50 protein-coding genes and 2 riboswitches (1 of these 52 only partly in view) are annotated in these 57,671 nt (G+C 49.8%); of the genes, 13 read left to right on the forward strand and 37 right to left on the reverse strand.

The features are described from left to right. Window positions 1-12: 12 nt before the first annotated feature. The 12 genes from GCU39_RS21240 to GCU39_RS21295 form a co-directional block, all read right to left on the reverse strand. A complete protein-coding gene (locus GCU39_RS21240) occupies window positions 13-981 on the reverse strand; it encodes a DMT family transporter (RefSeq protein WP_152395342.1) in 969 nt (322 codons plus the stop codon). Window positions 982-1,176: 195 nt separating this feature from the next. After that, window positions 1,177-1,326, reverse strand: a riboswitch (FMN riboswitch). A 62-nt stretch (window positions 1,327-1,388) separates the two neighbouring features. Continuing rightward, entirely contained in the window at window positions 1,389-2,279 is an 891-nt protein-coding gene (locus GCU39_RS21245) for a DMT family transporter (RefSeq protein WP_152395343.1), read from the reverse strand. Between the two features lie 76 nt (window positions 2,280-2,355). Continuing rightward, window positions 2,356-2,571 (reverse strand): hypothetical protein, encoded by a 216-nt coding sequence (locus GCU39_RS21250; protein WP_018759875.1) that lies wholly within the window; start codon window positions 2,569-2,571, stop codon window positions 2,356-2,358. Window positions 2,572-2,597: 26 nt separating this feature from the next. Then, on the reverse strand, window positions 2,598-3,266 hold the full coding sequence (gene fsa / locus GCU39_RS21255) for a fructose-6-phosphate aldolase (RefSeq protein ID WP_152395344.1): 669 nt from the start codon (window positions 3,264-3,266) through the stop codon (window positions 2,598-2,600). A 61-nt stretch (window positions 3,267-3,327) separates the two neighbouring features. Then, window positions 3,328-4,221 carry a phosphogluconate dehydrogenase (NAD(+)-dependent, decarboxylating) gene (gene gnd, locus GCU39_RS21260; RefSeq protein ID WP_152395345.1) on the reverse strand — a complete coding sequence of 298 codons (894 nt, stop codon included), beginning with the start codon at window positions 4,219-4,221 and terminating at the stop codon, window positions 3,328-3,330. A gap of 57 nt (window positions 4,222-4,278) precedes the next feature. Then, on the reverse strand, window positions 4,279-5,769 hold the full coding sequence (gene zwf, locus GCU39_RS21265; protein WP_152395346.1) for a glucose-6-phosphate dehydrogenase: 1,491 nt from the start codon (window positions 5,767-5,769) through the stop codon (window positions 4,279-4,281). A 134-nt stretch (window positions 5,770-5,903) separates the two neighbouring features. Next, complete coding sequence (locus GCU39_RS21270; protein WP_193726575.1) at window positions 5,904-6,440, reverse strand: MarR family winged helix-turn-helix transcriptional regulator; 537 nt, start codon at window positions 6,438-6,440, stop codon at window positions 5,904-5,906. Between the two features lie 90 nt (window positions 6,441-6,530). Next, a complete protein-coding gene (locus GCU39_RS21275) occupies window positions 6,531-7,616 on the reverse strand; it encodes a hypothetical protein (protein ID WP_152395348.1) in 1,086 nt (361 codons plus the stop codon). 121 nt (window positions 7,617-7,737) lie between these two features. Continuing rightward, window positions 7,738-7,980 (reverse strand): glutaredoxin family protein, encoded by a 243-nt coding sequence (locus GCU39_RS21280; protein WP_152395349.1) that lies wholly within the window; start codon window positions 7,978-7,980, stop codon window positions 7,738-7,740. A 34-nt stretch (window positions 7,981-8,014) separates the two neighbouring features. Then, complete coding sequence (locus GCU39_RS21285) at window positions 8,015-8,635, reverse strand: NAD(P)/FAD-dependent oxidoreductase (protein ID WP_152395350.1); 621 nt, start codon at window positions 8,633-8,635, stop codon at window positions 8,015-8,017. 11 nt (window positions 8,636-8,646) lie between these two features. Beyond that, on the reverse strand, window positions 8,647-11,076 hold the full coding sequence (locus GCU39_RS21290; RefSeq protein WP_152395351.1) for a heavy metal translocating P-type ATPase: 2,430 nt from the start codon (window positions 11,074-11,076) through the stop codon (window positions 8,647-8,649). Window positions 11,077-11,228: 152 nt separating this feature from the next. Next, window positions 11,229-11,558 (reverse strand): metal-sensitive transcriptional regulator, encoded by a 330-nt coding sequence (locus GCU39_RS21295; RefSeq protein ID WP_152397365.1) that lies wholly within the window; start codon window positions 11,556-11,558, stop codon window positions 11,229-11,231. 191 nt (window positions 11,559-11,749) lie between these two features. On the opposite strand from GCU39_RS21295, the gene GCU39_RS21300 reads away from it, so the two are divergent. From GCU39_RS21300 to GCU39_RS21330, 7 genes are all read left to right on the forward strand, one after another. Beyond that, entirely contained in the window at window positions 11,750-14,044 is a 2,295-nt protein-coding gene (locus GCU39_RS21300) for a helix-turn-helix domain-containing protein (RefSeq protein WP_152395352.1), read from the forward strand. 214 nt (window positions 14,045-14,258) lie between these two features. Then, window positions 14,259-15,113 carry an ABC transporter permease gene (locus GCU39_RS21305; protein ID WP_227793291.1) on the forward strand — a complete coding sequence of 285 codons (855 nt, stop codon included), beginning with the start codon at window positions 14,259-14,261 and terminating at the stop codon, window positions 15,111-15,113. A 14-nt stretch (window positions 15,114-15,127) separates the two neighbouring features. Continuing rightward, window positions 15,128-16,027, forward strand: coding sequence for a carbohydrate ABC transporter permease (locus tag GCU39_RS21310; RefSeq protein ID WP_152395354.1), 900 nt, complete (start codon window positions 15,128-15,130; stop codon window positions 16,025-16,027). A gap of 34 nt (window positions 16,028-16,061) precedes the next feature. Further along, window positions 16,062-17,741 carry an ABC transporter substrate-binding protein gene (locus GCU39_RS21315; protein ID WP_152395355.1) on the forward strand — a complete coding sequence of 560 codons (1,680 nt, stop codon included), beginning with the start codon at window positions 16,062-16,064 and terminating at the stop codon, window positions 17,739-17,741. Between the two features lie 80 nt (window positions 17,742-17,821). Further along, window positions 17,822-18,913, forward strand: a complete 1,092-nt coding sequence (locus GCU39_RS21320) for an asparaginase (RefSeq protein WP_152395356.1) — start codon at window positions 17,822-17,824, stop codon at window positions 18,911-18,913. Between the two features lie 4 nt (window positions 18,914-18,917). Continuing rightward, window positions 18,918-20,462 (forward strand): dipeptidase PepV, encoded by a 1,545-nt coding sequence (gene pepV, locus GCU39_RS21325; RefSeq protein WP_152395357.1) that lies wholly within the window; start codon window positions 18,918-18,920, stop codon window positions 20,460-20,462. Continuing rightward, window positions 20,459-21,910, forward strand: a complete 1,452-nt coding sequence (locus GCU39_RS21330) for a leucyl aminopeptidase family protein (protein ID WP_152395358.1) — start codon at window positions 20,459-20,461, stop codon at window positions 21,908-21,910. Before pepV ends, GCU39_RS21330 begins: the two co-directional genes overlap by 4 nt. Before the next feature lie 84 nt (window positions 21,911-21,994). Here GCU39_RS21330 and GCU39_RS21335 read toward each other — a convergent pair whose 3' ends face one another. The 6 genes from GCU39_RS21335 to GCU39_RS21360 form a co-directional block, all read right to left on the reverse strand. Further along, window positions 21,995-24,391 (reverse strand): helix-turn-helix domain-containing protein, encoded by a 2,397-nt coding sequence (locus GCU39_RS21335; protein ID WP_152395359.1) that lies wholly within the window; start codon window positions 24,389-24,391, stop codon window positions 21,995-21,997. A 97-nt stretch (window positions 24,392-24,488) separates the two neighbouring features. Continuing rightward, window positions 24,489-25,367 (reverse strand): carbohydrate ABC transporter permease, encoded by an 879-nt coding sequence (locus GCU39_RS21340; protein WP_152395360.1) that lies wholly within the window; start codon window positions 25,365-25,367, stop codon window positions 24,489-24,491. Between the two features lie 15 nt (window positions 25,368-25,382). Continuing rightward, window positions 25,383-26,276: an ABC transporter permease gene (locus GCU39_RS21345; protein ID WP_227793657.1), complete on the reverse strand. Its 894-nt coding sequence runs from the start codon at window positions 26,274-26,276 to the stop codon at window positions 25,383-25,385. 170 nt (window positions 26,277-26,446) lie between these two features. Continuing rightward, on the reverse strand, window positions 26,447-28,066 hold the full coding sequence (locus GCU39_RS21350) for an extracellular solute-binding protein (protein WP_152395361.1): 1,620 nt from the start codon (window positions 28,064-28,066) through the stop codon (window positions 26,447-26,449). Window positions 28,067-28,081: 15 nt separating this feature from the next. Beyond that, a complete protein-coding gene (locus GCU39_RS21355) occupies window positions 28,082-29,833 on the reverse strand; it encodes an alpha-L-fucosidase (protein WP_227793292.1) in 1,752 nt (583 codons plus the stop codon). A gap of 19 nt (window positions 29,834-29,852) precedes the next feature. Then, window positions 29,853-31,010: a glycoside hydrolase family 88 protein gene (locus tag GCU39_RS21360; protein ID WP_152395362.1), complete on the reverse strand. Its 1,158-nt coding sequence runs from the start codon at window positions 31,008-31,010 to the stop codon at window positions 29,853-29,855. Between the two features lie 296 nt (window positions 31,011-31,306). Here GCU39_RS21360 and GCU39_RS21365 point away from each other — a divergent pair, with 296 nt between their 5' ends. Beyond that, window positions 31,307-32,050, forward strand: a complete 744-nt coding sequence (locus tag GCU39_RS21365) for a 4'-phosphopantetheinyl transferase family protein (protein ID WP_193726576.1) — start codon at window positions 31,307-31,309, stop codon at window positions 32,048-32,050. Window positions 32,051-32,074: 24 nt separating this feature from the next. Here the strand turns inward: GCU39_RS21365 and GCU39_RS21370 are convergent, their stop codons facing one another. The 12 genes from GCU39_RS21370 to GCU39_RS21425 all read right to left on the reverse strand — a co-directional run bounded on the left by GCU39_RS21370 (window position 32,075) and on the right by GCU39_RS21425 (window position 47,724). Next, the gene (locus tag GCU39_RS21370) at window positions 32,075-33,346 is read right to left on the reverse strand and encodes a methyl-accepting chemotaxis protein (RefSeq protein ID WP_152395364.1); all 1,272 of its coding nucleotides are present in this window, start codon (window positions 33,344-33,346) and stop codon (window positions 32,075-32,077) included. A 95-nt stretch (window positions 33,347-33,441) separates the two neighbouring features. Next, window positions 33,442-33,786 carry a hypothetical protein gene (locus GCU39_RS21375; RefSeq protein ID WP_152395365.1) on the reverse strand — a complete coding sequence of 115 codons (345 nt, stop codon included), beginning with the start codon at window positions 33,784-33,786 and terminating at the stop codon, window positions 33,442-33,444. 133 nt (window positions 33,787-33,919) lie between these two features. After that, window positions 33,920-40,744 carry a non-ribosomal peptide synthetase gene (locus GCU39_RS21380; RefSeq protein WP_152395366.1) on the reverse strand — a complete coding sequence of 2,275 codons (6,825 nt, stop codon included), beginning with the start codon at window positions 40,742-40,744 and terminating at the stop codon, window positions 33,920-33,922. Window positions 40,745-40,838: 94 nt separating this feature from the next. After that, window positions 40,839-40,932: riboswitch (cyclic di-GMP riboswitch) on the reverse strand. Window positions 40,933-41,080: 148 nt separating this feature from the next. After that, window positions 41,081-41,785: a hypothetical protein gene (locus tag GCU39_RS21385; RefSeq protein WP_152395367.1), complete on the reverse strand. Its 705-nt coding sequence runs from the start codon at window positions 41,783-41,785 to the stop codon at window positions 41,081-41,083. Then, window positions 41,773-42,630, reverse strand: coding sequence for an ATP-binding cassette domain-containing protein (locus GCU39_RS21390; protein ID WP_152395368.1), 858 nt, complete (start codon window positions 42,628-42,630; stop codon window positions 41,773-41,775). Before GCU39_RS21390 ends, GCU39_RS21385 begins: the two co-directional genes overlap by 13 nt. 104 nt (window positions 42,631-42,734) lie before the next feature. Beyond that, a complete protein-coding gene (locus GCU39_RS21395) occupies window positions 42,735-43,214 on the reverse strand; it encodes a DMT family transporter (protein WP_152395369.1) in 480 nt (159 codons plus the stop codon). A gap of 21 nt (window positions 43,215-43,235) precedes the next feature. Beyond that, on the reverse strand, window positions 43,236-43,940 hold the full coding sequence (locus GCU39_RS21400) for a Crp/Fnr family transcriptional regulator (protein WP_152395370.1): 705 nt from the start codon (window positions 43,938-43,940) through the stop codon (window positions 43,236-43,238). Between the two features lie 62 nt (window positions 43,941-44,002). Continuing rightward, the gene (locus GCU39_RS21405) at window positions 44,003-44,428 is read right to left on the reverse strand and encodes a DMT family transporter (RefSeq protein WP_152397368.1); all 426 of its coding nucleotides are present in this window, start codon (window positions 44,426-44,428) and stop codon (window positions 44,003-44,005) included. 130 nt (window positions 44,429-44,558) lie between these two features. Further along, entirely contained in the window at window positions 44,559-45,056 is a 498-nt protein-coding gene (locus GCU39_RS21410; RefSeq protein ID WP_152397369.1) for a GNAT family N-acetyltransferase, read from the reverse strand. Continuing rightward, on the reverse strand, window positions 45,052-46,065 hold the full coding sequence (locus GCU39_RS21415; RefSeq protein ID WP_152395371.1) for a sensor histidine kinase: 1,014 nt from the start codon (window positions 46,063-46,065) through the stop codon (window positions 45,052-45,054). The genes GCU39_RS21410 and GCU39_RS21415 overlap by 5 nt, the downstream gene beginning before the upstream one ends. Then, window positions 46,056-46,733: a response regulator transcription factor gene (locus GCU39_RS21420; protein ID WP_152395372.1), complete on the reverse strand. Its 678-nt coding sequence runs from the start codon at window positions 46,731-46,733 to the stop codon at window positions 46,056-46,058. Before GCU39_RS21420 ends, GCU39_RS21415 begins: the two co-directional genes overlap by 10 nt. 4 nt (window positions 46,734-46,737) lie before the next feature. After that, complete coding sequence (locus GCU39_RS21425) at window positions 46,738-47,724, reverse strand: alpha/beta hydrolase (protein ID WP_152395373.1); 987 nt, start codon at window positions 47,722-47,724, stop codon at window positions 46,738-46,740. 149 nt (window positions 47,725-47,873) lie between these two features. Between GCU39_RS21425 and GCU39_RS21430 the strand changes: the two genes are divergently transcribed. Beyond that, the gene (locus tag GCU39_RS21430; protein ID WP_152395374.1) at window positions 47,874-48,353 is read left to right on the forward strand and encodes a GlcG/HbpS family heme-binding protein; all 480 of its coding nucleotides are present in this window, start codon (window positions 47,874-47,876) and stop codon (window positions 48,351-48,353) included. 244 nt (window positions 48,354-48,597) lie between these two features. On the opposite strand, the gene GCU39_RS21435 is transcribed toward GCU39_RS21430, so the two are convergent. The 4 genes from GCU39_RS21435 to GCU39_RS21455 form a co-directional block, all read right to left on the reverse strand. Continuing rightward, on the reverse strand, window positions 48,598-48,888 hold the full coding sequence (locus tag GCU39_RS21435) for a GNAT family N-acetyltransferase (protein WP_227793293.1): 291 nt from the start codon (window positions 48,886-48,888) through the stop codon (window positions 48,598-48,600). A gap of 323 nt (window positions 48,889-49,211) precedes the next feature. After that, a complete protein-coding gene (locus GCU39_RS21445) occupies window positions 49,212-50,210 on the reverse strand; it encodes a type I glyceraldehyde-3-phosphate dehydrogenase (RefSeq protein ID WP_152395375.1) in 999 nt (332 codons plus the stop codon). Window positions 50,211-50,251: 41 nt separating this feature from the next. Further along, window positions 50,252-51,190 carry a ring-cleaving dioxygenase gene (locus GCU39_RS21450; protein ID WP_152397371.1) on the reverse strand — a complete coding sequence of 313 codons (939 nt, stop codon included), beginning with the start codon at window positions 51,188-51,190 and terminating at the stop codon, window positions 50,252-50,254. Between the two features lie 238 nt (window positions 51,191-51,428). Next, window positions 51,429-51,866, reverse strand: coding sequence for a Dps family protein (locus GCU39_RS21455; protein WP_152395376.1), 438 nt, complete (start codon window positions 51,864-51,866; stop codon window positions 51,429-51,431). A 239-nt stretch (window positions 51,867-52,105) separates the two neighbouring features. On the opposite strand from GCU39_RS21455, the gene GCU39_RS21460 reads away from it, so the two are divergent. Further along, the gene (locus tag GCU39_RS21460) at window positions 52,106-52,531 is read left to right on the forward strand and encodes a hypothetical protein (RefSeq protein ID WP_152395377.1); all 426 of its coding nucleotides are present in this window, start codon (window positions 52,106-52,108) and stop codon (window positions 52,529-52,531) included. Then, on the forward strand, window positions 52,528-53,742 hold the full coding sequence (locus GCU39_RS21465; RefSeq protein WP_152395378.1) for an MFS transporter: 1,215 nt from the start codon (window positions 52,528-52,530) through the stop codon (window positions 53,740-53,742). Before GCU39_RS21460 ends, GCU39_RS21465 begins: the two co-directional genes overlap by 4 nt. 185 nt (window positions 53,743-53,927) lie before the next feature. Here the strand turns inward: GCU39_RS21465 and GCU39_RS21470 are convergent, their stop codons facing one another. The 3 genes from GCU39_RS21470 to GCU39_RS21480 are packed head-to-tail and all read right to left on the reverse strand — an operon-like array spanning window position 53,928 to window position 56,175. After that, complete coding sequence (locus GCU39_RS21470) at window positions 53,928-54,122, reverse strand: CDGSH iron-sulfur domain-containing protein (protein WP_152395379.1); 195 nt, start codon at window positions 54,120-54,122, stop codon at window positions 53,928-53,930. A 24-nt stretch (window positions 54,123-54,146) separates the two neighbouring features. Continuing rightward, window positions 54,147-55,973 (reverse strand): amidohydrolase, encoded by a 1,827-nt coding sequence (locus tag GCU39_RS21475; protein ID WP_227793658.1) that lies wholly within the window; start codon window positions 55,971-55,973, stop codon window positions 54,147-54,149. A gap of 31 nt (window positions 55,974-56,004) precedes the next feature. Then, window positions 56,005-56,175 carry a XapX domain-containing protein gene (locus GCU39_RS21480; RefSeq protein ID WP_152395381.1) on the reverse strand — a complete coding sequence of 57 codons (171 nt, stop codon included), beginning with the start codon at window positions 56,173-56,175 and terminating at the stop codon, window positions 56,005-56,007. A gap of 287 nt (window positions 56,176-56,462) precedes the next feature. On the opposite strand from GCU39_RS21480, the gene GCU39_RS21485 reads away from it, so the two are divergent. After that, the gene (locus GCU39_RS21485) at window positions 56,463-57,101 is read left to right on the forward strand and encodes a hydrolase (RefSeq protein ID WP_152397372.1); all 639 of its coding nucleotides are present in this window, start codon (window positions 56,463-56,465) and stop codon (window positions 57,099-57,101) included. Window positions 57,102-57,205: 104 nt separating this feature from the next. After that, window positions 57,206-57,671: the 5' portion of an alpha/beta fold hydrolase gene (locus GCU39_RS21490; RefSeq protein WP_152395382.1), read on the forward strand. It continues 374 nt past the right edge of the window; 466 of the gene's 840 nt are visible here — the first part of the coding sequence; its start codon is at window positions 57,206-57,208; its stop codon lies off the right edge, out of view.

Consider the following 57,671-nt stretch of genomic DNA (forward strand, 5'->3'; position numbering starts at 1 on the left):
CTGCCTCGTCGTTTAAGCCTGCGAAGACTGCATGGCAAGACTCGGCGCTTCTACCTGCTTCTGACGAGAGATATAGAACAACGTAAACCAAATGAACACAAATCCAAGCAGCTGCGTCCACGTTACGACCTGTTGGAACACAATCCAGTTAATCAGTACACCGACCATTGGGAAACTAAGCTCCGCGAGCGTCGCATAAGATGCCTTCGTCGTACCAAGCCCTTTATAGTAGAGTAGCAAGCTCAATAGACCTGGCAGCAAAGCCTGTAATAGTAGATTTAAAAAAACGAGTGAGGCGTCCACCGTTCCCATCGATAGATTCCAGCTCTGTCCCTCCGACATCGTAACGATAAGAAGTAAAGGCAGGGCCAATACGAAACGAAGCGATGTCACCGTCTCATACTTCATTGACTTCAATAGATAACTTCCCATGACGGTCGAGCCGCCCCATAACGCCGCAGCACCAAGCGATAACAAACTACCAACCTGCACGAAATCATTCACATGCCCGAACGGCAACGTCCATCCGAACGTTAATAAGTAGGTACCAAATAAGGCAAGAACGAACAAGAAACCAAAATATCTCGGCAATACTTCCTTCAGGATCACTCTAGCCAAAATAATCGCGAACAAAGGCTGCAGCTTTTGAAGCAATAACACGGCATTTAGGTCACCATGAACAAGACCTTGGGTGAACAGAATCGTCGCAATGGCGGAACCGCCCCAAGAGACGAATAGCAGGGCGAAGACGCGGCGTAACCCGAGCCCTTGCAGCTCTGTCCGGTGCTTCCATAAGACAGGCGCAGCAACGAAGAACAAGATAATATGCTCCAGCAATACGATCTGCGTGGACGTCAACCACTTCAGCAGAATGACACGGAAGAGTGGATCCACCCCCCATAGCGCAGCGCCGAGTACGACGAGCCAAAAGCCCGCATTGAATCGTGAAGTACGTGGAACGGTTAACTCTGTAGCATTCATAGTGAACTCCTCTTCTGAATACAGGAACGAAGCGGTAAGGAAACCCCTCAAAGTACTGACTAGAATACGTCGATTCAGGTACTTTGCAGGAGTTCCCGAAAATCATAAAGCCCCGAGTCGCGCAGAACTAATACGCAAATCGGGGCTGATCAAATAAACATGCAGGAATATAGCGCTACCCCAGCACGCATATCTGATGATCTTCTACCATCCGGACTTTACCGTCGGCCTTGGATTCTCACCAAGTCAGTCCCCACGCGAAGTTACAGCATGAGGAGTCGCGGGCTGCGTTCTGTCAAGAACATCACCGCCGGTTGGGAATTGCACCCTACCCCGAAGATCCTTATTCATTTAAATTTTAGTATTTGAAAACTTACAATTAAGATTATACACGTTTACGAAATATTTCAAGTGATTTTCATCACGTTGCGCCGTGGTTTATTGACGAAATAAATACTGATGAGAATCAGCATAAGCCCGATTAACAGCGACACCGTAAAGGGTTCATTCAAGAACAGCGTGCCGATCAATATAGCTACAAGCGGGATGAGAAACGTAAATGAAGCGACCTTCCCGGCCTCACCTGTATCAATCAGATGGTAGAACACAATCCAACCTGCCGCGATGACGAAGATCGCGATAAACAACAGGCAAAGCACAAAGGTCCCGTTCCAGTCGATATCCGACCACCGCTCGAATTGTAATCCTCCAACGGTCATAAGCGCACCGCCAATAATCAACTGCATCGTGACGAGCCAGATGGAATCTACGACTGGCGTTACTTTTTTTACGAATATTGTGCCTAAAGCCCAGCTTAGTGCTGAACCGAGCGCTAGTAAAATTCCGGGAACCGAAAGATCACCGCTGAACCCGCCCATACTAATCACACCTACACCTGCAAATCCCAGAATAAGACCCACGAACTTCAGCGCGTTCATGGACTCCCCCAGCCACAACCAGGAAAATACGCCAACCAGAACCGGTTGTAGGAATACGATCGCCGAGAATAGGCCAGCCGGCATGTAATTGATCCCGATCGTCTGCAATCCATAATATAATATGACGTTTACGAATGCAGCGACCAAATAAATCTTCCACGTCTTGCGGAAGGCGAGCTTGCGGTATCTAGGTATCGCGACAACCAATAGAAATATTCCACCGAGTAATGTACGCAGGCCCGAGAATAACACAGGCGGTGTGTGCGCAAGCGCAATCTTCGTGAGGGGCCAATTAATCCCCCATACTGCAATTAAAAATGTTAGCAACAATGCCGATTGAAGCTTCGATGACTTCCCCATGGCACCTATTCCCCCTCTCGCTACCATGCCTAAACGAACGGAATCCGCCATGAAATAGCGGATCCCTCGTCTTTGTCTATAATACCGTGATGTCAGCGATACGGAAGGAAATCTTAGTCATTTGAACCGGATGCCCGGTTAGACGAAGCGCTCTAGCTTGCGCCTCCATCAGATCGAAATACTTGAAATAGATCTCTGCCTCGTCCAGGTTCGGCGTGACATAAGGCTCCACTTCGATATAATATTGACCATCCTCGAACTTCAGAACATGGCCGGTCTTCTTATTCGACATACGTTCCCCTCTCTTACCTCAAACCGTTAATTCTTTGGTGCTTTGGCCCAGTCTGCTGCGAATTTCTCCATTCCTTGATCCGTCAATGGATGCTTCGTGAGCTGCTCGATGACCGCATAAGGAATGGTTGCAATGTGCGCTCCAGCCATCGCGACACGCGTCACATGATCCGGATGGCGAACCGATGCTGCAATAATCTGAGCATCTAAGTTATGGATACGGAACAACTCTGCAATTTTCGAGACTAACAGCACGCCATCTTCGGAAATGTCATCAAGACGTCCTAAGAACGGCGATACGTACGTCGCACCTGCGCGAGCCGCAAGCAGCGCTTGGTTCACCGTGAAGATTAACGTCACGTTCGTCTTTACACCTTTTTTCGTTAAGTAACGGCATGCTTCTAGACCTGCAATGGTCATCGGTAGCTTAATCGTAATGTTTTTGTCGCCACCATTGATCTTAATCAGTTCATTCGCTTCCGCGATCATCTCTTCCGCAGTTACCGCATCAGGCGATACCTCTGCAGAGACAGATTCAACTTCAGGTACAAGCTTCAGAATTTCTTCAATACGATCTTCGAATTTAACGCCTTCTTTGGCTACCAGAGATGGATTGGTTGTTACACCAGATAGAATACCGAGTTTGTACGCCTTTTGAATATCCACTACATTCGCTGTATCGATAAAAAATTTCATGCCACTTACCTCCGTTTATGATTAGATTAGATTGGTGCATTCAACTTCTATTATAAACCAATTACTTCTTCTCGACAGCATGTCCCCCGAATTCGTTACGAAGCGCTGCGACAACCTTGCCTGTGAACGTATCCTGATCTAGCGAGCGATAGCGCATGAGCAAGGACATCGCAATAACAGGTGTAGCCGTCTGGAGATCGAATGCCGTCTCAACCGTCCATTTGCCTTCACCGGAAGAGTGCATAATCCCTTTGATATCATCCAACTTCGCATCTTTCGAGAACGCACGCTCCATCAACTCGATCAACCAAGAACGAATGACAGAACCGTTGTTCCACACACGAGCAACTTGCTCGTAATCGAAATCGAAGTCAGACTTCTCGAGCACTTCGAACCCTTCGCCAATCGCAGCCATCATCCCATATTCGATCCCGTTATGGACCATTTTGAGAAAATGTCCGCTGCCGGACTTGCCTGCATATAGATAGCCTTTATCGACAGCCGTGTCACGGAAAATCGGTTCAACAACTTCCCATGCCTCCGCGTCGCCGCCAACCATATAACACGCGCCATGACGAGCGCCTTCCATCCCGCCAGAGGTACCTACATCCATGTAGTTTACGCCATGCGGCTTAAGCTGATTGTAACGGCGAATCGACTCTTTATAGTGCGAGTTCCCCGCTTCAATGACGATATCCCCTTGCGATAACAGCGGCGTAATCTCCTCAATAACAGCATCCACAACCTGATGTGGAACCATAATCCATACGATGCGTGGCGTATCCAGCGCTTGAACCATGTCTTGCAGCGACGAGACACCTGTTGCCCCGTAGGACTTCATCTCTTCTACCGCTTGCGTATTCAGGTCAAATGCCACGACCTCATGCTGATGATCCAATAAATTTTGCCCTAGGTTCAAACCCATCTTCCCAAGACCTACTAAACCGACTTTCATATGCTACCCCTCCAATGATGTGTATATGAATTCTTGATGTATGGTGTGTTATGAAAATTAGACCTCAGCAAGTACCCGTTCTCGGACCGGCTTATCGAGCCACCATTGATCTTCGCCTAGCAGCTGATGCGCTGCTTCCGGACCGTTCGATCCCGCTGCATACGCATGAAGCGGAACTTCATTCGCTGCGAAAGCATCCAGGATCGGTTGTACCCATGCCCACGACAACTCCACCTCATCCCAGTGCGCGAAGAACGTGCCATCGCCGAGAAGCGCGTCGTGAATCAAGTTCTCATATGCTTCTGGCATATCCTGTGCATTCGAGAAGCAGTTGACGTGCACCGGCTCGAACTTGCTGGCATTCACAGGGTCTTTACTATTTAGCTGGAGCGTCAAGCCTTCATGCGGACCGATCTCAATGACGAGCAGGTTCGGTCCAGCCGACTCATGCTGCGGTTTGTTGAAGACCTGCAGCGGATCCTTGAATTCCACGACGATGCGCGTGGACTTCTCTTGCATTCTTTTGCCTGTGCGGATATAGAACGGAACGCCTTCCCACAAGCTGTTGTCGATCCATAGCTTCGCCGCGAAGAACGTATCATTCTTCGAGCTTGCTTCAATGCCTGGCTCATCCAGATAACCATGGACAGCCTTGCCACCCATCTCACCAGCTGCGTATTGACCGCGAACGATGTTCGCCTGAAGGTCTTCCTTTGATAGCGGACGAAGCGCCTCCATCACCATTTTCTTCTTGCGGCGAACTTCATCCGGCGAGCTCTGCTGAGGAAGCTGCATCGCAGTCATCATAAGCAATTGCAGCATATGGTTCTGGAACATATCGCGGATCGCGCCTGCTTTATCGTAGTATCCTGCACGCTCTTCAACACCTACTGTCTCAGCTGCCGTAATCTGTACGTTCTTGATGAAACGGTTCGACCATAGCGCATGGATGACTGGATTCGCGTATTCGAGCACTTCCAGGTTCTGAACCATCGGTTTGCCAAGATAGTGGTCGATGCGATAAATTTCATTCTCGTCGAACGAACGGGATAACTGTTCATTCAGCGCGCGTGCCGATGCTAGATCATGACCGAATGGCTTCTCAATCACAAGACGTTTCCAGCCCTTCGTTGCGCCAAGGCCGCTTGCCTTGATGTTCGATGCGATCACGTCGAAGAATTCCGGTGCGACCGACAAGTAGAACAACCGGTTACTTGGAATGTTCAACTCTTCCTCACGCGCTTCAACCAGCTTCAGAAGCTTCTCATAATCTTCGATGCGGCTTACATCCAGCACGCTGTAACGAAGGGAACTAAGGAATATTTCAAGCTGCTCAGCCGTTCCTACATCACGACGAGAGAAGGTACGAAGCGAATCTTCCACTTGGGAGCGGAATTTATCATCGGACCATTCTCTTCTGCCAAGCCCGATAATGGAGAACGAAGCAGGCATCTTCTGTTCTAGGAACAAATTATATAATGCTGGATATATTTTTCTTTTCGCTAAATCGCCTGTTGCGCCAAATAATACGAGTGTTGTTGAATCCATATCTGTGTTCCTCCTGTTGAAAACAATGGTTGAACCCTAGGAAAGCGCACTGCCCATCTTCCAGTGAATTCAGTCCGTCATTTCTTAATTAAAGTATATTACAAAAAGTAAGATAAGTAAATAAATAAATTGATTTAATCGGATGAATCGGTGGTGCTTTGGCATAATGCTTGAAGTACGCCCTCATTAATTCGAAGCAGCTGATCGATTTCTTCCGCCGTCAAATGGTTCAGCACATTGAGTATCGCTTGGCTCGATGTCGACTTCACGATCGATTGCTTCGATATATCCTTCCCCCGATCGGTTAGCCTTAGTTTCACTTCTCTTCGATTATGCATCGGGATCTCCCGTACCACGAGCCCAGCCTTGACGAGTCCGTCGATATTAACACTTAACGTGCTTTTGGACGACACCAGACGTTCGGTCAGTTCCTTCAATTTCATTTCGGGCGTTGCATGCAATGTATTGAGAATCGACATTTGCTGTAATGATAAGCCTAATGAAGCGGCATTCTGCTGCTCCATCTTGACAGTCACCCGACTAATATTCCAATATGAGTCCAATACGCGCGCTGCAAGTTTGCTCTGCTCATCCAGAGAATGCAATCGATATAACCCTCCAATCGTGTGAAAACGCTTCAATGGTGAATTGTTCATAATTGAACTATCCAAACTGTGATTTAGATCATATTCCTAATCATTCCCCTTGTCAATACAAAGACCACCCCTTAGATAGAGGTGGTCTTTGCCATTTCATCTATATTATTTCAGCCGAGAGAGAACATTGGAACACAATCTAGAACCTATGTCCCCCACGATCGAATAATCCGTTACTTCCCCATAAATGGTACGCAGCCGATCACGCTGCTGCTTCACTTCCGCCAGAATGGCAAGAGAGGCTCTCATCGATGCGGCGTATTGCGCCTTCACATTAGCAATCTCATCCGCATAACGTTCATCGGTGCCTTCATCAATGGTACGCACGTACATATCTAGAATTTCATCGCCATCGCGGCTTGGAAAATGCTCATGCGGCGCCGTTGAATCGAAAATCGCAAGGCCCAGCGACGGGAAGATGACCATATCCAAGCTATTCGGATCGAATCCGCAATGATAGACTTCAACATCCTGCCGGCGTTCCTCCCCAGCGGCGACAATCTTCTTCAGCATGGTTGATTTGCCGGAACCCGGGCGTCCTTTGACGAAGATGCGCCGCTGCAGTTGCTCCGTCAGATTCATCACATAATCTACCGCGCCTACGCTTGTCGCTGCTCCTAGATACAGATGACGGGTCACAGGCCGTTCCAACGATGCTTCTGTGATGAGCGACTTCAACTCCTCGGTCACCTGATCAGCCGCATCGAACTGAATATGATCAATATAATACTTCTCCCAATCATCATGAATACGAAGCGTATGAAGAAACGAATCCGTTGCACTCGTATAGCGCTCTTCAATCTGTTCATGAATCTGCTGCAATTCCTCCAGATACGGCATGAGCAGCCCCCGATTCACGGCGCGATCCAGCGATACCGTAATGATCTCCGTCTCCGTGAAGCCTGCGAATGCGTCTTGGCAAGCCGTCTTATCCACCACGCCAATGGCTGCGCTAGGAATCCAGAGACCATCGAGTGTCTCATGATTCAATGGATTATGGAACCACCATGCCTGTGCCCCTTGATCACGCACACCATCCGCAATCCTCTGAATGATGGTTGATTTGCCGGTTCCAGGACCGCCTTCTAATAGATACAAAATACGAGCCCCTTGAAACGCTGAAGCAAACGAATTCGTTCTTCCCAATGCCGTATTTCCACCCGCAAAAGCATGTTTAACAATACCCGCCATCGCTATCACACTCCCTGTCATCAATCGCCTATACTATACGATATGCAGAGAGGTGGATCTGTGTGTTCGCCTAGATCAAGAGAACCCTGCCTGATTATTCAGGCAGGGTTCTTCATCTTCATCATTGACCGAGCAAATCCTTGATTGCACTCATATTCTCAGCAAAGCCGACAAAGACTTGGTCGTGGATCACAAGCGTCGGCACCACTTGCTTGCCTGTCAGCTCCCAGACTTCCTTCGGATATTTCTCATCCTCTTCACAATTGAACTCTTGATATGGGATGTTATGCTCCTTGAAATACCGCTTGGCATGATTGCAGTCGCTGCAAGTCGGGATCGTATAAATTTTGAGAGGTTCCGTCATCGTTATCCGCTCCTTCTTTATATGAGATGTTCTGTTACCCTGCAATTTCTTGCAACTTCGTAAGTGTCATGCGATTCACGAACTTGCTGAACTTCTCCTTGCCCTTCGCCTCCGTCTTGTAAAAGTCGATCAGCCGCACCACGGTGGGTATGAGCTGGTCTTCCTGTAGTCCTCCCACCAGCAGCTGGGCAGCGGCAACCTTGATCCCCTTCGGTTCACCTCCGACATAGATGTCGAATGTATGACGCATCTTCACGACGCCAATATCTTTGAACAACGGCTCGCTCGTTCCAAGTGCACAACCGGCATAGCCGATTTTGAGTGGAGTCGGTGTCGCAATCCCCGCAATGGCGCGGTTCAATGTCCGTGCTGTCTCTAGTCCAGCCTCTTCCGCTCCTTTGCAAAAGTTACAGGCAATCAGACTCTTGCTGACAAAGCCAGCTGGATAAACTTCCAGACCTGCCTGCTCCAACGACGTTACGATCTCATCGCGCCGTTCCACGGGGATCTGAACATAGATTTGCTTGAATGGCGTCATCTCAATCTTCGCTTCGGGTCCGACGATCTTGCCAACTGTGCTAAGCTGCTCGGGTGTAAATAAGGTGCCTCCCACCTGAAGAGGCGGGGCCACTGCAATATTCATCTTCTCTCCCATGATCATGCTCCTTAGTGACGGATTTTCACACGTTGCAGGCGAAGCGCGTTAAGCACAACCGATACGGAGCTCAGCGCCATTGCTGCGCCTGCTACCCATGGTGCGAGCAAGCCGATGGCCGCAATCGGGATACCGAGTGTATTGTAGCCTAGCGCCCAGAACAAGTTCTGCTTAATGTTGCTCATCGTCTTCCGGCTCATATAGATTGCGTCCGGAATGCTCGACAGATCGCCGCGCATCAAGGTTACGTCCGCTGCTTCCATCGCTACGTCAGTCCCCGTACCGATTGCCATCCCGATATCTGCCGTTGCTAGAGCCGGCGCATCGTTAATGCCGTCACCAACCATCGCTACCTTCTTGCCCTGCGCTTGCAATTTCTTCACTTCCTCCGCCTTGCCCTCCGGAAGAACTTCCGCCAGCACATGGTCAATCCCAACCTGATTCGCGATTGCCTTCGCCGTCCGTTGATTGTCCCCCGTGATCATGATGACCTCAATGCCCATCTCTTTCAGGCGGCTTACGGCTTCTTTCGAGGTTTCTTTGATCGTATCCGCTACAGCGACCAGGCCGGCATAATCTCCGTCGATCGCAACGAGCATCGCCGTCTTACCCGCTTCTTCTAAATGATTCATCACCGTGTATGCATGCTGCGCATTCACATTGAATTTCTCCATCAATCGGCGTGTACCGATCAAGAGTTCTTTGCCTTCTACGGCTGCCCGAATGCCATAACCCGGAATCGCTTCAAAGGAATCCGTCGCCGGCATATCCATTTGTCTAGCCTTGATCCCATCCACAATCGCTTCTGCAAGCGGATGCTCCGAGTTCTTCTCTGCGGCACCAACGAGACGCAGGAATGCTGCTTCATCATTTTCCGTAAGCACATCCGTTAATTCTGGTTTCCCTTTCGTTACGGTACCTGTTTTATCCAAAATAATCGCATCGATCTTATGCGTCTGCTCCAGATGTTCGCCGCCTTTGAACAAGATCCCGAACTCAGCCGCGCGACCCGAACCGGCCATGATGGAGGTTGGTGTTGCTAGACCTAGCGCACATGGGCATGCAATGACGAGAATAGCAATGGCTTTCTCCAGCGCTTCCGCGAAGTCGCCCGGTGTGATAAAGAAATACCATACGAGGAAAGCTACAATTGCAATCCCAACGACAATCGGTACGAAAATCCCCGAGATGACGTCCGCGACCCGTTGAATCGGTGCTTTCGAGCCTTGGGCTTCCTCCACGACTTTAATGATCTGCGCGAGTGCCGTTTCCTTCCCAACCTTTGTGGCTTGGATGCGCAGCATACCGTTCTTATTGATCGTCGCACCGATCACTTCATCGCCGGCTTTTTTCTCTACAGGAAGACTCTCCCCGGTTAACATCGATTCATCCACAGACGATACGCCTTCGAGGACACGACCGTCGACAGGAACTTTCTCGCCCGGCTTGACGATAACGATATCCCCTGTCAACACTTCCTCTACGGGAACCGATTGCTCCACGCCGTCACGAATGACGAGCGCCGTCTTCGCTTGCAGCCCCATTAGCGATTTGATCGCTTCCGACGTGCGCCCTTTTGCCAAGGACTCGAACAATTTACCCATGAGCACCAGCGTGATTAACACGGCACTCGTCTCGTAATACATTGCCGGGCCATGATGTGCATTCGCACCCGCCATATACCAGTCAAGTGTGAGATACAGACTGTAGAAGTACGCGGCCGATGTTCCGAGCGATACAAGAACGTCCATATTCGCGCTGCCGTTACGAAGTGCTTTGTAAGCACCGATGTAGAACTGCCGCCCAATATAGAATTGAACCGGTGTGGAGAGGATCAACTGCATCCATGGATTCATGAAAAGTTCAGGCACATAAATCCATGATGTGAATGAGAAGTGACCGACCATGCTCCAGAGCAGCGGTAGCGATAGGATTGCTGAGATGATGAGGTTCCACTTCTGATGGCGAATTTCTTTCGCGCGGTGATCGCCTGTCGATTCGCTGTCTTGCTTCGTAACCGCGGCATAGCCGAGCTGCTTCACTTTGTTCTGCATATCTGCCACGGATACTTCCCCTGGCGAATACTCGACGCGAGCCGTCTCCATCGCAAAGTTCACTGCTGCACTCGTTACCCCAGGCATCTTACTGAGCCCTTTCTCGATTCGGTTGGCGCATGCGGCGCACGTCATGCCTTCCAGCTTGAAATCCACCGTCTCTTTGACCACGCCGTAACCGAGCTTCTTAATCGTCTCTTCCATCCGATCCACATCCAATTTGGACGGATCATATGTTAAGCTCGCTTTCTCTAGTGCAAAATTCACATTGGCGTTCGTTACGCCTTCTAATTTATTCAAACCTTTCTCAATCCGGTTCGCACATGCGGCACATGTCATTCCCGTTATCGAAAGGGTCGCCTGCTTCTCATTCGTCGCCGTTGACATCGCTCATTCACTCCTCTTGTTCAATTCCTTATGAACTTAGTATACCCCTCTACCCTATATTAAGTCAATAGGTTTTTTACAATACCCCTGTACCCTACCGAAATGCCCGCATGAATATGGCATGGCCTCGCTGATTGAGGTTGGTTTACCCGTTATTTGACTAGCTTATTCATCGTAACCAGGAGCTCCGTCAACACCTCTGTGTCGCCTTCCTTCATCCGTTCCATCACACAACTCTTCATGTGACAAGCCAGCAGCAGCTTACCCACGCCCTTCAGCGCGGACTGTACAGACGCCACTTGATTCAGCACATCATCGCAATACGTATCCTTCTCAATCATGCCTTTCAGCCCTCGTACTTGCCCTTCAATCCGATTGAGCCTGCTCATAAGATTGTGCTTCGCTTGATCGTCGTGATGGCTCCTCCGCTCGGACTCGCTCGGATTGCAGCAAACCGAACCTTGTATATTATTGGACTTCATATCTTGAATTTCGTTCATCTTGCTCCCTCCTTTATGTTTATTATAACATACCCCCCTATAGTATATAAATAAACATATAGATATAACTTCAATTTTTAAACTTTACGCACGTCCTTCTTATTGTTATCTTGATAAAAAGTAATTCCCTGCATAACCCCCATTATGATGCACTGGACAAGGAGAGATTGTTCATGTTCAAACAAGACCGCGGGAGCCTGAAAGTATGGATCCACTTCTTCATTCCTTATGCGCTGCTGCTCACCGGTTTCCTCGGCGTCGGCTTATATGCTTACGACCGCACCACGTCACTCGTAGAGAGTCATACCAAAGAAACGGCCTACGCCTTTCTCGAACAGACCAAGGAAATCCTTGACCGCCGCTTCACGGAGCTGGAGACGATCGCCGAACAAGCTGCAAGCAGCACGAAGGTCCAATCGTTTCAATATGTCGATCGGCCTTTTGCCGGCACGAATCCCATTCGAATCCTTGAACTCAAGAAGGATCTATTCGATTACTCCCTATTCAACCACTTCTTATTGAATTACTATATGATCTTTCCGCATAGTGAGTTCGTGGTGTCGCCGCGCTCTTCTTATTCGCTGCGCCAGTTCTACGATCTGGAATTCCGCAACGAGAATCAATCCTACGAGGATTGGCTCAAGGAATTGAAGGTGCGCACCAGCGCCAAAACCTTCTTCCCTGGCCGAACGGCAACATTCCAGAACAAACACGTCTCGGTCGTGACGTACATGCAATCCTTCGGCTCCCAAGAACGCTCCGGCATCGTGCTCATGCTGATCGACAATGCGCAAATCCAGAGCATGCTGCACAAGCTGGATTCCAGTAACGGCGGCTTCGTCGTCATTACGGATGCCAAAGGCGAGATCATCAGCCGCACCGGAGCGAATACAGACATCCGCTCAGCGGCCAGCCTCACCGACGGGTTCAACCCGATCGATATCGATGGGCAGCGCATGCTCGTAACGAAGACAACTTCCCGCTACAACGGTTGGACATACCTCACGGCGCAGCCAGAGTCTTACGTGCTCGAGAAAGTGAACTCCATCAAACAGTTGATTCTAACCATTATGCTCATCGGCCTTGTTCTTGGTTTGTTCGCAGCTCTCCTCTTCTCTTATCGCAACAGTCGCCCGCTCTGGATGCTGCTGCGCATGCTCCCTACGGGCCGGATGGCAGGAGGGCATTCGCCGAATCGCAATGCGTGGGATTTCGTCCGGACTTCCGTCACGAATCTGATCGTCAGCCATGACTACTTGTCCGAGAAAATGGACCAGCAGGTCCCGCTCATCCGCAGCGGCTTCTATGACCGTCTGCTGCGAGGCCATTACCTGTCCAACAAGGACATTGCCGCCGCGATGGAACATTCACGCGAGACATGGGAGGGAGAATACTTCGCCGTTAGCATTCTGATGATCGCAGGGTACGAGGGGACCTACAGCGAAGCCATGCTTACCGAGCTGGATTTCCGCAAAATCGCCATCCGCGACATTATCGCGACAGGCTATGGACGTACGATATCCACCCATGATCTTGGGGAGAATCAGATCGGCTTGCTGTTAAATGGCGACGCGGCATCTCCATCCTCGTTCATGGATGAAGTCCGCAACCATCTCACAACGCTGCATCATCGCATAGCGGGGGCGCTGAGCGTTCAGGTCTATATAACCGTCGGCGGCTGCTACACGCAGCTGACAGAGATTAGCCGCTCGTATGAGGAAGCGCGCCTGCTGCGCGAGCGCGAGCATTTCACCGAACAGCGTCCGATCATGTTCCATGATGAGGAGAGCCCTGCGCTGCCAACCTACTATTATCCGCCGGATGTCGAGCTGCGTCTTATTAATCTCGTGAAATCCGGCAATGTGCCTGAGACGGAGCTGCTGCTGGATCAAATTCGTCAGAACAACTTAGAACAGAACCATCTGCCCGTTGCCGTAACGCGGGTGCTCATTCACGAGCTGACGGGTACGCTTCTCAAATGCTGCGAGTCCGAAGACACCGATCGTCAACAGGATGAAGTGAAATCCGCGCTTGCCGCTTCCGAAGCGAATCGTACACCGAAGAGCGCATTCGAGCAGCTCGTCGTCGCGTTCCTGTATCTATGCCGCCAGCAGCATGACCGGAAGAAAAGCCATAACAATCAATTGAAGCAGGATTTGATTCAACATCTCGAAGAGCATTATATGCGGACGGAGCTGAGCTTATCGGAGCTTGCCGAGCGCTTCAACTACGCCGAAGCCTATATATCGTATTTTTTCAAAGAACAGACGGGCGTGAATTTCTCTGATTATCTGGAGTCCATCCGGATGAACCATGCCAGAAGATTGCTGCAGGAGAGCGATATGTCCGTGAATGAGATCGCCGGTTGGGTCGGCTACTATTCCCTTAACTCGTTCAGCCGCGCCTTCAAAAGAGCCAACGGCGTAAGCGCCACCGAGTTCAGAAGGCAAGCGCGGAGCGGAATCTAAAGGATTGCACAACGCTTGATTCGGGAATAAAGACGCCATTATTCCTTTTCTAAAAACCTGCATAACCCTAGAATTTAACGCATTTACGAAAGCGCTTACTCCCCCTATACTTCGAATCACCGGCCGGTTATACCAATGGACATTCAAGGGGGGATTACAGCTGAAATCTTGGATATCGCTTAAAAAGGGGTGGCAGCTGTACGCGTTATTTGCCTTGCCGCTGCTCTATATCATCGTATTCAAATATGTCCCGATGCTCGGCAACATTATCGCATTCAAGCAATATTCCATTACAAAAGGCATGTTCGGCAGTCCATGGGCAGGCTTCACACACTTTGAACGGTTCTTCAACTCGCATGAATTCTGGCGTTTGCTGACCAATACTTTATCCATCAGCTTCTATACGCTCGTCGCGAGTTTCCCGTTCCCGATCCTGCTCGCCTTAGGTCTCAACTATGTTAAAAATGAACGGTTCAAAAAAACGGTCCAAATGGTCACATACGCCCCCTACTTCATCTCGCTTGTCGTCGTTGTGGGCTTACTGTTCCAATTCCTCGACCCTCGCACCGGGATCGTCAATCACATCTTGGGCTGGTTCGGCGTCGATCCGATTAACTTCATGGGCGAAGCGTCAATGTATCAGACCCTCTATGTCGGGTCCTATGTCTGGCAGAACGTTGGGTTTGCTTGCATCATTTATCTAGCAGCGCTTGCGGGAATCGATCCATCGCTGCACGAAGCAGCCGTCATGGACGGTGCGAATAAGCTCCAACGGGTACGTCATATTGACATCCCTGGCATCATGCCAATCGCCGTGATTCTATTAATTCTGAATACGGGGCAGATGATGGAGACCGGCTTCGAGAAAATCCTGCTCATGCAGAACTCGCTCAATCTGCGAACGTCCGAGGTCATCGACACTTATGTCTACAAAGTCGGCCTTGTCTCGCAAGCAATGAATTTCTCTTACGCGACCGCGATCGGCCTATTCAAAGCCGTCATCGGATTCGTCCTGCTGATTATCGTGAATCAGACGGCGAAGAAGGTCGGGCAAGAAAGTCTATGGTAGGAGGGAAGACATCGATGCAGCAGCATTCCACCATTCGCGAGTCGGGCAGCGACCGGGCATTCACGATCGTCAACTATGTCATACTTTCCATTGTGCTCCTTATTATTCTGTATCCGCTCATTTATGTTGTAAGCGCTTCATTTAGTTCGAGTTATGCCGTTCTATCCGGCAAAGTATGGCTGTGGCCCGTCGAGCCTTCCCTCGATGGCTACAAAGCGGTATTCAAGAACAAAAACATTCTCACCGGGTTCCAGAACACGCTGTTCTATACGATCGCAGGGACCTTGATCAACGTCATCATGACGATCTTGGCAGCGTACCCGCTATCCCGGCGAGATTTTCACGGACGGAACGTCTTCATGCTGATCTTCGTGTTCACAATGATGTTCAGCGGCGGCTTGATCCCGACGTATTTCGTCGTCAAAGGGCTGCACATGATTGACACGGTCTGGGCGATGCTCATTCCAACTGCATTATCCGTATGGAATGTCATCATTATGCGGACGTACTTCCAGACCACAATTCCGCATGAATTGCTGGAGGCATCTCAGATGGACGGCTGCAATGATTTCCGATTCCTGAGAAGCATTGTACTTCCGCTGTCCGGGCCGATCTTGGCCGTCATCGCGTTATTCTACGCCGTAGGGCATTGGAATCAATATTTTAACGCCATGATTTATTTGAAAGATCCGGGGCTTTATCCATTACAGCTTATTCTAAGAGACATCTTGGTTCAGAACGAGGTGAAGATCGATATGCTCGGAGACGTGAAGACGGCGGCAGCCCGTCAGGGATTGCGCGAACTGTTGAAGTATTCGCTCATCGTCGTCTCCTCTGTCCCGCTGCTTATCGTCTACCCGTTCGTGCAGAAGTTTTTCGTGAAAGGCGTCATGATTGGCTCGATTAAGGGCTAAGGTTGGTTATGAGAACCATTATGGGAGGGTCACTATGAGAAAAACATGGGTCACGTTCATCGCAATCTTGCTTCTGCTTACTACCGTTCTGTCTGCATGCTCCGGTTCCAATGTAGGGCAAGACATAACAACAGATAAACCGAAAGAAGGCACGGAAACAGCTGACAGCTTGTTGACGCCGCCAGGCACCTATCCGATTACCAAAGAGAAAGTAACGCTCAAGGTGATGGTTCGCGGCAATCCGCTCGTCGAAAATTTCGCAACGAATGAATTCACCAAATGGTATGAAGAGAAAACCAATGTTCATGTGGAATGGGAAGTTGTGCCTGAGCAGAGCATGCAGGAGAAATTGAATCTCGTGCTCGCGAGTGAAGATTATCCGGATGTCATCTTCGGCATGAACGTATCCCCTGCCCAAGAAATGATCTATGGTACGCAAGGCGTTTTCCTGCCCCTCAATGATCTGATTGAGCAGCAAGGCACGCAGACGAAGAAGCTGTTCGCGGATCGCCCGGATATCAAGGCTGCGATTACCGCTCCAGGCGGCAACATCTACTCCTTGCCTGAAGTGAACGAATGCTACCACTGCTCCATGAGCCAGAAGATGTGGATCTACAAGCCATGGCTCGATAAATTAGGTCTGAGCATGCCGACGACAACCGATGAATTATACAACGTGCTCAAAGCGTTCAAGACCAAAGATCCGAACGGCAACGGCAAAGCTGATGAAATTCCGCTCTCCATCTCGCCGAAATCTTGGAGATCGTCCATCGATGCGTTCCTGATGAATTCCTTCGTCTACAATCCGGTGTACGGATCGACGAAACATCTTTACGTGCAGGACGGCAAGCTCGACGTCTCCTTCACGAAGCCGGAATGGAAGGAAGGCTTGAAGTATCTGCACAAGCTCTATGCAGAAGGGCTAATCGCACCGGAATCGTTCACGCAAGATGACAATCAGCTCATTCAGATCGGGGAAAATCCGAAAGAAGTCCTGCTCGGCGCGTCGACCGGCGGACACCAAGGGGTATTCACGCAATTGCTTGGCGAGAGTGGCCGCTGGAGTGAATATGCAACCGTTCCGGTCTTGAAAGGACCTGCTGGCGTACAATATGCGCCGAACGATGCTACGAGCTTAACGACGGGTGCCTTCCTCATCACGAACAAAGCGAAAAACCCTGAGATCGCGCTGCGTTGGGCCGATGGATTATATGAATATGAACATACGCTGCGCAGCAACTATGGCCGTCCAGACATGGAATGGCGCGATGCTAAAGAAGGTGAGATCGGTATCGACGGCAAACCGGCGAAATGGTCCGAGCTGAAATCGTTCGGGGAAGTCCAGAACGTGAACTGGGCACAGACCGGTCCTGCCCTTCGCTCCAACGAATTCCGCTTAAGCGCGGTAAGTAAAGGCGACAAAGACCTGGAAGTGATCCTCTACAACGAGACAAAGAAAAATTATGAGCCTTATAAACCAACGAATGTCGCAACGGTTCCTCCGCTCTTCATGACGAATGAACAAGCGACCGAAATCGCGGACCTCTCGAAGACGGTCAACGATTATATCGATGAGATGCTCGCCCGCTTCGTGATCGGGGATGCGGATATCGATAAGGAATGGGATACGTACATCAAGACACTAGACGGCATGAATCTGAAACGCCTCATCGAGATCTACCAAGAAGCTTACGATGCGCAGACGAAAAAATAATTGAAGTGCTAAGGATCCGTCCCGTTCTATGGACGGGTCCTTTCGATTGTTGCATAATGTAGACATGGGAGGGACTATACATGACAACTGAGCTAAACAACAACCAACAAAACGAATCATCACCAAGTAAACAAGCGATTGAAACCGCTGCCATCGACATGATGCGAAATGCCGAACCGCTCGTCTTCGAATACCGCGGCGGACATCTGGAGAATGTCCATTACGGTCACGTCTGCGGCGTCGATGAGACTGGACGCACAGCGTATCGTTCCGGGGACCCGGAATGGGTTACCTTCATGCGTTCCGCGGCAAAGCCGATTCAAGCCATTCCATTCTTCCTCGAAGGATTTGACGAGAAATTCGGGTTCACGCCGGAAGAACAAGCGATTATGATGGCCTCGCATCGCGCGCTGCCTTATCACGTTGAGGCGTTGGAAGGCATGATGACAAAGCTGGGTCTGGAAGAGAACGTCCTCGTCTGCAAGCCAACCTATCCACTGGATGCAGATGCAAGAGACACGCTCGTAGGCGACCACAAGCCGCAGCGCCGCATCTATCATAACTGCTCCGGCAAGCACCTCGGCGTACTCGCCTACTGCAAAGGCATGGGCTATTCGCTTGATGAATATTATTCTGCGGAGCATCCTGCGCAAGTGCGCATTCTTCAGATTGCATCCGAACTATCCGAATGCCCGGTTCAAGACATTCAGATCGGAACCGACGGCTGCGGTTTCCCTGTCTTCGGCATGCCGCTGCGGAATATGGCGATCGCCTTCCTAAAGCTGGCTTGCCCGGATTTGATCAAAGATGTGAAGCTGCGTGAAGCAGTCATAAAGGTTACTGCGTTGATGAATGCCTATCCGCGCATGATCTCCGCCGAATACTTGATCTGCCCGAATCTGCTGATGGACGATAATATCGTGGCCAAAGGCGGCGCGAAGGGCATCTATTGCTTCGGACTGAAGAAAGAGCGCCTTGCGTTCGCGCTCAAAGTAACCGATGGCTCCGAAGACGAATGGCCGATCGCTGTCGCTTCGATCCTAGAGCAGATCGGCTATGACAACCAAGCGACGATTGACCGGATGTATCATATCGGACCGCCGGCGATTCGCAATGACAACGGTCTCGTCATCGGCGAGAATCGCAGCGTCTTTACGCTGTATCAGGAGTAGTACTATGCAGAACATCGACTGGAATTACGAAGTTCAGCGGCGGCAAGCAGCGCTTATGCGCGACTTGTCGGCGCTCCTTGCCATTCCTAGCGTGAAGGACCTTAGTACGGCAGGACCTGGCGCTCCGCTTGGCGCAGAGTCTGCGCGGGCGCTGCGTTATATGCTGGACCTCGCCGCACAGCACGGGCTTCACACGGTGAACCACGAAGGCATTGTCGGTTATGCGGCATATGGCGGCGTGGAAGATCGCGGGGGCGATACGGGGAAACCTACGGCTGCGGCGGATCAGGCGGCGGGAACGGCTGGCGGCGATTACGTCGCCGTGCTCAGCCACGTCGACGTCGTGCCTGCAACGGGAGATTGGACCTCGCCGCCATTCGAGCCTACGATTCGCGAGGGCCGCTTGTATGCGCGCGGCGCCATCGACGATAAAGGGCCGACGATGGCGGCGCTCTACGGGCTGCTCATCGTGAAGGAGCTCGGGCTGCCACTTCGTCATCAAGTCCGCCTCATTATCGGTACTGACGAGGAGACGGGCATGAACTGTATGGAGGCCTATAACCGCCTTGAACATCCTCCGCTCGCCGGATTCACCCCGGATGCCGATTTCCCAATCGTGCACGCGGAGAAGGGACAAGTGAATACGCGCATGACGCTGCAGTTCGATGCGGTGGTCGACGGAGGATTTAGTTCAGCCGAGGAAGCTGCGCTTAGACTACATACATTCCGCTCGGGAACGGCTGCCAATATGGTGCCGGACGCCGCGGAAGCGGTCGTGTGCGGCTCTCCCGTGGCGCTCAATGCGCTAGCAGCTGCGTTCGAGGTTTATTGCGCAGAGCGAGGGTTGAAAGGCAGCTGCACTTCTGGTGCTGAATCGATCACGCTGCACATGAAAGGAAAATCGTCACATGGCATGGTTCCTGAGCATGGTAACAATGCGGGGCTCCGATTACTTGAATTCTTGTCCGCCCATGGATTCGCAAGCCATGATGCCCGCTTCATTCGTGGTGCGGCAGAACTGCTCGCCGGCGATACCGCAGGCGAAGCGCTTGGAATCGCGAGCCGCGACGAAGCGACTGGCGCACTCACCGTCAATGTTGGTCTGCTCCAATACGATTCGACCGGACAGGAGGGATATTTCCATCTGAATATCCGCTTCCCTTCCTGCATCACCGGCGGACAGATCGTCGATACCTTGAACGAACGGATCGCGCCTTACGGCTTCGAGCTGTCACCGCCGATCATCAAGCCGTCGCATCTCGTGCCGGCAGATCACCCGATGATTCGAGCCCTGCAGGCCGTCTATACGGAACAGACGGGCGAAGAAGCGACGCTCTTATCTACCGGCGGCGGCACGTATGCATGCAAGCTGCCGAACTGCGTGGCCTTCGGCCCGCTCTTCCCAGGCGAGCTGGATACGGCACATCAACCGGATGAGTCTATCGGGATCGACAGCCTGATGAAATCGGCAGCGATCTATGCACAAGCCATCTACGAATTAGCCAATTTGGATTATGCAGCACCCGTGGAAAGGGGATTACAACCATGAACATTCGCATATTAGAACGTGAGGGTACGACTCCCGAGGCTGACGTATTGGTCTATCTCATACTCGAAAGCGCTGAGCAGCCCGAGATCGACTATGACATCAAACCCGGCATGACCGCCCATGGCAAGGTTACTGTCTTCTACGGCGCGCGCGGCCAGCAGCATCATGCGGTCGTGGGCCTTGGCCCTGCGACGCGTCTGAGCGCTGAGATGCTGCGGCGCGCGGCGGGCAGCGCGGTGCGCGCCTTCGAGCAGGAAGGCTTCCGCACGGCGGCTGTCCGGCTCGACAACGCAGCAGGCAGCCTGCTGACGCCGGAGGAGACACTCGAAGCTTGGGCGGAAGGCTGGATCCTGGGCGGCTATACGTTCGACGCCTACAAGCAGCAGCCGCACAAACGCGCCTTGGCTGAGCTGGTCCTGCTCTGCGAGGGCGGCGAGACCGCATCGCGGCAGCAGTCCATCGAGGCAGCGCGGCGCCGAGCGGAGAGCACGATGCTCGCCCGCGACTGGTGCAACGAGCCGGCGAACGTCATGACGCCGGAACAGCTGACGGAACGGCTCGTCCAGCGATTCGAGGGGGAGCCGTTCACGCGCGTCAACGTGTTCCAAGGCGAGGCACTAGCACAACACGGTATGAACGGGTTATTGGCCGTGGCGCAAGGCAGCCGGCAGCAGCCGGCCCTCGTAGAGATCAGCTATACGTCTGATCCCTCCCAGCCGCTGCTCGCGCTCGTCGGCAAGGGCATGACGTTCGATATGGGCGGCATGAATGTAAAGACGGGCCGTGATCTCAGCGAAGCCCGCTTCGACATGGGCGGCGCGTGCGCTGTCATCGGCGCACTCGATCTCTTGATCGCGAGCGGCACAGCGGCGAACGTCGTCGCGGTGATCGCCATCGCCGACAACGTGCCGGGCGCCGGTGCGCTGCTGCCTTCCTCCATCGTCCGCTATCCGAACGGACTGACGGTGCAGGTCGGCAATACCGACGCCGAAGGCCGGCTCATCCTCGCGGACGGGCTGCTTCATGCCGGACGGCTCGGCGCGTCCGAGATCATCGACATCGCCACCTTGACGGGCGCGGTCGGACACGCACTCGGTCTACGCGTCGCCGGCGTCTGGGGCGACCCGCGCAGCTCGAAGGCGCTACACGATCTCAGTGCGATCAGCGGCGACCGCGTCTGGCCGATGCCGCTCATCGACGATGACGATGCGCTGCTCGGCAGCGATTACGCTGACCTGAACAACATCAGCTCGAGCCCCTACGGCGGGGCGAATGCGGCAGCCCTCTTCTTGCGTCGGTTCGTCGATGAACAGACACGTTGGGTTCACATCGACATGGCCAACACGGTGCAATCCCCATCTGACCGTGGCTATGAGCGTACGGGCGCTACAGGCTTCGGTGTGCGTCTGCTGGCGGATTACGTCATGCAGCGAGCAGAGCAACGCTAACCATAACAGATACAACAAAGGGTCAACGCATGTTCGCGTTGACCCTTTCCTATTTTACCGCCAGGCAAGATTAATTCGTTCCCTCTATCCGACTTCGTCCGATGGATAGGTCATGAAGCTCTCCCGATATTTCCCCGGCGTTACACCCTCAATCTTCTTAAATGCACGGATAAATACGACGTCACTCGTATACCCCACCAATTGGGCAAGCTGTGCATTTGTCATCTCTTTGGTACGCATATGCACTTTGGCTTGTTGAATACGTCTACGCGTAATCGCATCAACAACATTCATGCCGCTGCACTTCTTATAGAACGTTGAAATATATTGCGGCGTCATGCCGAAGTGTTCGGAAATCATGGTAAGCCCCAAATCTGGATCGGTAAAATGTTCGTCCAGGAATTGCTCCAGTTCGTGCAGCAGCTGAACGCGGTGGTCCGTTCGCTCAACGACGAAGGATCCTGTCAGCATCTCATACAATTGTTGGATACGCCGATACATGCTCTCGGCCGTCTCGTAAGAGAAAATATCCTTGATCAGGTCGATGTCCGGTCCGAGAATGTCGCGCTGGTCTGTGCCTGTCGCGTTCATAATCTTGAGGAAGGTACTCGTCATATTGAAGAACAGACAGCGTCCGACCTCCGGCGTCATGCTGCCGGATTCGAAATTCATCGCATAGATCGTATCCAGCAGCTTCATCACGTTCTCCATATCCCCGCTGCGCACGAAATTGATGAGCTGCACCTCGATGTCGATCGGATAATAATAATGAGAGTGAACGCTCTGGATATCCCGGAAATAGATGATGGTACCACCACCTTTAATGATTCGGTATTCCAAGGCCGCAACTGCTTCCGCGTAGCTCTCGCCGATGCTCTTCGCTCCGACGTGCGGGAGACCGACCGATACCGTCATATCAATATGGAACCGTTCTTCGATCATATGTTTCAATGACTCGGCCATCGCTTGCATATCCGCATCCATGTCCCCAATCACCTCCGAGGCGAAGTTGATCAAGAACACCATGCGGTCCCGATCCAGCTCCACCGCGAACGCCTGGTGAGGAGGCTGGATCATATCCGTTCCGACATTCGATACAATGAATCGGGCCAAGGCCCACTGCTGTTCATCATGCTCCATATGAAATCTCGCGATGCTGTCCAATTGGACGATCATCACGGAGAAGTATTCGCTTATAAAGGTAATATCCATGAACTGGAGCGACTGTACGCCTCGTTCCGTCGTATCGACGTCCATCTGCCCCCGAATCAATCGGGACAAATAGTTCGCCCGAAGCACCGGCGCTTGCTGCGCCAATAGATGTCGAAGATTCCGCTCTTCCTGGAGGGAGTCCTCGATCGTTCGCTTAATCAGTTCGTATTCATTCCCGGCCAGCCGGCCTTGCCATTTCGTCCCGCTCGAACCTTTAATGGCCTCAACCGCTTTGCGAAGCGGATTGTAATTCCGGTAAGCGATGATGATGGCGGCAATGACCCCAAGTGCCAAGCAAAGGGAAAATAGAATCAATGTCCAATGCTGGATCAGATTCAGCTGCTGCATATAGACGCTCCGCGGGGTAACCAGGACGTATTTCCATCCTTCCTTCTCGGAAGAAGTGAACGAGACCACCTTCGGATCGCCGTCCAGCTCCGCATTGAACAAGCCTTCTTGCGCAGATATGCGCTCTAGCAGCTCCGGCTGAAGCGGCCCTTTCTCCGTGGACATAATGCTGTTGCCTTCACCATCGATCACGTAAATGGAGCTGTCGCTCGCGTATTCGATTTGGGCGAACATCTCCTTGACCCGACTCTCGTCGATGAGGATGACGAAGCTGCCTGTAACATTTTTGCGGTCCCGCCCCGGGAGGGATTGCGCGAACGTGATCACGTCGATCGGTGTATTCTCAATGCTCTGCATCGGATCCGTCTCCGAACGCCGGATCAGCGTCGACGACGGCAGATATTCCATCGTATGGAAGCCGTGCAGCACTTCATCACGCCATGTTTCATACGATTTCCCCGCGTAACTGTAATACATATCGTAGAATTTGCGGGATTCCGTCAGGAGGCCCGGCTTCAGGATCAAGTCGCTCTGACGGAAGTAGACGTAATAATCCAAGATGAAATTGGAACGAAAATTCGAGTGGAATGCCCGCCCGCTCATGAATTCGATGAATTTGTAGCGGTCAAAACCGCTATGGTCTTCTTTGAGCTTCAACAAATAATCCAGCTTCGGATCGAAGGCAATCTGCTGTGCCAGCTTGTCGACCTGCTTCAACTCAATGTCAAGCGACAGCTTCAGCTGCTCGAGCATCGCTTGATTCGATCGATTCGCCCCCTTCTCGAGGCTATCCTCCACTTTACTATACAGAAAAACGCCTATAGATAAAGGAATGAGCAGCATGACGAGATTGGAGATCACCATCGTGATCCATACACTTTTCAAATGACGTAAATTTAACCACTTTCGCGACCATCTCACGAATGATCCCCCCTGCCATTTATGATCACTTACATTAATACCCAATTGAAAGCGTTTACGAGTATTATAATGCAACCTGGCAGGCAAGGGTACTGATTTATTCTTTAATCGCCCCGATCAATACGCCCTTCACGAAATATTTCTGCAGAAACGGATACAGACAAATAATCGGCAGGGTGGAAATAATGATCGTGGCGTATTTGATCGTCTCGCCGATCGCGTACTTGTCATCTGCCGCAGCACCCGTCGACATCGAGTCCGTCGAATTCGCAATCAGAATATCCCGTAGAACCAGTTGCAGCGGATACATGGTGCGGTCCCTTAAATATACCAGCGCAGAGAAGTAAGAGTTCCAATGACCGACAGCATACCAGAGGACCATTACCGCAATGACGGGCATCGACAACGGAATAATGATGCGGAATAGAATCGTCAGCTCCCCGGCGCCATCAATCTTGGCGGATTCCTCGAGCGACACGGGAATCCCTTGAAATGCTGTACGCATAATGATTAGGTTGAAGGTCGAGATCGCACTTGGAATCAACAACGCCCAAGGTGTATTCATCATCCCTAATTTGTTGATGAGCATAAAGGTTGGAATGAGCCCCCCATGGAATACCATCGTGAGGACAATGGCGAACATCAAGAAGTTGCGGAAGAAGAGATTGCGCCGCGAGAGGACATAAGCTCCAATCGCCGTCATCAGCAAGTTAATCGCTGTCCCGGCGGTAACATAGAACAACGTATTGCGGTAGCCGCTAATAATCATCGGATTCTGGAATACCGCTTTGTACGCATCCAGATTAAAACCTACAGGGCGAACCAGCAGTCCGCGATGCTGCAAGAAAGCCCCTGCATCACTGAGCGAAGCGAATAGCACATAGATAAAGGGATATAACGTAATGAAACAGAGTCCAAGCATTAAGAACGTATTGAAAACGCCGAATATTTTTTCGCCAACCGTTTGTGTGCCCATGTCGTTATTCCCTCCTCACCACAGTTTATTCTCGGACACGCGTTTACTAATGGCATTCGCCGATACGATCAGAATGAAGCTGATCACGGAATTGAACAGGCCTACCGCGGCCGTGAAGCTGTAACTGGCTTCGAGAATCCCTTTGCGATACACATAAGTGGAGATCACATCTGCGGTCTCATAGGTGAGCGGATTATAGAGCAGCAGCACCTTATCGCTACCGACAGACAACATGTTGCCCATGTTCAGGATGAGCATGATCACGATCGTTGGCATAATCCCTGGAATTGTAATGTGGAACGTCTGCCGCCACCGATTCGCGCCATCCATTTTGGCTGCTTCATAGAGCGTCGGGTCAATATTCGCGATGGAGGCCAGATAAATGATGGAACCCCATCCGATGCCCTGCCAGATGCCGGAGGAGACGAAGATGAACCGGAACCAACCCGCTTCCTTCAGAAAATCGATCGGCGCAATACCGAGCAAGCCAATCAATTGATTGATAAGTCCGTCGCGGCTTAGAAAATCAAACATCATCCCTGCAACAACGACAATGGAGATAAAGTGAGGGAGGTACGAGATCGTCTGAACCCAGCGTTTGAACATCATCCTACGAATTTCGTTCAAGAGGAGCGCGAGGATAATGGCGGCCGGGAATGCAAAGATCAGCTCATAAATGTTAATCAACAAGGTGTTGCGAATTAATCTCCAGAAATAAATGCCGTCGAAGAAGCTGACGAAATGCTTGAACCCCACCCAAGGACTATCCCAAATGCCCTTCGCAGGCATAAAATCTTTGAATGCAATTTGAAGTCCATACATGGGACCATAGTGGAAAATGACATAATAAGCGATCACAGGAAGCGCCAACAGATAGATCATCCAATTGCGCCTAACATCCTTACCCATGATCTGCCAAGTGGATGGTTCATTCAATCTTCTAGCCGAACGCTCATGCCGGGGTGCCTTCTTCACGACTTGCTTCATCTGCCTTCCTGCCTTTCCCGTAGATTATGCAGAGATCATGCGGGAGAAGAAGAAAGCTCTTCCTCTCCCGACCTCTTTCATATGCTGAACGATTAGCGTTTGTTGAACCGTTCTAGCGCAGCTTGCTGAATTTTCGTCGCATCTTCAATGCCCATCGCTTCAATCTTCTTCACGTATTTATCGAAGTTATCGAGCGGCTCCGCCCCCATGATGAACTTCAGGAACATCTCGTCTTTGTAGGTATTGATATCCGTCATGATCGATGCGAATTGGGAGCTCTCGTCATTGGTCGGCGTTACCAGCGGCATTTTGCGCTCACCTGTCGGCTGCGACCAGGTCGCGAGGGCCTCCTTCTGATTATCGAGCGCGAGATATTGCATTTGGAAATTCTCACTCAGTACAAATGGCGCGCTCCAAGTAGAACGGTTATGTTTCGCGAAGGATTGCTGCAAACTCACGCCGCTCGGCGGGTTCAATACCTCAGGCAAGAAGGTAGGGACGCCGTTCACCATGCTGTATGCTTCGCCTTCTTTACCGTAGTTAAATAATAGATCGCCCTGTTCGCCATACGCGTAATCGAGCCATTTCACGGTCTCGACCGGATTCTGATTGCTTGTGGAGATAGCTGCCCCAACGCCGTTCGTCGCGAAATCCTTCTGTCCCCACATTTGCTTGTCGCCCTTCTTAAGCACTGGGTATGGAGCTGCGACCAGATTGAACTTCGGATCTTTATCTTTCATCAAATTCGCGTATTTTCCAATCCCGCCTCCGTTATACACCAAGGCTGAACCTAACTGATCTCCAGTCATCTTGGCATCGAACAACTTGCTGTTCGGCGCGGCAAAATCTTTGTCAATCAGGCCTTCTTGGTACCATTTGTTCATGGTTGTGAGGAATTCCTTGTACTCCGGCTGCGTCGGACCGAACTTCACCTGTCCCCCGTCTTGGTAGAAGCCGTAGTTGATGCCCCATGCGCCAAGGAATGGTGCGTCAAGACCAACATCCTCTAGTGTGATATAGAATGGGATTTCATCAGCCTTGCCATTCCCGTTCGGGTCCTTATCCTTAAATGCGGTTAATACTTCATGCCATTCATCAATGGTCGTAGGTATCTCCATCCCGACCTTATCTAACCAATCTTTCCGGATCCCTGGACCGTAGAATACACGGACCTTATCGCCGCCACGGAAGAACGGGAACATATACATATTGCCGTCATCCGTTGTCACTTGCTTCTTCCAATCCGGATGTTCGTCGAGTAGTTTCTTCAGATTCGGCGCGTATTGATCAATCAGATCGTTCAGTTTAATGATTTTGTTATCTTGAATCGCCTTCTCAGGTCCCCCTGGATACCCAATCCACGAATATTCGATGACATCCGGCAGCTTCTCCGAGACCATCATGAGATTGAACTGTTCTTTGGCCTGTGCGGCATCCGTAGGCGGATGCTCGAACGCAACCTTTACACCTGTAATTTTCTCTAGTTCCTTATACATACCCATTTCAGCGTATGTTTTCATTTGTGCGGCAGCTGCAGAGTGCATGCTAACCCAGTACGACAAGTTCGTCAGTTTCGCGCCTTCAGCCGGTTTCCCGTCGGAAGTTGTACCCTCTTGCTTCTGGTCGCTGCCTGGCGTGCTGCAAGCCGCGATCGATAATGCGAGCAGTGATGTTAACAGGATAACCCCAAATTTCTTTACCTTCCCTTTCATGAAAGCGCCTCCTTTTTATTGGTTACTGCTGTTGCTGCGCACGAGTCGAATCGCACGAAGCTTAACGGCATCCGCATGCCAAATTTCGGTGAACCGTGGTGCAGGGTCCTTCAACTTGGATGATTGAATGGTTAGCTTGTAAGTCCCTGCTTCTTCCCATGTTATCTCGCCTAGCTTAGATAAAATCGGTATATAAGGATGCTGGCACGCAGGGGAGTTTGTATCTATGTCATCCTCCATTGGTGCACAGACGATCCGAGTCCCAGACGTATTTATTTCAATCTCTTCAGGGTATAACCCTTCCCACGCCACATCATGTCGCTTATAACTGACGAGCATCAACTCGTAGGTTCCTGGCTGTACAAGCGTAAACTCCCATTGTGCATTTCTGATGATACCAGCTCCGCTGTCGCTTTCCGCGACATACACGTCTGTCACCGCTGCATGCGGCACATCCAGTTGAAAGTCACCAGAAGATTGCTGCGTTAGCCTGCGGTCGAAGTCGTTCTCGCCAATCAGCTCTAGGACGACGACCGACACGTACGCATCTGACGGTTGAGGCGGAAGCTCGACGACGGACGTATATAGGTCCAATCCTTCATCATAGGTCTGCACAACGGTTAATGCCTGTTGCGACGGGTCAGCAAGCATATAGGCTCGCGCAATTCGATTGCGTATCCCGTGAATGCGAACCTCATGCATCGACCAATTATCGTTATGCATATGAAGATAGATACGTCCAGACTTCGTCGTTATCGCTCCCCAGCTCACCTCGCAAGGGAACGGGCTCCCTGATGTGCCATAGATGGCTTCGGCATTGCGCTGGGTCCATTCACCAACTTCGCGCAGCCGCGCTACGGATAATTCTGGAATGGTTCCTTCCGGTGAAGGACCGACATTCAGGAGCAGATTGCCCCCTTTGCCAATAACATTGACGAGCTTATGGAGGAGAGAATTCGTCGATTTCCACGTTTGATCCTTGGTCGTATACCCCCAGGATTGATTGAGCGTCATCGGCGTCTCCCAAGGCCTCGTATCTTCCCCGCTCATCCCGATCTCGTTATCGCCCTTCGACACATAATCGCCCATCCCCATGATATGGGACACCCGGGAATTGATCAGGCAGTCCGGTTGAAGACTTCGCACATGCTCCACGATATCCCTGCTATCCGCTTCGGACAATCCTCCAGCCGTATCGAACCAGACAAGGCCGATCCTTCCGTATTCGGTCAGCAGTTCCGTCAGCTGCGGCTTCACTTTGCCCTGCCAATACGTCTGGAAAACCTTCTCATCCAGTCGGTAATCCCACGTATTATTGTGTTCCTTGTGCAGCGCATCCGGATGATGCCAATCGATGACATGCGAGTAATAGAAGCATAAGGCGATCCCCACCTCCGCGCAGGCCTCAGCCAGCTCCTTCATCGGATCGCGCCCGAACGGGGTGGCGTCGACGATATTGTAAGGGTCCGATCGAGAATGGAACATGGCAAACCCGTCATGATGCTTAGCCGTAATGACGATATACCGCATGCCTGCATCTTTGGCGATGTTCACCCATTCGCTGGCATCGAACTTCGTCGGATTGAACTGCTTGGCCCATTGCTCGTACGCCTCTACCGGGGTTCGCTCTGCATACATCACCCATTCGCCTTTGGCTGGAATCGCATATAATCCCCAATGGATAAACATCCCGAATCTTGCCTCTGTCCACCATTTCGTTCTTAGATCCTGATCAACTGCCTTGATGCTGCTCACTTCCCATTTCACCTCTTTCGGCGCTCCTCAGTTACCAATAGAGCTTCCAATCCCTCGTTACGCGAACCAATGCCTCATAGAAATAATAATCGCCCCATATGCAGCATTCGTCGATCCCTGTTCCGTTCGGCTTGCCATACACCGCGTGCAGCAATATGCCATTCGATTCCGGTACATCCCGCGCCATGTAATGCAAGATCAGCGAATCTAAGATCGACAAAGCCGCATTCTCATATCTCCGTCTCGTCGGGTCGGTTAACGGAAGATGCTTGGCTGTCTCCAGCAGTCCGCATACCGCGATAGCAGCTGCCGAGCTATCCCTCTCCTCCGGACCATCAGTGAAGATCAGGTCCCAATAACATACAAGATCCTCGGGCAGGCGGTCCAGAAAATAATTCGCAAGCTTCGTGGTCAGTTCGATCAGTTCACCATCCCCTGTATATCGGTAGGACAGCGGAAATCCGTAGATGCCCCACGCCTGACCTCTTGACCAGCAGGAATCATCCGCATAACCTTGCGCCGTACGACCATACTTCGGCTCGCCTGTCTCTGTATCCATGTAGAAGGTATGGAAGCTGGATGCATCCTCGCGAATTAAGTACTTCGCAGACTGCCTTACATGGGATGCTGCGGCATCGTAATACTTCTGATCCCCGGTGACCTCGCTGGCCCAGTATAAGAGTGGTAAATTCATCAGGCAATCAATAATCATTCGTCCTTGCTGCTTCGGGTCTTTCAGATTGCCCCAGGCCTGGATAATGCCGGCCTTCTCTAAATACCTTTCATAGAGGAGATCCGCTGCTTCAAGCGCTAGCTGCTTGGCATCCTCGTTCCCCGTCAGCTTGTAAGCCGATACGCAGGACAACGTATATAAGAAACCAAGATCATGCGTCTCTGTATACCGCTTCTCATCCACCCGTTGGCGATAACTCGGAAGCTGATTCTCCGCAGCGAGGCGATACTTCTCATCGCCTGTCACTTCGAACGCAAGCCACAGCATACCCGTCCAGAACCCCGGCGTCCATGCCACGTTGCCCACCTGCTCATAGACTTGATTCGTACTGCATTCCGCAGGGAATGTATTGACGAATGTCTCCAGGTTACGATCGATTTGCTGGCGTATAAATGCCATCGCCTCGTCGCAGCGTTCTCTTGTCAGTCTCTTCGTTGCCGTAAATTGCTCAATCATTGACACCCCTCCCACGTTGTCGTGATTCGTATCTGGGTCCATTGTAAGCAACAGTGTTTCTTCCCACAATTTCCAATTTTTTAAGTGTACTGCTCTTTTTATTCAGGTGAAAAAAAGTATGTGGGCATGAAAAATCGTTCCTCCCCCAAGGCATGTCAAAAAGAGCGGCTGATTCGATTGCCCCCGCCCGACTTTATTCCCATTTGCTTCGTTTCTGTATTATGATGGATTGATGATGACCTAACTTGTCCAATTCCGAAAGGAACTGAATCTACATTAATATGAGGTGGTTACGAATGGAGATGACGCCCCCCTGCCTGATCGCAATACATCACATCGACGACATGGACGAGGAAGTATTCCATCATTGCCTTTCATGGTTACCGGAGGATTTCCGACATCCGATCATGCGGCTGAGAAGAAAGGAAGACCGTGACCGTTCTCTGCTCGGCGCACTACTAATTCGATATGCGCTAAGCAGAGCATGCTCCCTCCCTTGGAAGGACATTCAGATCCAAAAAAATGAATACGGCAAGCCCTTCTTATCCGCTTCCTCTACCATTCATTTTAATCTATCCCATTCCGGTCATTGGATTGTCTTGATGCTCAGCGAACACTCTGTCGGCGTCGATGTGGAGCAAATAAAAAGCATGGACTTCACCGGATTGGATCTATTCTTCGCAAGCCGTGAATGGGACCGGCTGTCCTCCTATGAAGGGCAGCAGAAATTAGAATACTTCTACGACTTGTGGACGCTAAAAGAAAGCTACATGAAGGCGCTGGGGGTCGGTATGTCCTTGCCGCCCAATTCCTACTGGATCGAAGAAGATCCGTGCATTACCGTCCATGCGCCTGAACACCAGCAGAATTGGCATTTCCAACAATATGCGTTATCCCCGGATTACAAGCTCTCTGCATGCAGCGCTAGTCCGACGTTCCCTGCAGATATTTGCCGTCTAGCATCTGAGCATTTTGTGAATCTGGTGTCACAACACGTCTCCGACATAAAAAAAGGCATAACTGCACCCATTCGTGGGTAATCCAGCTATGCCTTTGATTTGGGTTTATGATTGCGCCTCAGGCGAATGATTGATTCTCTGCTTCAGCGTCTCGGTCAAGGTAGACAATGTGTTCGCTGCCTCCAAGGTCTGACCCATCGATTCGAAATGTTCTGCCGAAGCCATGCGAATATTGTCCATCTCCGATTTAGCTTTCTCGAAAATTTGCTCCGTCTGACTCAGCGATCCTGTCACTTCATCCGTATGTGCCGAAATTTCCTCCACGGCCGCGGATACTTCTTGAATTTGCGTACTCACGTCTTCAATCGAGGATTGAATGTGAATAAAGGTCGTGCCGGCTTGATTCAATGAATCGATTCCTCGCTTCATATCCTCTGCGACATGGACCGAGGAAGTCACAGCTTCGCTTGCTTCCTGTTGGATCATGCCGTTGATCAAGCTGACCTGCTTGGCCGATTCCGTTGACTGCTCAGCAAGCTTACGAACCTCACTCGCAATGACGGAGAACCCGCTGCCGTATTCACCTGCTCTTGCCGCCTCAATCGCAGCATTCAATGCTAGCAGATGCGTCTGATTGGACAATTCCGTAATGACCGAGACGAATGTCTCCACTTCTTTAGATCGTGCGCCTAGACGGTTCACTTGCTCCAGCAGATTCTCAAGCGCTTCGTCCGTCTTGCTCATTTGCTCCATCGCTTCTCGGATCGATTCTCCGCCCCTAGCCGCCTTCACTGAAGTTTCGCCTGAGGTGCTCGCCACTTCATCGGAGCTGCTCGCAATTTGCTGGATCGCGGTTGAGATCTCCGACATCGTCCTTACGGTGGTCTGGAGAACTTCCATTTGTCTGCTTGATTCCTCGCTCACGTTACGAGTCGACTCACTAATGAGATCGGCCACGAAGTGCCCGACTTCGGAAGTCGATTTCACCATATCGACAGCCGTGTTAACATCATTCACGAAATGTTCCGTTTTACCCGCTACGTCTTGGAGCCGTTCAGCGATTCGGCGGAAATCTTGAGCCGCTTCCTGTACGACTGATGAGCTCAGGTTCAATTCGTTATGCGACAAATCGCCTTTCGAAATGCGCTTGATTTCTCCTGTGAGAAGCGTCAGATCGCGCTCAACATGACGATTAAGACGCTTGACTACCATAATTGTCGCACCAAAGCTTAAAATGACTAGAACAATTAAACCAATTATGAACGATGTCCAACCCCGCCCGGGGATGAAAAATAGAAACGAGAGAATAGCAGTCAGAATCGGGATCGGCAATGCCGAGATCATCAGCTGCTTGTCTTGTTTGAAATGTAACATCATACACCACCTAAATATCTTTTATTCAAACTAAAATAGCTGGCTAGCTGTAAATCTTTAAAAAAAGCCTGGAGACCAGGCTTTTTTGATTTTGCTGTTTAGTTGTTCAAGTAAGCTTCTGCTTCATCTAGTTTTTCAAACGAAACAACAATATCGCCAAACATGCGTTTCATTTGCATTTTCGATACGGCAGAACCTGTGTAATAAGCCCACTTCGTCAAACCTTTTTGAACGGAGAGTTCTCCAAGCGGCGCCAAAGCCAAAGCGACATCCTGGGTGAACAGTTTACCTTCGCTCAAATCCGTCAAACCTGTGAAGCCAGGTTTTACTTGATCCATCACTTTGCTGTATTCCTGCTTGTACGTCTCTACCTCATCCATCGTGATGCTCTGAACGCGGACAGTAACGCGATTTTTGGCTTGGTCGTAAGAAATTTGGAACATGTCTATTTCCTCCTAAAATGGTTAAATTATCTTATACATTAATTCTATCAAAATATACAAGATGGGAAAAGAGAAATTTGTCGATTCGTGCGATTTGTTGTCAAATAAAGTCGATTCTATGACGATTTCCCTATTATTTCTGTGATAAAAAGCCTACTTCTTTGCAATATCCGATCATTGCATGAACCCGTTCGTCATCCATCTTTTCCCACTCAAAACCGAGCATTCGGAGTACCAATACGCTCTTCTTGACTGTAATCTCGAACATCGTCGCATCATGGTGCTGTTCCAGCCATCCGTAGTGGAGGATAATCTTCTCAATCTCTTCCCTGCAGTCATCCGCCTCATATTTCGCTATCATATAATCGATGAATTGCTCGAACGTACCCGATTTGACATCCCACTCTAACCGACCGTCGGCGAGTAAATGGCTCATACTCTCGCGATGCGGGTTGAACAAATGGAAAACTTCATTTTGAATGGCTTCCGGCTGCATCAACAGCACGACCGCACGGCTGACCGCGTCGACATAAGAGAAATCCGTGTCCGGCTCCATTTCTGGCACCATCCCGAGACGAATAAAGGATCGCATCATCGTGTAGAACGCATTTTCCTCGATATTCTCTTGGAATCTTCCCGTATCGGACTGGAAGACAACGTTCCCGATTCTGTAGATGCTGGACGGTACGCCTGTCTCTCTCGCCTTGATCACTTTCCGTTCCGCTTCATGTTTCGTCTTAGCGTAATAATTCTCGTACTGCTGCCCAAGATCCAGGTCGTATTCGGTGAAATACGCAGCGGATTGATCCGGTATGACGCCCGAGGCGACACCTAATGTCGAAATATGGTGCATCGGCTTAATTCGGTTCAGCTGCGCGAACGCTAATACCCGCTCCGTCGCAACCACATTCTGCTGCTCAAAATCAGAATAATTGCCGTAATGCTTAACTGTTGCCGCCGAATGCACGATCCCGTCTACAATCTCGGAGAGTTCGGTATACTTCGCTTCCGTTAGGCCTAGCCGCTCTTGGGTCAGATCCCCCTTATGCACGCAGATTCTGCTTCGCATCGTCTCATTGATCTGATCGCGGAAATAGAACGCTAACTTGCTGTGCAGACGGTCGGCAGCTTGCTCATCGGTATCTCCGCGGACGATGACATGAACCGTCCAATCCGTATGGACCAGCATATCACGCAGCAAATGGACGCCGAGATAGCCGGTTGCCCCGGTCAACAGCACATGGCGGTAGACGATCTTCTTCGTCAGATCCAATTGGCCGTATTGCTCGTTCTTCTGATGGTACAACGCCTCTTGATCGTCAAAGCGAACCTCTGAAGGCGAGAGATGCACCTTCTTCAATTCCGCGAGCTTCTCCATCAAATGATTCGAGGATGTCTCTCTCACCTTCGTGGACAACTCCGCAATCGTCTGATGCTCGAACACATCATTAATGGCGATCTCGAACTGCTGCTGCAGCCTTGCGACCATCACCGCGGCTTTCAGCGAATGTCCGCCCAATTCGAAGAAGTTATCGTGAATGCCGATCTTCGCGATGCCAAGCAGATCCTGCCATACCTCCGCAATCTTGCGTTCCGCATCGGTCCGAGGCGCCACATATTCGCTGCTTCCCACCGAGATGTTCCCAACTTCCGGTTCAGGCAGGGCTCTCCGATCGATTTTGCCGTTCGGCGTCAGCGGCAGGGCCGGAAGCTGAACAAAGTAAGACGGAATCATATAATCCGGCAGGCTCTTCGCAAGATGGTTCCGCAGCTCTGTCACCGTCTGTTCCGCTTCCACGGCAACATAGGCGCATAGGTATCGGCCTCCGCTGCCGTCTTCTTTGGCTAAGACGAGCGTCTCTTTCACCGCCACATGGTTCAAGAGCGTGTTCTCGATCTCCCCAAGCTCGATCCGGAATCCCCGAATTTTCACTTGATGATCCAATCTGCCCAGGAACTCCAGTGTGCCATCTTCATTCCAACGCGCGAGATCCCCGGTTTTGTACATTCGCCCTTCGCCTGCGTAAGGATCCGGCAGATACCGGTCAGCAGTCATCTGCTCTTGGCCGTAGTAACCTCTTCCGACGCAATCCCCCGCAATGTAGAGCTCTCCAGGCACGCCCGGTGGCTGAACATGCAGTTGATCGTTCAACAGATAAATCCGCGTATTCGTAATCGGTCTGCCGATCGGCGGCAGCTCGGGAATGTCTCCGTTCGGATCAATCGTATGCGCCGTAGCCACATGCGTCTCAGATGGGCCGTAGTGGTTATGCAAATACACTTGATAATGACGCAAATGCTCTCTGAATTTCTCCGGCACGATCAGCTGCTCCCCGGCCGTAATGATATGGCGAACCGAGGTAGGGAATCGATCTGCGTATTCCTTCTCGTTCAAGATGAATTTCAGGAACGATACCGGCATGAATAGAATATTAATGCCCTCATCTTCAATCACTTGCAGCAATCGGCCTACGTCGCGACGCGTATCGTTCGTGACAAGACACAACGTACCTCCGGCAAGCAAGGTCGACCAAATCTCTTGCGAGCAGACGTCGAAGCTAAGCGTCGTGAATTGGAGCACTTTGCCGCTATAGTCCACATTGGTCTCTGTATATTCATAATGGATCAGGTTCACCATGTTCCGATGCTCGATCATGACGCCTTTTGGCTTCCCTGTCGTTCCGGACGTATAGATGACATATAACAGGTTCTCCGCCCTGCTCCGGCTCGGCGGGTTACCTGTGACCTCGCTATATGCGGTTGTTTGATCCAAGTATAGCTCTTCGCCTTCGAAGGTTGTCTTCCCAGCTAGATGCGTCTGCGTCAGCAGCAGTTTCGCCCCGCTGCTCTCGAGCATGTAGTTCACACGATCCTGCGGGTACTCGGGATCGATCGGAACGTAAGCTCCGCCGGCTTTGAGAATGCCGAGAAGTCCGATGATCATCTCGAGCGATCTGTCCGCCATCAGGCCGATGACTTCGTCCGCTTGAACGCCTTTCGCGATCAGCGTACCGGCCAGACGATTCGCCTTCTCGTTCAGCTCCGCATACGTGAGCCGTTCGCTGCAGAATACCAAAGCCGGATGATCCGGTGTCCGAAGCACCTGCTCCTCGAACAATTGCTGGATCGTCGCTTCCCGGCGATACGGCGCCGCCGTGTCGTTCAGCACATCGATCTGATCGTGGATTTCCTTCTCATCCATGAATGCGATTTCCGTCAGCTTGATGTCGCTTGCCGCTACAGCCGCTTCCAGAATGCGAGCATAATGTCTGCTCCAGCGCTCTACCGTCTCATGTTGGAACAGATCCGTACGGTACTGGAAATCGACATGGACCGTCGTGTCCAATTCCGTCACGTCCACCATCAGATCGTATTTGGCAATCGGATCCACGTATGGTGCAGCCGTCACTTCCGCCCCTGCCATCGAAGGAATAGTACGCCCCGTATTCTGCATAACGAATAGCGTATCGAATAGCGGATTCCGCCCTGGAACGCGAGGGTTGTTCAAGTCGCGGAGCATCAGCTCCAGTTCATACTCTTGATGCTCGATGGCGCCGACGACACATGCCTTCACTTCCTGCAAGAATGCGGCGAAAGACTTCTGCTTGTCCGGATAACTGCGGAGAGGCAGCGTATTAACGAACATGCCGATCATTTGCTGCATTTCACTCTCGGTCCGGCAGGCGAACGGCGCGCCCACAATAATATCCTCTTGGCCGCTATAGCGGAATAGCAGCACGTTATAGGCTGCCAACAAAATCATATACAATGTTGTATCGGACTCCGCAGCTAATTTCTTTAATTTCTCCGTCAGTGCTGCACCCAGTTGAACCGAGAGCGTGTTCCCGTTGAAGCTCTGAACATCCGGACGCTTCCGATCGGTAGGCAGCTGCAGAATCGGAATTTCACCCGTCAGCGCGGAGCTCCAGTAATCCTTCAGTGAATGACGCAATGGGGTATTGTCCTGTTGGCCGTACCACACCGCGAAATCTTTGAATTGGACGGCTAATGGAGGAAGCTCCTCTCCGCTGTACAGCTTGCTCCAATCTTCGAAGAACAAATGCAGCGACACGCCGTCAACGGCAATATGATGGAAATCAAGCATCACATAGTGCAAATCATCAGCACAGGTAATTAGCGCCGCCCGCATCAACGGTGCTTCGCTCAATTGGAACGGCTTCACGAATGCGCGCATCATGCCAGCGACTTCGTGTTCATTGGCGGTGAGCATCGACAAACGGAATGGGACTTGCTCCTGGATCGTCTGAACAATCTCCTCGCCTACCCATTGGAAGGAAGTCCGCAGCATGTCATGGCGATGAATCAATTTCTGGAACGTCTGCTCTAGCCGTGCAACGTCTACCTTGCCTTCTATCCGAAGCAGCATCGGCGTATTATAAGCCGTTCCAACGCCTTCCATCTGCTCGATCAAGTACATGCGTCTTTGCGCCGGGTAGACCGGGTAATGAGAAGATACGGGTACAGGCTCGATTGTGGAACGAGCTGCATGGCCAACGGCCTGCTCTGCGATTTTGCGCGCTTGCTCCCGGATCGTCGTATATTGGAATACATCCGCCATGAGCAGACGCACGCCGAACCGCCGTTCGATCTGTCCGCGCAGCGATGCCGCTTGCAGTGAATGGCCGCCGATTTCGAAGAATCGTTCATCCGCGCCAATATTCGGTATCCCTAGAACTCCATGCCAGATCTCGGCAAGCTGTTTTTCCGTCTCATTCTCGAACACCGCTGACTCAGCTTGTACGTGCACACGCTCCGGTTCTGGAAGTGCACGCCGATCCACTTTGCCATTGGCATTGACCGGGAGACTATCCAGGGTTACGAACCGCGGCGGAATCATGTATTCCGGCAGCCGAACAGCGAGGAAATCCGCAAGATCCCGAGGCGTGCATACGGATGATGCAACCACATAGGCGCATAGATAGCTGGCTCCGTTCTGATCCTCGCGTGCGATGACGATACAATCTTTAACCGATTCATGCTGCAGAAGCTGCTGTTCGATTTCTCCGATTTCGATACGGAATCCACGAATTTTGACTTGATGATCGATCCGTCCCATGAACTCAATCGTTCCGTTCGGAAGCCATCTAGCCAGATCCCCAGTACGATACATGCGTTCCCCGTCACGGAACGGATGCGGGACGAACTTCTCCTCCGTCAGCTCCGGCCGGTTCAAGTAGCCTCGAGCGAGCCCTGTGCCGCTAATGCACAGCTCCCCTGCGATACTGATCGGCTGAAGCTTGCCCGCTGCATCCAGAATGAGGACTTCCGTGTTATCAATCGGTTGGCCGATAGAGATGTTATCCGTCCATTCCGTCACTTGGTGCGATGTCGTCACGACCGCGTTCTCCGTCGGGCCGTAGCAATTGTGCAGCTCGTAGCGCGTAGGACGGTACGTCTTCAGTTTATCGCCTCCCGTGACAAGCACACGCAGAGACGTGTTCTCGAGCTCCATGAACTGTTCGCATAGCTGCGTCGGCAGGAACCCAATCGTAATCCCCTGTTGATGGAAATAGGCATTCAACGCCTCGGCGTCAAGCCGAATGTCTTCGGGAACGATATGGAGCGACGCGCCGGTAATCAGGTACGGGAAGATCTCCCAGACGGAAGCATCGAACCCGAAGCCTGCAAATTTGGTGGCGCGGTCATGTTCCGTGACACGGAAATGATGCTGATGCCAGCATGCCAAATTCACGAGCGGTTGATGCTCGACCATGACGCCTTTCGGCGTTCCGGTAGACCCGGACGTGTAGATGATATACGCGAGATCCGTCGGGCTAGACGTCACGGGAACAGGCTCCATTCGCTCACCCGCTAGCAACGCATCGCTCACCACCAGCGTTTCGCCGTCGAACGCAATCTCAGAATGGATGTCTGGCGTCATGAGCAGCAGCTGCGTCCGACTGTCTTCAAGCATAAATCTCGTACGTTCCGCAGGATAGTTCGGGTCGATTGGCAAATAGGCCGCTCCCGCCTTCAGAATCCCTAGAATCGAGACGATCATCTGTTTGGACGGGCCAGACATGATCCCTACGATGTCTCCCCGCTGTACGCCTTTCCCAAGGAGCAAGCGAGCCAGTCGGTTGGACTGTTCATCAAGCTGTCGATACGTAAGCGTCTCTTCCCCGCATGCCACAGCTGTATGCTCCGGCGTCCGGCTCACCTGCGCCTCGAATAACTGATGGATCGTGGCGTCTGCATGAAAGTCTTGTCCCTTACGGTTAAAGGCCTCCAGCATATATTCCTTCTCGTCCGTGTCCATCATTTCAATGGATTCAACCGCAGCCTGCGGTTCTCTGCACCAAGCCGACAAAATATTCTCTAAATGACGGAGCAACCGCTCGACCGTCGCTTGGCCAAATGCGCATTCCCGGTAGAGTGCCTCCACTTCAAGCGATCCGGCTTCGACAGTAAAGCGAAGCGAGATGTCGCTTCCCTGGAGCAAAGCATGACGCGAACGTTCCGTTGACTTCCCGAAACCTACGACCGAGTTGGAAGGCACGACATCTCCCGTCTCTTCCAACATTTCCTGCAGTTGCCCAAACGACATGGCAAACGGCCGTTCTTGATTCATGACGGCTTGGGTCTGCTTCACCAGCGCATCCAAGGATTGCGAAGCAACGATATTCATATGAACGACAATCAACTTGTCCTCATTAGGTAAAAATGCAGCGTATGTAATCTCTTCCGTTCGCAAATAGCGATGAAGGAGCACAGACCAAAACGTGTACAATACTTCGGATACCTCTACGCCCGCCAAATCGCAAGCTTGATGAATGGAGCTTAATGACTGTTTCCGGAATACGCGTCTACGGGTAGACACCTTCTCGCGATCTATCGATTTCGATTCCGGAACAAGAAATGTTTTATTATCCACACCCTTCCATTTGTTATGCCAGTATTCTCTTACGCTGTCCCTATTGGCTAGAATCAAAGACATTCTTCCACTCCTTCGGTCCGTCGAACCCAATTGAGCACAAAAAAACAACTCTACCGAAATCAGGCAAGTTGCTTGGCGAAATCACAAGTATACGTTCGGCAACTGGCTGGCTGATCAACGATGAACCGTTCATGTAGGCCCCTATAGCTTTGCGTCTCCGACTTTCGCCGGATTTGCCTGTTATTTATTTGTGCTCAATAGGTTGCTGAGATTAGTACAATTTACCTATTCTATTTTACTATGTTATTTTCATTTTTCAACTTATTTCACTTTTTTTCAACGCATTTACAAGAAAGATAGATTCACAATTCGCAAGAAATACACATAGCGCAAACCTTACCCTTTCTGGAAATGCAGCTTCCTCTTCCGCATCACGATCAAGAACAGAACGCTGGATACCGCGCCGTACAAGACCACTGCGATTAGAGCCGTCCATTTATTGCCGTCATTGGATAGCACAGAGATTGCTCGGTGGAGAGGCGGCAGTAGAAGCACCAATCGATCGAGTCCATCGGGCAGCTCCTCTGCAACGGACTTGGCGGCGAACGACACTGCGATTACGCATCCTAGAAGCAGAAAGGACAATAACCGAGACTGGAACAGCTTGCGGGTGAACCAACAAGATAAAGCAATGCCCATCCATGCCAGCGCGATGTGAAAAACAAGAGAAACGAGCAGTTCCTCGCCTGTCGGATTCCGGTCGAATTTGTGCAGCAGCGCTGGATATATCACAGCAAACAGCGCAAAAGGAACGGTGAACAGCCAGTTATAGATCAATTTCGCACGATATAATCGAATAATGCCGCCCGCATGCAGCACCGTCACCATCTCCTGATTCGGCGATTCGACATCTATGAACAGATATCCCATCCAAGCTGCGACCGCGAATAGAAGAGCCGAGGTGAACGCATAGCTCTCCATGACCGGATTCGGAACGACGGTATACAAGAAAATGAGGAATAGGAGGTAAGCCATCGATGGAGCTACATACCGATAAGATCGCATCGTGCACGTATGCAAATATTTGATCAAGGCGTACATGCGTGGTCCTCCTTTCGCTTCAGAGATCGAATAATGCCGCCGTTCTGCAACAGCTGCATTAGAAAGCCGCGATGCACCGATTCTGCCAGTTTATATTGATACCCACCGTCCCGCGTCATCCAATCTACACCGGCAAATTGGTTCATCAAAGCGTGATGCGCCGAAGCACGAAGCTCGCAATCCAGCTCATAATACGCCTCTTGAATCAATGGTTCTCCCTTATCCTCTTGCACAAGCCTGCCTTGGCGAATCCAGTAGGTATGTCCCCCTAGCTGTCTGCCTAGATAAGGTTCATGTACGGCCGCGACGATTGCGGTTCCTTGGTCCGCCAAATGCTTCAAAGCCATCACCAAATGATTCATTGATTCCACGTCAAGTCCCGAAAGAGGCTCGTCCAATACGAGGAGGTCCGGCATGCGAAGCATGGCTTGCATAAGATTCACCTTCTGCAGCATCCCTTTCGAAAAATAGACCATCGGCGTCGCCAGCTCCTCTAAACCAAACCGTTCATGCAGCTCGCGAACACGAGCTTTCAGCTTCGCTGCGGGTAATCCCGCAATTTGCCCCATATGGAACAAATATTCGTTCGATGTCATTTTCAGTTTAGGGAGATGGTCGGGCATATATCCAATCACCAGCTGCGAATCGCGAACTGTCCGTACACCGGAAGTCGGGGCAACCAATCCTGCGATGATATTGAGCAACGTACTTTTACCGGACCCGTTATTGCCGCGAAGGATGATCGTCTCGCCACGGTCTATCTTCAATTGCACCGCAGACAAGACGGCATGCTTGCCGTAATACTTGCATAGATCCTGCAAGACAAGCAAAGAAGCTGCGTCCATTGGATCCCCCCCTTCACATTCATATGGTATATATTATACCACATGGAATTTACATCCTCTTTATGAAGCGCAAAAGGCACCATACAGGTGCCTTTTTTTTGGTATTAACCCGAATGTACGAACTTCTGCTGCTTATGCTGCTTCTCCCGCCGACCGTCGAGCTTGAAGACCAGAATACCTGCGACGATGACCAACACCCCGACCAGCTGATTGATTGTAAAGGGAACCTTGTCTAGACCGAACCAGCCTTGCGAATCGCATAGCAGCGCGAAACCAAGCTGGGACGTCATCGCGAGCGAGACTGCATATGTCGGACCTAGACGTTTGATCCCCTGCATCAGACAGGTCACGACACCTACGCCGATCACGCCGCTGAACCAATACCATGACTCCATATACCGAAGATGGAACAACTCCCCGCCTTCGAATAGAAGCCCGATCAGGACAGAGGCAAGACACCCTAATCCTAACACCAGTGTCGTCGTAATCCACGTCCCCGCCTGTTCATTAACTTTATTGTTGAAAATGTTCTGCAGACCGACGAACGATCCCGCGATCCATGCCAGCAATATTCCCAGCAGCATCTCCCTCAACCTCCGCTTCGTTTACTCATAGATATTGTGTCCGGCAAGGCGTCTCAAACCTTCTCGATCAAGAATAAAGATAGCCCCCTTGCTGCGTTCAATCAGACCTTCTGCACAGAACTTCTGGATGACTCGGTTCAAATGCCGATAGCTGGTTCCGATGAGCTTCGCCATATCCTTCAGACTGGATGAGCTCGATGATGGTTGTTCACGAATCAACGAATGATCCCCAGCCGTGGAGACCGACAATAGGTAGCTTGCGAACCGCACTTCGACCGGATATAGCAGATTAAAGCTTAGCGCGTTAGACTTCATGTAGAACTTTTGCGTGATAATATCGAGCAGGAAGTGCAGCAGCGGCGCATGATCTCGCCCGTATTTATTCAGGTAGCGGTGATGAACCCCGATCATATAGACCGGAGATACCGCTTCAACCGTATTAATGATCGATACGCCACGTACATACTCAATATCGCCGATCACTTCGAGCGGCGTCTTGAACGAGAGGATGAGCACCTTCCCTTCGGCTGACGTCGTATAGATTTTGATCTTACCTTGTACGAGAATATAGAGATGATCGAAGGCGTCGCCTTGCGAGCAGATGAGCTCTCCCGGGGCGAACCGATAGAGCGACAAATGCGGTATGAGTTGTTCGTTCAAGACATGCTCGATCTGATGCTCCCGCAGAAAGAACCGCAGCCGCGCTTCATCCTTCATTTCTTTCATGACTAGACTACCCCTCTCCTATCATTACGCTCCATGATAAATCAATTGGCACGATTACCGAATTACAGCTTTAGTATCACCACGCCGGCTATCATTAGCCCGATCCCGATATACTGAGGAAATCTCATCTTCTGCCGCGCAGCGCCGAACCACCCATTACGGTCCATGAGGAACGTAAGAATGAGCTGAGCAATCAACAGAGTAGATACTGTCAACGTAACCCCGATATGATGAATCGAAGTAATATTGCTAAAAATAACGATAGCCCCAAACGCCCCGCTAATCAGATAGATCGGCTTCACCTGTGTAAGCCCCTGCCACTTGCCGTCTCGAACGATGAACATGACGAGTAATGCCACAACGAATCCTGTGAACTGGGTGATCGCGGCCGTCTGCCACGTGCCGATATCTTGACTGATCCTGGAATTCGCGACGCCTTGCAGCGTAACGAATATCCCTCCAAAGATGGCGAATAGAATCCCTCTCAGCATGCTGGTGTCCCTCCGATCTTGATTTCTCTTTTATTAAAAGATACTTCTGGGAGGGAACGGTAGGACATATGTCCTTCATCTGCACAAAAAAAGAACTGACCGTCAAAGCGTCAGTCAACGTACTTCATCAAACCTGCGATTCGCCAAGCGAAGATTGCAAGCTTTTACGCATTTTGTAGTTCACGAGCTGAACACCCTTTCGCTCCACGGTCTGAGATTGGACAATCGTATACCCCATCCGCTCGAAGAACGGTTTTGCCGTGATGCTCGCGTCCGTATCGATTTCGCTCAGCTTCAGACGTATCGCTTCCTCTTCTAGTCTATGGACAAGAGTCGATGCCACGCCCTGCCCTTGCGCATCCTTGTGGACGTATAGGCGGTCGAGATGTCCCTCCGGCGTCAGATCAGCGAATCCAACGATACACCCCTGGATCACGGCAACATAGGTGATATGACGGCGCAGCGATTGACTCCACGCAGCCATTCTCGTCTCATGGTCATCGGGCGAAGCCCATGCATCAAGCTGTTTGGGTGTATAATCTCTCGCATTGACGGTATGAACCGTGTCATAAAATAGATTTGCGATCGTCTCTAGATCAGAGTCCACATAGGTTCTAAGTTCAATCATCACTCTTCAACTCCATGTTGTGTTGGTATAGACGAAATAACGTCCCTTGTTCATTCGATTGCAGCGTATATTCGATCTGGAGCATGCGGGCAACTTCCGCGATGATTTTTAGCCCCAGGCCTTCTCCACGTTGGTTCTCATCAAAGCCAATCCCATCGTCGCGGATCTCCACCACGCCATGCGCAATCGTCACCTCAAGACTCGTGGCCTTGGCATGCCGGAGTGCATTCTGCAAGATGTTATCGAAGAGCCGCTGTACCCACAACGCATTGCAGCTCCAGACCAATGCTTCATCAACGGGCCGGAAGCGAATCTCCATCTCATGCATGCTATATAGATATCCCCATTTCTGTACCATGGTCTCCAGAAGGTCACGAATATTCACGTCTTCGTTCAGAATATAGGAGCTCTCGAAATGATCCGCAGACTGGAGATGGATTTCCTTGGTCAGATCCGCAATATATTGAATTTGTTGATATAACGATTCGAAGATAGGACTCTGCGTTTCCGTTTGGCATTCCAGATCGAACAGCTGCAAGCGAACCGCCGTTAATGGCGTATTGATGTCATGCCTTAATTTATGAAGCAATTCCTTCTGCATGTCTTCCTGCTGTTTCAATTCCAATTCACGATAGGTCGTTCGCTCAATTAACAAGTTCACCGACCGGATGAGCTCTCCCATCTCATCATCGCTGTGCACCTCGATTTTGCTTGGGATCTTATCATGACTGGCCAAATTGCGGATCGTCCGGTTCAATAGATTGATTTTGTTCAACAACGAGCGGATCGATCTCGAGAATAGAACGGCCAACAGCACCAGGGACAGCACAAATACGACCAACATGACCGGATACGCGAACGAAGCATGGAAAGGAATGTGATCATTGTGCGGCTTAAACACCGCATTGTAAATCACGCTCATCAAGACGCCAATCCCGAGCAGCAGCAAGGGTACACTAATAATCGCGGCGAATAAGAGCAGCTGATATTTCTTTTTTAGTTGCATTTCTTGTTGTAGGTATTGAGCCGATACCCTTCCCCGTATAGATTCTGAATCATGATGCCTTCGTTGTCTTTAATCTTGGCTCGTATTTTTTTGATATGCACATTCACGATATTCGGATTTCGGTCCTCCAGCTGCCATAGGTAATCCAGGAATTGGTCTTTCGTTAAGATCCGATCTCGATTGTCATAGAGGTAGAAGAAGATTTTCCGTTCAATCGCGGTAAAATCAACCTCGTGCTGCAAGCTCGTCAGGAAAACTCTACGACGCTCGGCATCAATGTAGACGTGGTTGATTTGTGTGAATGTGCCGTAATGCTGCTCCAGCATCTTCTTCATGCGCAGCAGCAGCTCTCGCGGATCATAGGGCTTGACCATATAGTCCTCCCCGATCGTTAACCCTTGCAGCTTGCTCTCCATATCACTTCGCGCCGATAAGAAAATAATCGGAATCTGCAAGCCGAGTTGTTTGATCCGCTTCGAGAGCTGGTAACCGTCCTCCCCTGGCAGCATCACGTCCATAATGACCATGTCCATCTCGCGAATGACCTGAATCACGCCGCTTCCATTCGTTTTCCAACATACGTTGTAGCCCTCGCGCTGCAATATTTTTTGCAGGATATCCCCAATGACCACATCGTCTTCCACCATTAATATGTTATAACCTCTCATGGCTTCAACCTTTCTGCTTCACTTGCTCCATAAACACCATCGCCAGCTGATAGATCTCATCCGGGACATAGAGGTAAATGCTGTGCGTCCCGCGCAGCGTCTTGACCTCCGATAAATGCAGCTTTGCTGCAAACGCATGATAGTCTTTTTGATTCTGAATCGTATAGATCGAATCTTTGTATTGATCCGCGATCGCGTCCAAGAATAGGATCGGCGTGTCTGCTGGATAAGGCAAGTTTAACGACTTCATACTATTATTGTAGCTCTGCAGCAGCTCCCGCTCCATATCCCGGTTGAAAAATTGCCGGTACGATATCGCCTTGTACCTCTCCTTCTCCTGCTCCGTCAGAAAAGATTGGCGAAGGACCTCCGGATTATACACCATCGAAGGCGCAAAGCGATGAAACCCTAACGCCGTTAATAGGTTCGTTCCCCGAACCATGACCGAGTCTATGAACCCGAGCGGGTGAGCGACATACTGCTGTGGCAGGCCAATATCTAGCGCGATGATGCCTTTGACCTCCGCCGGGTACTTCTGCGCCCAATAAATCGCCTCAATGCCGGAAATCGAATGCGGTACCAAAATATACGGCGGTTTATTCCCGGTCTGCATGAGGGCCTCTCTCGTCTGCTCCAGGATCTTATCGATATCCCGGTCATCGCCTGACACATCGCTGTAGCCATACCCGGCCCGCTCCACGACGGCAATCTTGTTCTCCTGTGAAAACTTGCGATACATCCCCCTCAGTTCATACATCGGCGCTGCAATCCCCGAACCCGGCATGAATACGTACGTATCCTGACCGTTCCCCTCTTGATAGACGTGGATGTCCTGTCCGTCCACTTGAGCCAGTGAGCCCTCCTCCTTCAAAAGTGCCGATTCCCTGCTAAGCTGAACCTGGTTGTTAATAAAAGCAGCGATGGTTGCAAGTAGTATCACGGCTAGTAATGTAATGCTGGCTTTCTTTAATACATTAAGTAATTTCTGCATCGTCTCGATCTCCCTTCCACTTCATGCTTATAGGATACGATCGAATAATAAATTTCTAGTGAATGCTGCATAGAAACCAACCGTCACGCTCTGGGCGAAATAACATATGTATATGGGGGAAAGGAAAATTGGGAAGGGGCTGAAGACATATGTACGAATTGACATTGGAGACCGCTAAGGGGCTAATTGAGGCCGCGGAACGAAAAGCCAGGTCCATGGGGCTGAACTGTGACATCGCCATCGTCGATGCAGGCGGGAATCTCGTCGCATTCCATCGCATGGATCGGGCGCGGATCGCCGGAATCCGGATCTCGCAGGATAAAGCCTGGACGAGCGCCGCGATGCAGATGCCAACCGAGAATCTGGCGAAAGGAGCGCAGCCGGGAGGTCCGATGTTCGGCATCAATACGACGAACGACGGCAGGCTCGTTATTCTGCCAGGAGGCATTCCGCTTGTGCGCTCAGAACGTGTCGTCGGAGCGATCGGCGTAAGTGGAGGAACGAGCGCGCAGGATGCCGAAGTGGCTGCCGCGGCCGTTCAGGCATTCGAGAGCATGAGAGAGGACGATGTCGTCGCGACCGGGCGCATCGGATCTGCGCAAGTGCGCGGATTTTCTGCCAGAGACTGATTCTCGTGCCCTCCGGAAGAAAACAGGAGCTGCCATTAGCAGCTCCTGTTTCGTCTTATACATTTTTAATACGATTAACATCCTGAGTTGCGGAGTGCAACATGAATGCCGTAGGCTCGGCGAAAGTCCTTCGCTTGCAGGAAGCATACCAGGCAAATTCAAATGATCCACAAAAAAAGCCGCGATCAGCAAATTTGCTGCGCAACTTTTTTACATAGAATCATAGAAGCGTTATCCCAAATTTTTATTTTAAATATACATCAGCATAATCTTCATGACGGTCAAATTGACTTCTGGCGAAAGGACATAATGGCATAATCTTAATCCCTTTCATTCGGGCAAACTCGACTAATCGCTTCACTAACGCCTGTCCTACACCTTGACCGCGTAGACTATCGGTAACAATAGTGTGATCTACTATAATGGTATGATTTCCACTGTGAATATAATGTATTTCAGCTTCCCTCCAATTCTCTTCTCCCACATAAAAGCTGTTCACATCTTCTTTTATTTCAAGCATCATATTCCCCCCCATTTATATGCTTGCCCCTAAGTTAGATAATAATTTATGTAGTTAAGTTATTGCGGACGTTCAATAGAAAAGACTCTTCCAAGAGTGGAATAGAAGCTGCCTGCTAAACGGCTAACCGGGTTTCGTGCCCCCGTCTTATACAGAGTTGCCGCTACCAAAGCCTCCGGAAGAACCCTGCCACCCTTTGCCAGGCTGAATAAATATTGACCTATTTCAAAGCTTAGTTTAAGTGCAATAGGCAGGAGCTCTCCGGCAGCTTGTTCGCGTAATGATTCTCTGCTCAATACAACGGTAGTTTCCTTAAAGGCAACATAATCTGCAACATACTATTTTGTAACAAGAAAAGCAGCAACTTCAGCTAGCCGAGATGCGTAACCCCACTCATTATCATACCAAGCGGCTACTGATAAAAGCTCGCCCTGCACTTGGGTCAATGGCAGATCAATAATGGATGAATGAGGATCCCCTACAATACGGGAAGAAGCCCATTCACCCTCCAATACATTTAGAACTCCCTGAAGTTCACCTTCATTAGCTGCAAGGCGGAACATGTCATTGATCTCTTGAACGGAGCATGATTTCTCTGTTATCAGATTAAGCTCCGCAATGCTGCCTGTGCGAGTCGGGATTCGGTATGCTTTTCCAGTAATTTGGAGATCACTCCAAATAAACTTGAGAGCCTTAGCTGCTCCCGAGGATGATGGGATGATATTTTCTGCTGCTGCCCAAGAATCCCGCCGGTCCTTCATCGGCTGATCTGTTAAGGATTGTGTATTGGTATAAGAATGAACCGTTGAAAACAGGCCATACTTAATCCCGTAATTTTCCTTAACTAATTTCACTACGGGTGCCAGCGCATTGGTTGTACAGCTGGCCATACTGATAATTTTATGCTTCTCCGGATCGAAGCTGCTGAGATTAATTCCTTTAAGCAAAACGGCGTCGCAGTCTTCGAGACTTTTACTTGGCCCGCTGACAAGCACACGCTTGGCACCGCGATCCAAGTGCAATTGTGCAACCGGTCTGGTTACAGCACGTCCCGTACAGTCAATCACCAACTCAACACCCAATTCTCCCCAATTAGGAACTTCATTGGACGAATTCATATACCGGATTTCACGGCCGCCAATGATGATAGCTCCCTCTCGACTGAGGACCTCTTCATGCCAACGTTTATAATTTGTATCAACCTCAAAAAGCGCTGCTAGTATAGATTCATCTTTTATATCAGAGATAGAGTAAGGTATAAAGAGCTTCTCTTGAAGTGCTACTCTAAGTAATTGCCGGCCGATTCGACCAAATCCAAATATTGCGATTTTACTCATGATACCCTCCCGTTAGATCTTGTCTTTACTCATTGCTTGATTTACTCCAATTCCTGCACTTGAATAGGCGTAAGGTTTTTTTCAATTTCAGCACGGCTGGCTTCAAGCCACGATGGCAGCATTAATGCCTCGCCCAGATGCTCTTCAGGTTCATCATTTGCGAAACCTGGCGGGTCTGTCGCAATTTCAAACAAAATGCCGCCTTGTTCACGAAAATAGATAGCATGGAAATACTGTCGGTCAATAATTGGTGTAGGATGAAAACCACTTTTTTCGACATGGCTCCTCCATGCATCATGGTCTTCAAAATCCTTGGCTCGCCACGCGATATGGTGAACGGTGCCTGAACCGGGGATCCCGCGCTCCATTGGCTCGGCATTCACGTCAATAAGGTTGCCGATATCCCCTTCTGCTTTATATCGAATAAAGCCGCTATCCTGCCCGACTTTTTCAAGACCCAATACGTCCTCAAGAACCTGCATGGTCTTTGCGGATGCAGTGCTGTACAGCACTGCGCCACCAAATCCTTTGATAGCCTTATCCGTCGGAATACCTCCGAATGACCACGTATTAGGAGCTCCGTCTGCCCGTTCAACAATCTCTAACTGAAGACCATCAAGATCTGAAAATTCGATATAGTTTTCGGAAAAACGGGTGCTTTCTGTGAAGGAAATATCGAACGCAGCAAGGCGTGCTTTCCAAAAACCAAGTGCGCCTATTGGTACAGCGTATGTTGTTGTACCTACTTGTCCTCCTCCTATGCGACCTTTATGAGAAAATTCGTGCGGGAAGAATGTAATAATAGTTCCAGGGCTGCCTTTTTCATTGCCGAAGTACAAATGATATACTTCAGGTGCGTCAAAGTTAATTGTTTTTTTAACAAGACGAAGACCTAGGACTCCAGCATAAAAATCTACATTCTTCTGCGCATCCTTCACGAAACAAGTAATATGATGGATGCCCGCTGTTTTCTTTATGATATTACCCATCTTTCCCATACTCCTTCTGCTAGATTTTTCGATCATGCTAATCACTGAACATACTCCTGGTTCAAATGATAGAGAAAAGAGCAACAGCGAACAATTCCAATATTTCTATACTTACATAGCGAATTTACTATATCTTTGACCCGAATAACCCATTTGGTTCCAATACAAAAAGCCGGGGATTTTCCCCGGCTTTTTGCGTTAACATAGCAGATTAAAAAACGGATCTGGATTACCCTAAGAATGATTTCAACATCCATACATGCTTTTCGAGCGAGTAATGAATGGCCAAAAGCATATCTCCGGTTGTCTCGTCATCCTCACGACTAGCGATACTCATACCTTCTTTAAGCTCATTAACCATAGTTCCAAAATCGGCTACAAGCGTGCGAACCATCTCCGTAGCGCTTTCATTGCCTACTGCATCTTTTACCGTTGCGGTTTCAAGAATTCCATGCAAAGTCGCTACAGGGCTGCCGCCTAATGCCAGTAGCCGCTCAGCAAGATTGTCCACATGAAGTGCAGCCTCCGTGTATAGTTCTTCAAACTTTAAATGTAAAGTGAAGAACTGTTGACCTTTGACATACCAATGATAGTTATGGAGTTTGGTGAACAGAAGACTCCAGTTCGCTATCTGAGTGTTTAACACTATCATAAGTTTTTCAGACATAAAAAAGCCCCTTTCTAATTTAGCACTAAATTCCAGGACCCACTATAACACACCAACAACCCCCTGTATACGCGGATTTTCAATTATAAGAAAAAGCTATATGAGACATAGAAAGATCGATATTGATCGTGCGAACCACCGTTTATACGATTGTATTACATATCTAGTTCTTGGAATTCATTATCTTTAGAACTCCTAGACTGGAACATGAATCTCACCAACGATAAAGGAGAGTTTGAATGGGAGTACGTTTTTTAAAAATGGCAGTTATTTATATTATTCTCGGTATTGGCATTGGAATCTACATGGGTGCAACACTGAACTTTGCATTGTTTAGTGTTCATTCCCACACCAATCTTTTCGGATGGGCAACTTTGGCCCTTTGCGGATTTACTTATCTGCGTTTTCCAAAAGCCGCAGAGTCCCAACTAGCTAAATGGCACTTCTGGTTGCAGGGCACAGGCTTGCCAATCATGTTGATCTCGCTATCATTTATGGCAAACGGTTATGATCAGGAATGGTTACCGACTATAAAACGTATAGGTGAATCCGTTGCCGGAAGTGGAATTCTTGTTTTTGCTGTCAACGTATTTTTAAATGTTAAGGAAACCCATATAACTGTAAAAAAAGAAACGTATGCTGAAAAAAAGGGGGGGAGCTTTTGATTAACCCCGTAAAGCCAATTGCACCGCGTTATAATCTTACGACCCTTATTCTATTCTGGTGCTCATTAATTGTCGTCTCTTCCCTATATTTAACGATCCCTCTGTTCACCATATTTGAGGACGTATTCCAGGTCTCATCTTCCCAAGCGACTTGGGCAGGAAGCGCCTTTTCCTTTGCTTTTGCCGGTGGAGGACTCCTGTTCGGGGGGCTTTCTGATCGCTATGGGCGAAAAAAAATGATGATCTCCGGGTTATGCTTACTCACGGCATCAACCCCTTTTATAGGAACCGTTCATGAGTTTCAATGGCTTATTGTTCTAAGGGTTATACAGGGATTGGCAGCATCCATGTTTCCGTCTTCAGTGTTAGCCTACGCTATGGAGATGTTCCCAACGAATAAAAGGGTAACGATCATTGGGTTTATAAGCACCGCCTTTTTAATGGCCAGTATCGTGGGACAGATCTATAGCAGCACCGTTGTATTGGTACTAAGCTGGAAATATGTATTTACTATTCTTGGCATTGTTTATTTGGTTTCGCTTTTTTTGATTACAGTATGTATACCCACAGATATAATACAGAAGCCGGAGGGCAATTTTTTTTCTCCTTTAAAGCGCATTGGTGGTATTTTTAAGAAAAAAAGTTTGCCTATCTGTTACATCATTTCCTCAACTCTCTTTATTTCACTCGTCGGTTTCTTCTCCACGCTTGGAAGTTATCTAAGCAGCGCTCTCTTTGAACTGAGTCACCAGGAAATCCTATGGGTTCGTGCAGCCGGTATCATCGGTATGTTCATTTCTCCATTTGATGGAAGGCTCGTTACTAAGTTTGGTGTTAAAAATGTTCTATGGTGTGGTTTGATTATGGCCGGTATTGGTCTAGGTTTGATTGGCATTTGGGGGAACCTTACATTTTTAATCTTGACGAGTATTATTTTTACTGCTGGCATAGCTATGGCCCTTCCCGCCTTGTTATCATTAATAGGCACTTTAGCTGGAGAGTTAAGAGCTAGCGCTCTTTCTTTCCATATGTTTATGCTTTTCATTGGAGCTTCGCTTGGCCCTATCATTTCCATTTATTTAATCGACACCCAAGGTCATAGGTTCACTTTCGAGGTGTTAGCCGGATTACTGCTGTTAAGTACGGTTGTCCCATTCTTTATTCGCTTAGAGGGGAAAGAAACCATTACCACTACCAATCAGCATAATTAAAATAAGGTTAAGCATCATTAAGAGTCGAATGCAACAACGAAAATGCTCCCCTTACAGTAACAGGATTTCTTATTTTACCTGTCTACCGTAAGGGGAGCATTTCACATACCTAGATCGCCTATACTTATGATTGAACAAGAACAGCCTCATATGGATCAAACCTTGATGGTTCTGCTTTCCTTCAATCAAGCACGCGGTGCACTTTCAAATTTACCTTTGTGAGTCAAATCACAGAAAGGCTTTTGACTTGATAATCCACACCGACAAAGAATAAAGCTCTCCTTTGTCTCGAAACGGTTACCGAGCGCATCAACCATTTCTACTTTACCTGTTATTCTTAACGGTCCATTATCATTGACTTTAATTGTTACATCGGACAAGATAATCCACCTCTTTCATGATATTTAGAAGACAAAGCAATCCAAGTCACAGAAACCGCTGCCATGATGATGGTTACACTTATGATGAAGATGGGCCTGTTTAGGTATATGGGCACTTGATCCACCACCCCCATATTCCAGCCCCTTGTAATAGCCTCCAAAGAAATTATGTGGAGACCAGTCTGGACTAGCTTTTGGAGCTGGAGGCGACAAAGACTCAAATTCGTTAGTACCGTAGACAATCTTGCCCCCTACAACAGTGAAGACAGATTCAATTTTTTTAATTGCTTCTTCGGAGACATGAAAGAAATTATCGGAAAGAATTGAAAAATCAGCATATTGCCCCTCTTTGATTTGCCCTTTTACATCTTCTTCTTTGGAAAACCATGCATTCCCCGACGTATACATGCGAAGCGCTTCATGCCTCTCTACACGATTAGAATCAGGGTACAGGCTTAACCCACCTAATGTCTTGCCCGTCACTAACCAGTATAAGGCAACCCACGGATTATAACTGGCTACTCTTGTCGCATCTGTCCCTACGCCGACACGTAATCCAGACTTAATCATCTTGGTTATCGGAGGAGCATTTTCCGCTGCTTTGGCCCCATATCTTTCGACGAAATACTCACCTTGAAAAGCCATTCGGCTCTGAACGGCGATCGAACCGCCTAATGCCACAACTCGCTCCAAATCCTTCTCCTGGATTGTTTCGGCATGATCCAGAATCCAGCGCAAGTCTTTGAATGGCACCTCTTTATTCACACGCTCAAATACATCAAGGAAGCGTGTAATAGACTCTCCATAGGTTGCATGAAGACGAAATGGCCAGCGTTGTTCAACGAGGTGCCGAGAAACATCAAACAGTTCATCTTCAAGTACAGCAGGGAGTTCGGGACGAGGCTCTACAAAATCTTCAAAGTCTGCCGCGCTATAAACAAGCATTTCACCGGCACCGTTATGACGATAGTAAGTACTGCCCGTGTACGGCTGCGATGAAGCGGTCCATGTTTTAAAATCACTCAATTCATTCTTGGGATGCTGCGTGAATAAATTATACGCAGTGCGAACCGTAATTTCTTCACGTTTATCAAGTTCTGCAAACACTTGATAGTCATCGGGATAGTTCTGAAAGCCCCCACCAGCGTCAATAACGCTTGTAACTCCAAAACGATTCAATTCCCTCATAAAAAGTCGGGTTGAATTCATTTGGTCCTCATAAGAAAGCGTTGGCCCTTTTGCTAAGGTAGAATACAAAATCGTTGCATTTGGTCTAGCGATGAGCATTCCTGTAGGATTGCCTTTACTATCCCTTTGGATTTCTCCACCCGGTGGATTTGGTGAATCTTTTGTATACCCAATGACTCGCAAGGCAGCTTTGTTCAGAAAAGCTTGACGGTAAAGATTGAGAATAAAAACGGGGGTGTCTGGAGCAATGCGATTGATCTCATCTAGCGTTGGCATCCGGCGTTCAATGAATTGGAACTCTGTCCAGCCGCCTACAACACGGACCCAATGAGGAGCTGGCGTACGGTCGACCTGCTTTTTCAACATGCGCAATGCATCCGCTACGGATGGCACCCCATCCCAACGAAGTTCAAGGTTATAGTTGAGACCGCCTCGAATGAGATGAATATGGGAATCGTTCAATCCCGGTATTAACATTCGTTGGTTCGCGTTCACAACCTGAGTGGATGATCCAACATATTTCATGATTTCGGCATCATCTCCCACAGCCAGAAATTGGCCGTCCTTAATTGCAACTGCCGTTGCTGTAGGATTTGAATCGTCCATCGTTACAATACTGGCATTGTGAATGACCAAACTGGCCTCAAAATCTATCATTTTCATAGACACGATTCCACTCTCCCTTTAGATTATTTTATTTGTTGTGTAACCATTGCTGTATCCAGGGTATCAACCGCTGACCTAAATACATACCGGCAAGACCGAGCAGCCCCAAAAAAGGCGGTGCTGGCGAAGGGATCTTAAGCGATTGAAAAACAACGCCAATTACAATACCTGCAGCTAGAGCTAGAACCATAGAACCCATACTCATTTCTCCTCACTTATAATTGTTATGTTCTTACTAGATGCCTTCCATATAAGTCTAAAAGTCAACATTTTTACTAGCAATAAGGCTTTCTCTATAACAGCCATAGGAATTACTTATGCAAATACGTTATAGAACTTTTGATATATATAGTTTTTTCCTATGAAATATATAGAAAACTGAAGATTGTTCGCACAGTTACATTTCAATAGACTGGGTACATGCAGCAGGATTTCCAATTTAGTAGGGCTGTTGTAATCATATCTGGAAAAGGTAGGGATCTTCGTATGTTTAACGGGAAGACAGATTTACTTACGGCTGATAACTCTGCAATTATTCTTGTAGACCACCAGCCTCAAATGCTCTTTGGTGTTCAAAGTGCAGACCGCCAAACCATCATTAACAATGCGGTTGGACTGGCCAAAACAGCCAAAGTTTTCAATGCACCCATCATTCTTACGACTGTAGCTGCGGAAACATTCTCAGGCCCGATTCATCCGCATATTCAAGAAGTATTTCCAGACCATAAACCGATTGACCGTACAACAATGAATTCTTGGGAAGACGAAAATTTCGTAGAAGCTGTGAAGAAAACAGGCCGTAAAAAGCTGATCATCGCAGCACTTTGGACGGAAGTTTGTCTTGCTTTCCCTGTAATTGCAGCCATCAAAGATGGATATGAAGTATACATTGTAACGGATGCTTCTGGTGGTTCGACGACGGAGGCGCATAACATGTCCATTCAACGCATGATACAAGCAGGAGCAATCCCCGTTACTTGGCAGGCTGTTCTGCTTGAGTACCAACGCGATTGGGCCCGTCAAGAAACCTATGACGCAGTTATGTCGATCGTTACGGAACACAGCGGAGCTTATGGTGCGGGTATTGTTTATGCCCAAACGATGTTTGGTGGCCACGGGGGATAAACCTATTCATCCCAAAACAGTTTCATTTTTACTATCTTAGTTTGTGGAATATGCCTAAAGTGAGTGTACTATACTAAAACTAATTCTATAAGGAAGTGATAAGCATGGCTAAATTAACAGTAGGAACAGAAAACGGGCAACCCATTGAATTGTACTTTGAGGATTTTGGCGCAGGCAAACCTGTGATTTTAATCCATGGCTGGCCATTGAGCGGGCGCTCGTGGGAGAGTCAAGTTCCAGCGCTGATCGAAGCAGGTTACCGTGTGATTACCTATGACCGCCGCGGATTCGGACAATCCTCCCAACCGTGGAACGGTTACGACTATGATACGTTTGCGATGGATCTCGACAAGCTAATTAAACATCTAGACCTTAAGAATGTAACACTGGTCGGATTTTCGATGGGTGGCGGAGAGGTTGCCCGTTACGTTGGCACATACGGAACAAGCCGTGTCGAAAAAGCCGTATTGGCTGCTGCGGTTCCGCCATTCTTTTATAAATCTGACGAGCATCCGGAGGGCGGACTAGATGAAGCCGCCATTCAGGGCTTCCAGGACGGTTTGAAAAAAG

The organism is Paenibacillus guangzhouensis, assembly GCF_009363075.1.
GTDB lineage: Bacteria > Bacillota > Bacilli > Paenibacillales > Paenibacillaceae > Paenibacillus_K > Paenibacillus_K guangzhouensis.

Excerpts from the sequence above, each read along its gene's own strand:
- GCU39_RS21435 (WP_227793293.1), bottom strand. The coding sequence starts at position 48,888 with ATGGGGGGGAATATGATGCTTGAAATAAAAGAAGATGTGAACAGCTTT.
- GCU39_RS21275 (WP_152395348.1), bottom strand. The coding sequence starts at position 7,616 with ATGGCGGGTATTGTTAAACATGCTTTTGCGGGTGGAAATACGGCATTG.
- GCU39_RS21425 (WP_152395373.1), bottom strand. The coding sequence starts at position 47,724 with ATGCAGAAATTACTTAATGTATTAAAGAAAGCCAGCATTACATTACTA.
- GCU39_RS21295 (WP_152397365.1), bottom strand. The coding sequence starts at position 11,558 with ATGAAGTCCAATAATATACAAGGTTCGGTTTGCTGCAATCCGAGCGAG.
- gnd (WP_152395345.1), bottom strand. The coding sequence starts at position 4,221 with ATGAAAGTCGGTTTAGTAGGTCTTGGGAAGATGGGTTTGAACCTAGGG.
- GCU39_RS21375 (WP_152395365.1), bottom strand. The coding sequence starts at position 33,786 with ATGTTCCAAATTTCTTACGACCAAGCCAAAAATCGCGTTACTGTCCGC.
- GCU39_RS21340 (WP_152395360.1), bottom strand. The coding sequence starts at position 25,367 with ATGGGCACACAAACGGTTGGCGAAAAAATATTCGGCGTTTTCAATACG.
- GCU39_RS21485 (WP_152397372.1), top strand. The coding sequence starts at position 56,463 with ATGTTTAACGGGAAGACAGATTTACTTACGGCTGATAACTCTGCAATT.
- GCU39_RS21330 (WP_152395358.1), top strand. The coding sequence starts at position 20,459 with ATGAACATTCGCATATTAGAACGTGAGGGTACGACTCCCGAGGCTGAC.
- GCU39_RS21430 (WP_152395374.1), top strand. The coding sequence starts at position 47,874 with ATGTACGAATTGACATTGGAGACCGCTAAGGGGCTAATTGAGGCCGCG.
- GCU39_RS21395 (WP_152395369.1), bottom strand. The coding sequence starts at position 43,214 with ATGCTGCTGGGAATATTGCTGGCATGGATCGCGGGATCGTTCGTCGGT.
- pepV (WP_152395357.1), top strand. The coding sequence starts at position 18,918 with ATGCAGAACATCGACTGGAATTACGAAGTTCAGCGGCGGCAAGCAGCG.
- GCU39_RS21365 (WP_193726576.1), top strand. The coding sequence starts at position 31,307 with ATGGAGATGACGCCCCCCTGCCTGATCGCAATACATCACATCGACGAC.
- GCU39_RS21390 (WP_152395368.1), bottom strand. The coding sequence starts at position 42,630 with ATGGACGCAGCTTCTTTGCTTGTCTTGCAGGATCTATGCAAGTATTAC.
- GCU39_RS21350 (WP_152395361.1), bottom strand. The coding sequence starts at position 28,066 with ATGAAAGGGAAGGTAAAGAAATTTGGGGTTATCCTGTTAACATCACTG.
- GCU39_RS21300 (WP_152395352.1), top strand. The coding sequence starts at position 11,750 with ATGTTCAAACAAGACCGCGGGAGCCTGAAAGTATGGATCCACTTCTTC.
- GCU39_RS21310 (WP_152395354.1), top strand. The coding sequence starts at position 15,128 with ATGCAGCAGCATTCCACCATTCGCGAGTCGGGCAGCGACCGGGCATTC.
- GCU39_RS21480 (WP_152395381.1), bottom strand. The coding sequence starts at position 56,175 with ATGGGTTCTATGGTTCTAGCTCTAGCTGCAGGTATTGTAATTGGCGTT.
- GCU39_RS21415 (WP_152395371.1), bottom strand. The coding sequence starts at position 46,065 with ATGCAACTAAAAAAGAAATATCAGCTGCTCTTATTCGCCGCGATTATT.
- GCU39_RS21475 (WP_227793658.1), bottom strand. The coding sequence starts at position 55,973 with ATGAAAATGATAGATTTTGAGGCCAGTTTGGTCATTCACAATGCCAGT.
- GCU39_RS21290 (WP_152395351.1), bottom strand. The coding sequence starts at position 11,076 with ATGTCAACGGCGACGAATGAGAAGCAGGCGACCCTTTCGATAACGGGA.
- GCU39_RS21455 (WP_152395376.1), bottom strand. The coding sequence starts at position 51,866 with ATGTCTGAAAAACTTATGATAGTGTTAAACACTCAGATAGCGAACTGG.
- GCU39_RS21315 (WP_152395355.1), top strand. The coding sequence starts at position 16,062 with ATGAGAAAAACATGGGTCACGTTCATCGCAATCTTGCTTCTGCTTACT.
- GCU39_RS21360 (WP_152395362.1), bottom strand. The coding sequence starts at position 31,010 with ATGATTGAGCAATTTACGGCAACGAAGAGACTGACAAGAGAACGCTGC.
- fsa (WP_152395344.1), bottom strand. The coding sequence starts at position 3,266 with ATGAAATTTTTTATCGATACAGCGAATGTAGTGGATATTCAAAAGGCG.
- GCU39_RS21320 (WP_152395356.1), top strand. The coding sequence starts at position 17,822 with ATGACAACTGAGCTAAACAACAACCAACAAAACGAATCATCACCAAGT.
- zwf (WP_152395346.1), bottom strand. The coding sequence starts at position 5,769 with ATGGATTCAACAACACTCGTATTATTTGGCGCAACAGGCGATTTAGCG.
- GCU39_RS21280 (WP_152395349.1), bottom strand. The coding sequence starts at position 7,980 with ATGACGGAACCTCTCAAAATTTATACGATCCCGACTTGCAGCGACTGC.
- GCU39_RS21370 (WP_152395364.1), bottom strand. The coding sequence starts at position 33,346 with ATGATGTTACATTTCAAACAAGACAAGCAGCTGATGATCTCGGCATTG.
- GCU39_RS21250 (WP_018759875.1), bottom strand. The coding sequence starts at position 2,571 with ATGTCGAATAAGAAGACCGGCCATGTTCTGAAGTTCGAGGATGGTCAA.
- GCU39_RS21460 (WP_152395377.1), top strand. The coding sequence starts at position 52,106 with ATGGGAGTACGTTTTTTAAAAATGGCAGTTATTTATATTATTCTCGGT.
- GCU39_RS21420 (WP_152395372.1), bottom strand. The coding sequence starts at position 46,733 with ATGAGAGGTTATAACATATTAATGGTGGAAGACGATGTGGTCATTGGG.
- GCU39_RS21445 (WP_152395375.1), bottom strand. The coding sequence starts at position 50,210 with ATGAGTAAAATCGCAATATTTGGATTTGGTCGAATCGGCCGGCAATTA.
- GCU39_RS21285 (WP_152395350.1), bottom strand. The coding sequence starts at position 8,635 with ATGGGAGAGAAGATGAATATTGCAGTGGCCCCGCCTCTTCAGGTGGGA.
- GCU39_RS21400 (WP_152395370.1), bottom strand. The coding sequence starts at position 43,940 with ATGAAAGAAATGAAGGATGAAGCGCGGCTGCGGTTCTTTCTGCGGGAG.
- GCU39_RS21240 (WP_152395342.1), bottom strand. The coding sequence starts at position 981 with ATGAATGCTACAGAGTTAACCGTTCCACGTACTTCACGATTCAATGCG.
- GCU39_RS21345 (WP_227793657.1), bottom strand. The coding sequence starts at position 26,276 with ATGGGTAAGGATGTTAGGCGCAATTGGATGATCTATCTGTTGGCGCTT.
- GCU39_RS21385 (WP_152395367.1), bottom strand. The coding sequence starts at position 41,785 with ATGTACGCCTTGATCAAATATTTGCATACGTGCACGATGCGATCTTAT.
- GCU39_RS21245 (WP_152395343.1), bottom strand. The coding sequence starts at position 2,279 with ATGGGGAAGTCATCGAAGCTTCAATCGGCATTGTTGCTAACATTTTTA.
- GCU39_RS21380 (WP_152395366.1), bottom strand. The coding sequence starts at position 40,744 with ATGTCTTTGATTCTAGCCAATAGGGACAGCGTAAGAGAATACTGGCAT.